This window comes from Tessaracoccus aquimaris (assembly GCF_001997345.1).
GTDB lineage: Bacteria > Actinomycetota > Actinomycetes > Propionibacteriales > Propionibacteriaceae > Arachnia > Arachnia aquimaris.
In genome coordinates this window covers 1421812-1478362 of sequence record NZ_CP019606.1, presented here as the reverse complement: position 1 = coordinate 1478362, position 56551 = coordinate 1421812, and the positions used below count along the sequence as shown (strand labels likewise).

Annotated in this window: 54 protein-coding genes and 2 tRNA genes (2 of these 56 running past the window's edge); 18 read left to right on the top strand and 38 right to left on the bottom strand. The window is 65.8% G+C overall.

Annotation, left to right across the window (positions count from 1 at the left end; genetic code table 11):
- Positions 1-989 carry the 3' end of a UPF0182 family membrane protein gene (locus tag BW730_RS06985; RefSeq protein ID WP_077685621.1) on the top strand. The gene continues 1885 nt to the left of window position 1, outside the view, so the window shows 989 of its 2874 coding nt (coding positions 1886-2874); its start codon lies off the left edge, out of view; it ends in the stop codon at positions 987-989.
- Here BW730_RS06985 and BW730_RS06980 read toward each other — a convergent pair.
- The 3 genes from BW730_RS06980 to BW730_RS06970 are packed head-to-tail and all read right to left on the bottom strand — an operon-like array spanning position 986 to position 4209.
- Complete coding sequence (locus BW730_RS06980) at positions 986-2308, bottom strand: M16 family metallopeptidase (protein ID WP_077685620.1); 1323 nt, start codon at positions 2306-2308, stop codon at positions 986-988. The genes BW730_RS06985 and BW730_RS06980 overlap by 4 nt on opposite strands.
- The gene (locus BW730_RS06975) at positions 2305-3579 is read right to left on the bottom strand and encodes a M16 family metallopeptidase (RefSeq protein WP_077685619.1); all 1275 of its coding nucleotides are present in this window, start codon (positions 3577-3579) and stop codon (positions 2305-2307) included. The genes BW730_RS06980 and BW730_RS06975 overlap by 4 nt, the downstream gene beginning before the upstream one ends.
- A 51-nt stretch (positions 3580-3630) precedes the next feature.
- Positions 3631-4209, bottom strand: a complete 579-nt coding sequence (locus tag BW730_RS06970; RefSeq protein WP_077685618.1) for a DUF1349 domain-containing protein — start codon at positions 4207-4209, stop codon at positions 3631-3633.
- 36 nt (positions 4210-4245) lie between these two features.
- On the opposite strand from BW730_RS06970, the gene BW730_RS06965 reads away from it, so the two are divergent.
- The 3 genes from BW730_RS06965 to BW730_RS06955 all read left to right on the top strand — a co-directional run bounded on the left by BW730_RS06965 (position 4246) and on the right by BW730_RS06955 (position 6960).
- A complete protein-coding gene (locus BW730_RS06965) occupies positions 4246-5247 on the top strand; it encodes an aldo/keto reductase family protein (protein WP_077685617.1) in 1002 nt (333 codons plus the stop codon).
- A gap of 124 nt (positions 5248-5371) precedes the next feature.
- Positions 5372-6832 carry an alanine/glycine:cation symporter family protein gene (locus tag BW730_RS06960; protein WP_077685616.1) on the top strand — a complete coding sequence of 487 codons (1461 nt, stop codon included), beginning with the start codon at positions 5372-5374 and terminating at the stop codon, positions 6830-6832.
- A gap of 51 nt (positions 6833-6883) precedes the next feature.
- Positions 6884-6960: transfer RNA gene (locus tag BW730_RS06955), tRNA-Met, on the top strand.
- On the opposite strand, the gene BW730_RS20305 is transcribed toward BW730_RS06955, so the two are convergent.
- The 8 genes from BW730_RS20305 to BW730_RS06910 all read right to left on the bottom strand — a co-directional run bounded on the left by BW730_RS20305 (position 6917) and on the right by BW730_RS06910 (position 15273).
- A complete protein-coding gene (locus BW730_RS20305) occupies positions 6917-8677 on the bottom strand; it encodes a recombinase family protein (RefSeq protein ID WP_226997200.1) in 1761 nt (586 codons plus the stop codon). The genes BW730_RS06955 and BW730_RS20305 overlap by 44 nt on opposite strands.
- Positions 8678-8680: 3 nt before the next feature.
- Positions 8681-9142, bottom strand: coding sequence for an ImmA/IrrE family metallo-endopeptidase (locus BW730_RS20300; RefSeq protein ID WP_226997199.1), 462 nt, complete (start codon positions 9140-9142; stop codon positions 8681-8683).
- 399 nt (positions 9143-9541) lie between these two features.
- Positions 9542-9913, bottom strand: coding sequence for a helix-turn-helix domain-containing protein (locus tag BW730_RS06935; protein WP_077685614.1), 372 nt, complete (start codon positions 9911-9913; stop codon positions 9542-9544).
- Between the two features lie 272 nt (positions 9914-10185).
- On the bottom strand, positions 10186-10479 hold the full coding sequence (locus tag BW730_RS06930) for a DNA-binding protein (RefSeq protein WP_077685613.1): 294 nt from the start codon (positions 10477-10479) through the stop codon (positions 10186-10188).
- 144 nt (positions 10480-10623) lie between these two features.
- Complete coding sequence (locus tag BW730_RS06925) at positions 10624-11262, bottom strand: antirestriction protein ArdA (protein WP_077685612.1); 639 nt, start codon at positions 11260-11262, stop codon at positions 10624-10626.
- On the bottom strand, positions 11259-12284 hold the full coding sequence (locus BW730_RS06920) for a DNA-methyltransferase (protein ID WP_077685611.1): 1026 nt from the start codon (positions 12282-12284) through the stop codon (positions 11259-11261). The genes BW730_RS06925 and BW730_RS06920 overlap by 4 nt, the downstream gene beginning before the upstream one ends.
- Positions 12281-13054, bottom strand: a complete 774-nt coding sequence (locus BW730_RS06915; RefSeq protein WP_158522508.1) for a replication-relaxation family protein — start codon at positions 13052-13054, stop codon at positions 12281-12283. The genes BW730_RS06920 and BW730_RS06915 overlap by 4 nt, the downstream gene beginning before the upstream one ends.
- 254 nt (positions 13055-13308) lie before the next feature.
- On the bottom strand, positions 13309-15273 hold the full coding sequence (locus tag BW730_RS06910; RefSeq protein ID WP_158522506.1) for a type IV secretory system conjugative DNA transfer family protein: 1965 nt from the start codon (positions 15271-15273) through the stop codon (positions 13309-13311).
- Positions 15274-16109: 836 nt separating this feature from the next.
- Between BW730_RS06910 and BW730_RS06905 the strand changes: the two genes are divergently transcribed.
- The gene (locus BW730_RS06905) at positions 16110-17441 is read left to right on the top strand and encodes an ISL3 family transposase (protein ID WP_145952758.1); all 1332 of its coding nucleotides are present in this window, start codon (positions 16110-16112) and stop codon (positions 17439-17441) included.
- 151 nt (positions 17442-17592) lie between these two features.
- On the opposite strand, the gene BW730_RS06900 is transcribed toward BW730_RS06905, so the two are convergent.
- Genes BW730_RS06900 through BW730_RS06890 form a run of 3 tightly spaced genes read right to left on the bottom strand, consistent with a single transcriptional unit; the run spans position 17593 to position 18372 of the window.
- On the bottom strand, positions 17593-17787 hold the full coding sequence (locus tag BW730_RS06900; RefSeq protein ID WP_077685608.1) for a hypothetical protein: 195 nt from the start codon (positions 17785-17787) through the stop codon (positions 17593-17595).
- On the bottom strand, positions 17780-18040 hold the full coding sequence (locus tag BW730_RS06895) for a hypothetical protein (RefSeq protein ID WP_077685607.1): 261 nt from the start codon (positions 18038-18040) through the stop codon (positions 17780-17782). Before BW730_RS06895 ends, BW730_RS06900 begins: the two co-directional genes overlap by 8 nt.
- Entirely contained in the window at positions 18037-18372 is a 336-nt protein-coding gene (locus tag BW730_RS06890; RefSeq protein WP_077685606.1) for a hypothetical protein, read from the bottom strand. Before BW730_RS06890 ends, BW730_RS06895 begins: the two co-directional genes overlap by 4 nt.
- A 133-nt stretch (positions 18373-18505) precedes the next feature.
- Here BW730_RS06890 and BW730_RS06885 point away from each other — a divergent pair, with 133 nt between their 5' ends.
- Positions 18506-19351 (top strand): hypothetical protein, encoded by an 846-nt coding sequence (locus tag BW730_RS06885; protein ID WP_145952757.1) that lies wholly within the window; start codon positions 18506-18508, stop codon positions 19349-19351.
- Here BW730_RS06885 and BW730_RS06880 read toward each other — a convergent pair.
- From BW730_RS06880 to BW730_RS20295, 8 genes are all read right to left on the bottom strand, one after another.
- Positions 19337-20773: a UvrD-helicase domain-containing protein gene (locus tag BW730_RS06880; protein ID WP_077685604.1), complete on the bottom strand. Its 1437-nt coding sequence runs from the start codon at positions 20771-20773 to the stop codon at positions 19337-19339. The two genes, BW730_RS06885 and BW730_RS06880, sit on opposite strands and share 15 nt — an antisense overlap.
- Entirely contained in the window at positions 20770-22551 is a 1782-nt protein-coding gene (locus BW730_RS06875) for an ATP-dependent nuclease (protein WP_226997117.1), read from the bottom strand. The genes BW730_RS06880 and BW730_RS06875 overlap by 4 nt, the downstream gene beginning before the upstream one ends.
- Positions 22551-23282, bottom strand: a complete 732-nt coding sequence (locus BW730_RS06870) for a M48 family metallopeptidase (RefSeq protein WP_077685602.1) — start codon at positions 23280-23282, stop codon at positions 22551-22553. Before BW730_RS06870 ends, BW730_RS06875 begins: the two co-directional genes overlap by 1 nt.
- Positions 23269-26361 carry a type I restriction endonuclease subunit R gene (locus BW730_RS06865; protein ID WP_077685601.1) on the bottom strand — a complete coding sequence of 1031 codons (3093 nt, stop codon included), beginning with the start codon at positions 26359-26361 and terminating at the stop codon, positions 23269-23271. Before BW730_RS06865 ends, BW730_RS06870 begins: the two co-directional genes overlap by 14 nt.
- A 304-nt stretch (positions 26362-26665) precedes the next feature.
- Positions 26666-27562 (bottom strand): restriction endonuclease subunit S domain-containing protein, encoded by an 897-nt coding sequence (locus BW730_RS06860; RefSeq protein WP_077685600.1) that lies wholly within the window; start codon positions 27560-27562, stop codon positions 26666-26668.
- Positions 27562-28113, bottom strand: coding sequence for a hypothetical protein (locus BW730_RS19165; RefSeq protein ID WP_226997116.1), 552 nt, complete (start codon positions 28111-28113; stop codon positions 27562-27564). The genes BW730_RS06860 and BW730_RS19165 overlap by 1 nt, the downstream gene beginning before the upstream one ends.
- Entirely contained in the window at positions 28110-29993 is a 1884-nt protein-coding gene (locus tag BW730_RS06855; RefSeq protein ID WP_226997115.1) for a type I restriction-modification system subunit M, read from the bottom strand. Before BW730_RS06855 ends, BW730_RS19165 begins: the two co-directional genes overlap by 4 nt.
- A 181-nt stretch (positions 29994-30174) precedes the next feature.
- On the bottom strand, positions 30175-30426 hold the full coding sequence (locus tag BW730_RS20295; RefSeq protein ID WP_077685599.1) for a helix-turn-helix domain-containing protein: 252 nt from the start codon (positions 30424-30426) through the stop codon (positions 30175-30177).
- A gap of 89 nt (positions 30427-30515) precedes the next feature.
- Between BW730_RS20295 and BW730_RS06845 the strand changes: the two genes are divergently transcribed.
- On the top strand, positions 30516-30815 hold the full coding sequence (locus tag BW730_RS06845) for a hypothetical protein (protein ID WP_077685598.1): 300 nt from the start codon (positions 30516-30518) through the stop codon (positions 30813-30815).
- A gap of 115 nt (positions 30816-30930) precedes the next feature.
- Here BW730_RS06845 and BW730_RS06840 read toward each other — a convergent pair whose 3' ends face one another.
- From BW730_RS06840 to BW730_RS06825, 4 genes are all read right to left on the bottom strand, one after another.
- Positions 30931-31383: a DUF6924 domain-containing protein gene (locus tag BW730_RS06840; protein WP_077685597.1), complete on the bottom strand. Its 453-nt coding sequence runs from the start codon at positions 31381-31383 to the stop codon at positions 30931-30933.
- 113 nt (positions 31384-31496) lie between these two features.
- Positions 31497-31961, bottom strand: coding sequence for a DUF6924 domain-containing protein (locus BW730_RS06835; protein WP_077685596.1), 465 nt, complete (start codon positions 31959-31961; stop codon positions 31497-31499).
- A 40-nt stretch (positions 31962-32001) separates the two neighbouring features.
- Positions 32002-33474 carry a sensor histidine kinase gene (locus BW730_RS06830; RefSeq protein ID WP_077685595.1) on the bottom strand — a complete coding sequence of 491 codons (1473 nt, stop codon included), beginning with the start codon at positions 33472-33474 and terminating at the stop codon, positions 32002-32004.
- Between the two features lie 136 nt (positions 33475-33610).
- Positions 33611-34072, bottom strand: a complete 462-nt coding sequence (locus BW730_RS06825) for a hypothetical protein (protein ID WP_077685594.1) — start codon at positions 34070-34072, stop codon at positions 33611-33613.
- Between the two features lie 823 nt (positions 34073-34895).
- On the opposite strand from BW730_RS06825, the gene BW730_RS06815 reads away from it, so the two are divergent.
- Together BW730_RS06815 and BW730_RS06810 are read left to right on the top strand one after the other, a co-directional pair.
- Positions 34896-35321: a hypothetical protein gene (locus BW730_RS06815; protein WP_077685592.1), complete on the top strand. Its 426-nt coding sequence runs from the start codon at positions 34896-34898 to the stop codon at positions 35319-35321.
- Between the two features lie 380 nt (positions 35322-35701).
- A tRNA-Leu gene (locus BW730_RS06810) sits at positions 35702-35785 on the top strand.
- A gap of 142 nt (positions 35786-35927) precedes the next feature.
- On the opposite strand, the gene dhaK is transcribed toward BW730_RS06810, so the two are convergent.
- The 7 genes from dhaK to BW730_RS06775 all read right to left on the bottom strand — a co-directional run bounded on the left by dhaK (position 35928) and on the right by BW730_RS06775 (position 42693).
- Positions 35928-36923 carry a dihydroxyacetone kinase subunit DhaK gene (dhaK, locus tag BW730_RS06805; RefSeq protein ID WP_077685591.1) on the bottom strand — a complete coding sequence of 332 codons (996 nt, stop codon included), beginning with the start codon at positions 36921-36923 and terminating at the stop codon, positions 35928-35930.
- A 28-nt stretch (positions 36924-36951) separates the two neighbouring features.
- A complete protein-coding gene (gene dhaL, locus BW730_RS06800; protein ID WP_077685590.1) occupies positions 36952-37587 on the bottom strand; it encodes a dihydroxyacetone kinase subunit DhaL in 636 nt (211 codons plus the stop codon).
- Entirely contained in the window at positions 37584-38357 is a 774-nt protein-coding gene (locus BW730_RS06795) for an HAD-IA family hydrolase (protein WP_077685589.1), read from the bottom strand. Before BW730_RS06795 ends, dhaL begins: the two co-directional genes overlap by 4 nt.
- Before the next feature lies 1 nt (position 38358).
- Positions 38359-39216, bottom strand: coding sequence for a class II fructose-bisphosphate aldolase (locus BW730_RS06790; protein WP_077685588.1), 858 nt, complete (start codon positions 39214-39216; stop codon positions 38359-38361).
- 109 nt (positions 39217-39325) lie between these two features.
- A complete protein-coding gene (locus BW730_RS06785) occupies positions 39326-41095 on the bottom strand; it encodes a hybrid sensor histidine kinase/response regulator (RefSeq protein ID WP_077685587.1) in 1770 nt (589 codons plus the stop codon).
- 103 nt (positions 41096-41198) lie between these two features.
- Positions 41199-42113 (bottom strand): ribokinase, encoded by a 915-nt coding sequence (gene rbsK, locus BW730_RS06780; protein ID WP_077685586.1) that lies wholly within the window; start codon positions 42111-42113, stop codon positions 41199-41201.
- 52 nt (positions 42114-42165) lie between these two features.
- The gene (locus BW730_RS06775) at positions 42166-42693 is read right to left on the bottom strand and encodes a thioesterase family protein (protein WP_077687552.1); all 528 of its coding nucleotides are present in this window, start codon (positions 42691-42693) and stop codon (positions 42166-42168) included.
- 139 nt (positions 42694-42832) lie between these two features.
- Between BW730_RS06775 and BW730_RS06770 the strand changes: the two genes are divergently transcribed.
- Both BW730_RS06770 and BW730_RS06765 read left to right on the top strand, forming a co-directional pair.
- Entirely contained in the window at positions 42833-43846 is a 1014-nt protein-coding gene (locus BW730_RS06770; protein WP_226997114.1) for a nuclease-related domain-containing protein, read from the top strand.
- A gap of 119 nt (positions 43847-43965) precedes the next feature.
- Positions 43966-44967 (top strand): LacI family DNA-binding transcriptional regulator, encoded by a 1002-nt coding sequence (locus tag BW730_RS06765; RefSeq protein WP_077685585.1) that lies wholly within the window; start codon positions 43966-43968, stop codon positions 44965-44967.
- On the opposite strand, the gene BW730_RS06760 is transcribed toward BW730_RS06765, so the two are convergent.
- Positions 44964-46151, bottom strand: a complete 1188-nt coding sequence (locus BW730_RS06760) for an FUSC family protein (RefSeq protein ID WP_077685584.1) — start codon at positions 46149-46151, stop codon at positions 44964-44966. The genes BW730_RS06765 and BW730_RS06760 overlap by 4 nt on opposite strands.
- 142 nt (positions 46152-46293) lie before the next feature.
- Between BW730_RS06760 and BW730_RS06755 the strand changes: the two genes are divergently transcribed.
- The 6 genes from BW730_RS06755 (at position 46294) to serA (ending at position 52424) form a co-directional block, all read left to right on the top strand.
- The gene (locus tag BW730_RS06755) at positions 46294-47796 is read left to right on the top strand and encodes an ABC transporter substrate-binding protein (RefSeq protein ID WP_077685583.1); all 1503 of its coding nucleotides are present in this window, start codon (positions 46294-46296) and stop codon (positions 47794-47796) included.
- A 3-nt stretch (positions 47797-47799) separates the two neighbouring features.
- Positions 47800-48765 (top strand): ABC transporter permease, encoded by a 966-nt coding sequence (locus BW730_RS06750; protein WP_077685582.1) that lies wholly within the window; start codon positions 47800-47802, stop codon positions 48763-48765.
- Complete coding sequence (locus BW730_RS06745) at positions 48762-49571, top strand: ABC transporter permease (protein ID WP_077685581.1); 810 nt, start codon at positions 48762-48764, stop codon at positions 49569-49571. The genes BW730_RS06750 and BW730_RS06745 overlap by 4 nt, the downstream gene beginning before the upstream one ends.
- On the top strand, positions 49568-50395 hold the full coding sequence (locus BW730_RS06740) for an ABC transporter ATP-binding protein (protein ID WP_077685580.1): 828 nt from the start codon (positions 49568-49570) through the stop codon (positions 50393-50395). Before BW730_RS06745 ends, BW730_RS06740 begins: the two co-directional genes overlap by 4 nt.
- Positions 50392-51165, top strand: a complete 774-nt coding sequence (locus tag BW730_RS06735) for an ABC transporter ATP-binding protein (protein ID WP_077685579.1) — start codon at positions 50392-50394, stop codon at positions 51163-51165. Before BW730_RS06740 ends, BW730_RS06735 begins: the two co-directional genes overlap by 4 nt.
- A 65-nt stretch (positions 51166-51230) precedes the next feature.
- Positions 51231-52424, top strand: a complete 1194-nt coding sequence (gene serA / locus BW730_RS06730) for a phosphoglycerate dehydrogenase (RefSeq protein ID WP_237267995.1) — start codon at positions 51231-51233, stop codon at positions 52422-52424.
- 179 nt (positions 52425-52603) lie between these two features.
- On the opposite strand, the gene hisN is transcribed toward serA, so the two are convergent.
- From hisN to BW730_RS06710, 4 genes are all read right to left on the bottom strand, one after another.
- A complete protein-coding gene (gene hisN, locus BW730_RS06725) occupies positions 52604-53446 on the bottom strand; it encodes a histidinol-phosphatase (protein WP_077685578.1) in 843 nt (280 codons plus the stop codon).
- A 61-nt stretch (positions 53447-53507) separates the two neighbouring features.
- Entirely contained in the window at positions 53508-54476 is a 969-nt protein-coding gene (rsgA, locus tag BW730_RS06720; RefSeq protein ID WP_077685577.1) for a ribosome small subunit-dependent GTPase A, read from the bottom strand.
- Positions 54473-55726 (bottom strand): 3-phosphoshikimate 1-carboxyvinyltransferase, encoded by a 1254-nt coding sequence (gene aroA / locus BW730_RS06715; RefSeq protein ID WP_077685576.1) that lies wholly within the window; start codon positions 55724-55726, stop codon positions 54473-54475. The genes rsgA and aroA overlap by 4 nt, the downstream gene beginning before the upstream one ends.
- Complete coding sequence (locus BW730_RS06710; protein ID WP_077685575.1) at positions 55726-56340, bottom strand: DoxX family membrane protein; 615 nt, start codon at positions 56338-56340, stop codon at positions 55726-55728. Before BW730_RS06710 ends, aroA begins: the two co-directional genes overlap by 1 nt.
- Before the next feature lie 25 nt (positions 56341-56365).
- Here BW730_RS06710 and BW730_RS06705 point away from each other — a divergent pair, with 25 nt between their 5' ends.
- Positions 56366-56551, top strand: the 5' portion of a protein-coding gene (locus BW730_RS06705) for an SOS response-associated peptidase (RefSeq protein WP_077685574.1). 507 nt of this gene lie beyond the right edge of the window; 186 of the gene's 693 nt are visible here — the first part of the coding sequence; the start codon lies at positions 56366-56368; its stop codon lies beyond the right edge, outside the window.

Genomic DNA, 56551 nt, shown 5'->3' with positions numbered 1-56551 from the left:
CCGTCAAGGCCGTTGTGGACGCCTACGACGGCACCGTCTCGCTCTACGAGTGGGACAAGGAGGACCCGATCCTCAAGACGTGGACGAAGGTGTTCCCCGGCGTGATCACGCCGAAGGAGCAGATCCCCAAGGAACTGCTGGAGCACCTGCGCTACCCGCAGGACCTGTTCAAGGCCCAGCGCGAGATCCTCGGCAGGTACCACACGCCGAACGCGAGCACCTGGTACCACCAGACCGACATCTGGCAGGTCCCCAACGATCCGGTCAGCGGCGCGACGGACAAGCAGAAGGAACCGCCCTACTTCCTGACGATCCGCTGGCCGGGGGATGAGAACCCGCACTTCGCCAACACCACGGTGTTCGTGCCGAAGGACAGGGAGAACCTCAGCGTCTACATGGCCGTCAACTCCGACGCGACAAGCAAGGACTACGGCAAGAAACGCGTCCTGAAACTCTCCGACGCCAAACAGATCGCCGGCCCCGGCCAGACCTACAACTTCATCTCGACCAACCCGTCGGTCGCGGAGAAGTTGCTGCCGTTCAACCGTGAGGGCGCCAACGCGTCGGCCATCTACGGCAACCTCCTGACGCTGCCCCTTGGCGGCGGCCTGCTCTACGTCCAGCCGATCTACACGCAGGCCAAGACGTCCGGTTCATACCCGGCGCTGCGGTTCATCGTGGTGCGCTTCGGCGACCAGTTGGGCATCGGCGAGTCGCTGCAGGCGGCGCTCGACCAGGTGTTCCAGGGCGACGCGGGCGCGCAGACCGGCGAGGGGGACCCGGGCACGACCGACGTTCCGACGGAGCCGACGGCGCCGTCCGACCAGACCGGAGCCGAGCGGGCCCGGTCGCTGCTTGACGAGGCAGAGGTGCTGTTCAAGGGCGCTGACGACGCCCTCAAGGAGGGCGACCTGGCCGGCTATCAGGCCAAGAACTCCGCCGCGCAGGACAAGGTCGCTGAGGCCGTGAAGGCGCTCGACGAGGGCTAAGCCCGCAGGTCCACGACCTCGGGCGTGAGGCCGCGTTCCTCCAACTCGGGGACGAGCACGGCCGCATCGCCGGTGACGGCCACGCATGCCTGCTCGGGGCTCACGACGCTGCGGTAAGCCGTTGTCGCGTCCGCGGCGGAAACGACCGCGAGGTCGTCGAAGTGGCGCGCCAGGTAGGCCGGGTCGAGGCCGGCCGCGGCCAGTGAGGACGCCTGCGCGACGATGTCGGCTGAGGTCTCGTTGGCCAGCGGCGCAACCCCGATCAGGAAGCGGCGCGCGTCGTCGACCTCGGCATCGCTGAACGGCTCCGCAAGGGCGAGCCCGTCGAGCAGTCGCGTCACGGCGTCGCCCGCCACCTCGGTGCGGATGCTTCCGCCGACGCTGAACTGCCCCTCGGAGACGCCAGGGGCGAAGCCGCCGCCGATGCCGTAGGTGTAGCCGAGACGTTCGCGCAGTTCGAGGTTCAGCCTGCTCGCGAATGCACCGGCGATGGCGTGCCCCGCGACTCGCAGTGCGGGCCAGCGGGGATCGTCGCGGGTGACGGTGCGGAGCCCCATGGCGACGGTCGCCTGGACGGCGTCTGGACGGTCGACGACCACCACTCGCCGCGGCTGGACGGGGGCGGTGTCGGCGGGCGAGGCGGGAGAACCGTCGGCCTCCCACGCAGCGAGGCGCTCGACGACGACGTCCGGGTCGACGGCGCCCGCGATCAGGAGGGTGGCGCCGTCGGGGGAGAAGTGGCGCGCGTGCCAGGCCCGCACGTCGTCGACGCCGATGCCGTGCAGCGTCGCCGGGGTGCCCGCCGCCGGGCGGCCGTCGCGGTGCTCCAGGCCATACAGCGCGCGCCGCAGCGCCATCCGGTTCGCCCCGCCAGGGGAGGCAAGCGTCGAGTCGAAGCCCGCCTCCTGCGCCTCGACGTGGTGCGCCACGTCCCTGGCCTCGTAGTCGGGTTGGGACAGGATCTCGGTGAACAGGGGCAGCACGTCCCCGAGCCGCCTGGACGGTGCCTGGCCGCCGAAGGTGGTGTGCCGGTACTTGGCGACGCCGTGCAGGGTCGCGCCGTTGGCCTCGAGCAGTTCGCCGATCCGGCCCGCGGGGTGAGCGACGGTGCCCTCGTCGATGGCGTGCAGCGCGACGGTCGCGACGCCCTCACGCTCGAGTGGTTCGTCGCTGAGCGGGGCTGGCAGCACCAGTTCGAACGTGGCGATGTGCTGGCCCGGCAGGTGGAAGTGCCACACGCTGAGCCCGTTCGGGAGTCGCAGGATGGTCGGCGTGGGGAACTGCCACGGGGTCGCGAGCGAGACGTCGGGGCGGTTCATCGGGTGCCTTCCGCGAGGTAGTGCAGTTCGTGGGCCGCGCCGGGGGACAGCCAGGCGGCGGCCGCGTCCCTGATGTCGTCAGGGGTGATGGCCAGCACGTCGGCCAGGTGCGTGTTGACCCAGCCGGGGTCGCCGTGCACCAACCAGGCCTCGTTGATGGCGTCGGCCCTCCCGGAACTGGTGGCGAGGTCCCACAACCAGTCGCGCTCGTACTGCGCCACTGCGCGGGCGACCTCCTCCTCCGTGGGGCCCTCGGCGATGAACCGGTCGACCTCGGCGAGGATCGCCGCGTTGAGCGCCTCGATGCTGACGCCGTCGGAGGGGCGCCCCAGGATGGTGGAGATCGATGAAGCGGAGCGGTTCGGCAGCAGGGCGCTGTGCACCTCGTTGGCGATGTCGGCGTTGCGCACCAGCGCCCGGTGCAGCCGGGACGCGTTGCCGTCGGCGAGCACCGCGAGGGCGAGGTTCAGCGCGGAGGACTGCGCGGAGGCGGCCTCGGGTGCACCCCACGACAGGTAGGTCAGCGAGTGCGGCACCTGCCGGCGCACCACCTCGACGCTCGGATCGGCGGGGTTGGCCGCGGGCATCGCCGCCCTGCGCGGCTTGATCGTGCTGGGCAGCCCCCCGAAGTAGCGTTCGGTCAACTCGATGCCCTCATCGGGCGTCACGGGTCCGCTCAGCACCAGCCTGAGGTTGCTCGCCGGGTACCAGGAGTCGAAGAAGGACGACACGTCGCCGAGCGAGGCGTCGTCGAGGTCCTGCATGGAGCCGATCGTCAGGTGCCCGTAGGGATGCTCGGGCTGGAAGTGTTGCCGGGTGAGCAGTTCGAGCAGGTCGCCGTATGGCTGGTTGTCGTAGCGCTGCCGCTTCTCCTCCTTGACGACCTGGCGCTGCGTCTCGAAGTTCTCCTCCGTGATCGCAAGTGTCGAGAAGCGGTCGGCCTCCAGCCAGAGCGCCAGGTCGAGCGCGCCGCGGGGCACCGTCTCGAAGTAATTGGTGCGATCCGAGGAGGTGGTGGCGTTGACGGTGCCTCCGAGGGCCTCGACGGTGGCCATGTGCTCGCCGGAGGCCACCGACGCCGAGCCCTGGAACATCAGGTGCTCAAAGAGGTGCGCGAAGCCGGTCTTGCCCGTGTGCTCGTCCGCGGAGCCGACCTCCACCCAGATGTTGACGGCTACGCCCGGCGCGTCGGGGTCGGGCGCGACGACCACCTCGAGGCCGTTGTCCAGTCGGTGGCCCGCCAGTTCGTAGTGCAGCCTCGCCTCGGTCATGTGACGTGACACTATCGCGTGCGGGGACGAACCGCCTCCGCCCGCCAAGGATCAGTGCAGCGACGCGTCGGCGGGGCCGATCGACCAGTCGTGGAACCGGACGCTGAGGCCCGCCCTGCTCGGGGCGCAGGCGAGCGGCCCGGCCTCCGCATCGGCGTCGGGCGGGAAGGGCGCGACGCGCACCAGGGCCAGCGGTTCGCCGTCGAGCCCGGCCCGGACCGTCAGTGCGTCGCCGGAGCGCGACACGCGGACGCGGACCTTCTGGCCGTGCCACGGGTCGACGGGGGCGACGGACCAGTCTGAGGTCGGGTTGGTGACGACCGCGCCGACCTGCGGGTGGCCGTCGGCGAACTCGACACCCGCCTTTGCCCAACAGTCCTCTGCCGCGACGACGAACAGCCCGGCCTGGTCGAACTGCTGGTCGTAATCGGCGGTGAAGCAGACCTCCATCGCCGTGTCCTGGGGCAGCGGGGCCACAAGGGCGTGCTCGCTGTCGTGCACGAAGCCGTAGGAGGTGACGCGCCACGCGTCGGAGCCCTCGGCGCAGGTCACGACCAGGTCGTCGCCGTCCTGCGACGCGTCGACGGGGGAGTGGGTCCAACGGCCGGTGGTCCAAGGCAACCTCTGCATGGGTGCACCGTATCGGGTGGGGGTAGCCTCTGCTTCATGTTGTATCGCTATCTCGGTAACTCCGGTCTCAAGATCACAGAAATCACCTACGGGAACTGGCTGACGCACGGCTCGCAGGTCGAGAACGACGCGGCCAAGGCCTGCGTGCGGGCGGCCCTCGACGCGGGCATCACGTCCTTCGATACCGCCGACGTTTACGCCAACACCGTCGCCGAGGAGGTGCTCGGTGAGGCACTCAAGGGCGAGGCGCGCGAGTCGCTCGAGATCTTCACCAAGGTCTACTGGCCCGTTGGTCGCAAGGGCGCCAACGACGCCGGCCTCAGCCGCAAGCACATCATGGAGGGCATCAACGGCTCGCTGCGCCGCCTTCAGACCGACTATGTCGACCTGTACCAGGCACACCGCTACGACCTCGAGACACCTCTTGAGGAGACCATGATCGCCTTCGCGGACGTGGTGCGGCAGGGCAAGGCCCTCTACATCGGCGTGTCCGAGTGGAACGCCGAGCAGATCCGCGAGGCGTCGAAGCTGGCGAAGGAACTCAACATCCAGCTCATCTCGAACCAGCCGCAGTACTCCGCGCTGTGGCGCGTCATCGAGGAGGAGGTCGTCCCGGCCTCTGAGGAGGTCGGCGTCTCGCAGATCGTGTGGTCTCCCGTCGCGCAGGGCGTCCTGACGGGCAAGTACCTGCCGGGCCAGCCGCTTCCCGAGGGTTCGCGGGCCACCGACACCAAGGGCGGCCAGAACATGATCAGCCGGCTGATGAACGACGACGTGCTTACCCGTGTCCAGAACCTGCGGCCGATCGCCGACGAACTCGGCCTGACGATGGCCCAGCTCGCCGTCGCATGGGTGCTGCAGAACAAGAACGTCGCCGCCGCGATCATCGGCGCCTCGCGCCCCGAGCAGATCACCGAGAACGTGAAGGCGAGCGGTGTGGAGATCCCCGCCGAGCTGATGACCCGCATCGACGACGCCCTCGGCGACATCGTCGTGCGCGACCCTTCGCTGACCAGGGCGCCGCAGACGCGCCCGTGACCCGTTGAGGCGTGGGGCCGGACCGGTTGACGGTTCGGCCTCACGCCTCTTCTGTCTCCGGTCTCAGGCCCGCACACGGGCCCGCGGTCTGGCGCGTGACCCGATCTATGGCAATAGTGGGCCGATGGACGCTGTGAATGAGTGGCTGCTCGCCTGGGGCGACCGGCTGTGGACCTGGATCGTGTTGCCCCTTGTCGTCGCGCTTGGGGTGTACTTCACGGTCCGCTCCGGCGTCGTGCAGTTGAGGCTGCTTCCCGAGATGTTCCGCACGCTGCTGGACAGGACCCCGACCACCGAGTCCGGGGAGCCGCAGTCGGTGTCGTCGTTCCAGGCCTTCACGATCTCCGCCGCATCGCGCGTCGGGGTCGGCAACATCGCAGGCGTCGGGACCGCGATCGCCGTTGGCGGCCCCGGGGCGGTGTTCTGGATGTGGCTGATGGCCTTCATCGGCGGCGCGTCCTCCTTCATCGAGTCGTCGCTTGCGCAGTTGTACAAGACGCGCGACGAGGACGGCTTCCGTGGCGGCCCCGCCTACTACATGCAGCGCGGCCTCGGCGCCCGCTGGATGGGCGTGCTGTTCGCCATCATCCTGATCGTCTGCTTCCCGCTGGCGTTCAGTTCGCTGCAGGCCAACACCATCCAGGCGACGGTCGCTGGCAGCTTCCAGGACGCCTCGCTGGCCTGGCTTCCGTGGGTCATCGGGGCGGTTCTCGCGGCCCTGATGGGGTTGGTGATCTTCGGCGGCGTGCGCCGGATTGCCTCGGTCACGCAGACCCTGGTTCCGCTGATGGCACTGCTGTACCTGCTGCTCGGCCTGGTCATCGTCGCGATGCACATCGACCGGTTGCCGCACGTCTTCGCGACGATCTTCTCCCAGGCGTTCGGCCCGAACCAGGTCGTCGGGGCCGCGTTCGGCTACATCGTGCTGACCGGCATCAAGCGCGGCATGTTCTCCAACGAGGCGGGCCTGGGGTCCGCCCCGAATGCGGGCGCCAGCGCGGCCGTCACGCACCCCGTCAAGCAGGGCCTGGTGCAGAGCCTCGGCGTCTACTTCGACACCTTCCTGGTGTGCTCGATCACCGCGTTCATCGTGCTTGTCTCGGTGCCCGACCTGGCCTCCGCCGAGCGCGGCATCATGCTCACCCAGACGGCGGTCACCGGCACCCTCGGCGGCTGGTCCAACATCGTGTTGATGGTGATCATCTTCCTGCTGGCGTTCAGTTCGATCCTCGGGAACTACTACTACGGCGAGTCCAACGTCGAGTTCATCACGGGCAACCGCGGTGTGCTGCTCGGCTACCGTGTCTTCGCGATCCTCGCGGTGTTCGTCGGCTCCGTGTTGAGCGCTGACGTGGTGTGGAACTTCGCGGACGGGGCGATGGGCTTCATGGCGATCGTGAACCTGATCGCGATCGCGCTGCTCTCCGGCGTCGCCTTCAAGTTGCTGCGCGACTACACGGCGCAGCGCAAGGAGGGCCGCGACCCCGTCTTCACGAAGGACCGCATCCCGGGCCTGCGTGGCGTCGAGGTCTGGGAGGACGAACTCAGCGTCACCGGCCCCGCCAGCGCGAAGCAGGGCCGCTGACCTACCCCGATTTGCCCCTCACTGTGGAAGCCCCTATAGTTGTCGGAGCGACGCGGGGTGGAGCAGCTCGGTAGCTCGCTGGGCTCATAACCCAGAGGTCACAGGTTCAAATCCTGTCCCCGCTACCAAGAAGGAAACGTTAGAACCTGCAGCCTGAGAAGGCTGCAGGTTTTTTCGTTCCCAAGCGAAGAGGCCACCGGGGCGCTCACGGTGCAGGAAGGTCCGACTGAAGTAGCGGACGACTCCCGGTCGCTCGGATGGTCGGTCGGGTGTCGAGTCCTCCTGAAGTGCAGCGACAGGATTCTCGTCGAGCATCGGACGGAAGACCCGTCGCAGGTCACAGCCAGCTACTTCATCATCTTGGATATAGATGCGCTCGAACACAGCCTGATTGAGGTCACGCCGGATCTGCGGATCGTCACAGCCGAGGTAGCGACCGTGGGCCCTGTCAAGGTGCTGGAGCGCGACGTCCAGCGCAGCATGGAGGCGTTCGTCATCCACCTCGGCCTGAGCCAGCTGGGACTGAATCACTCCTCGCTCAACGGCGATCCTGCCCTGCTCCTCCTTCAGGAGATCGACTGGCAGTGCATCCGCGTAGTAGGCCTGCATCAGCTTATCCGCCTTCGACTGGAGCTGCGCCAGACGCCGCTGTGCGGCTTCGCGTGCCACACGCTGTTCGTGGAGGGAGTCGTTGACGTGGTCAGTGAGAATGTGGCGAACCTGAGTCAGCTGGCTCGCGTCGAGTTCGACCGTCGTCCAGTGGTCCTCGATGAGCTGTTCAAGATGGTGGGCTTGAATCGCGACGAAGGTGCAGCCGTTCTTCCGGGCTTGGCGACCAAGGCAGTAGAAGTACTCGTAGTAGTTGCCCATGCGGTTGCGCGTGACCTCATACGTCAAGGGCTCCCCACACTGGCCACAGAAGACACTCCCCTTCAAGTAGTGCGTTCTGATCTGTGGCTTCTCCTTGCTCTGGCGACGACCGCGACGCACTGCCTGACAGCGCGCGTACAACTCCTCGCTGACCAGCGCTTCGTGCTTGCCCGGATACTCGACCCCCTCGAAGGTCACCACGCCGGTGTAGTAGCGGTTCATAAGGAGCTTGTCGACGTGCGAAGTGGCGATGGGGCGATTGGGAGCCTTCGGCGTTGGTAGCACCGTGACTCCCTGCTCGCGCAGTTCCTCGGCGATCATCGCTGCCGTCCACTCCCCTGTCGCGTACCGCTCAAACATCCATTGCACCCATGGCGCCCGGTCAGCGTCCACGATGACCGTCCGTCGCTCGTGGCCGTCCCGTGTGCGCTCCCGAGTATTGATGTACCCGAATGGAGCCTTGCCCGGAGTGCCGCCTCCCTTGGCCTTCTGGCGCATGCCCTTTCGTGACTCAGTGGCGAGGTTCTGCGAGTAGAACTCAGCGATGCTGCTCATGATGCCGTGCAAGAGCATGCCACTCGGCGTCTCGTCGATGTTCTCAGAGCAGGAGACGAGCTTGGCACCCGCCTTCTGGATCTCGAAGTTGATCTGGACATCATCCATGCGGTTGCGAGCCAGTCGATCTACCTTGTGGACGATGACAAGTTGGACTGCGTTCTGCTTGACGAAGCCCAGCATCCGCTGCAGCTCTGGTCGTTCTGCAGACTTCGCACTCTCCCCCGCATCGACAAACTCTTCGACGACATGCGCACCCAGCGCCTTGGCCTTGCGGTTGCAGGCCTCACGCTGAGCAGGGATGGAGAATCCCTCCGCTTCGCCTCCTCGCGTGGCCTGATCTCGTGTCGAGACGCGGATGTAGATGACCGCCCTTGTCGTAGCGTCCTGATTCTGGCTGGCCTTGTGTTCGTAGGTCATGTGTTACCCCTTCCTGGCGCTTGCGCCGCTGTAGTTCGGCCGCTGCACCACAAACCGCTGCTTCTGCCATCTCGGCGTCCACACCGGCCTCTGGCAGCGTGCTCGTGGGCGGGTGATCTCTGGTTCTGGGTCTACTTCCCGGGACAGTCCGGTCTGGTCGAGGCGCACGCGGATGGCTGCTTCGGAGACACTGAAGTGATCTGCCAAGACGGCTGGGTGCTGGAGGCCGTTGCCCCAGGCATGCTTGAGAGCAGTGCGTGGGACGAGGGCGCAGCCAGCGAAGTAGTCGGCGGCTCGTTCGGCCTGTTCGTGTGGGGTGGTGCGTCGGTCTCCGGTGTAGAGCTGGTGAGTGCGGCCGTGGTCGATAACGTGCTTGAACTCATGGAGGAGCGTGAAGCGTTTGCGGACTTCGGGGTCGTCCTTGTTGATGCAGATGATCCACTCACGGCCGTTCCAGTGGCTCATGCCGCTGACCGGGAGTTTCTCGTAGACGACGGTGATGCGCGGCAGTTCAGCGATGTGCTGGTCGGTGATGCCACTGAACTGGAAGCCGAGGGACTGGCCCATCAGGATGTGGCCGAGGCGGATGGCTTGGCGTTCGGCCAGGCCGAGGGCTTCATCGAAGGTGCAGGCTCTGCTGGGGCTGAGACTGCGGAGGCGCTTGAGAATGCTCTGCTGCTGTGGATGATTGTTATTCATGGTCTTTGCCTCCTTTCGATGAAGCGGTTGGTTGTTAGTGCTCGGAGTTGCGTTCTCTAGTGTGGTGTTCTGTTGAGGTCTGATCCTCAGCTTCGTCTTCTCCATTGGCTGGTCCGGACTGTTGGCTGACGCCGTATTTCTCAGTGATGCGCTGGAATGCGTCGGCTAGCTCGTCTTTAGCGTCTTGGGGAGGTGCCTGTACTTCTGACGGAGGTAGGGCTTGAAGTCAGGCAGCGTGGGTTTCTTGAGCTTGTATCCAGCGGCCTCGATGAGCCGCATCGGGTCGGTGCCGTAGAGTTCCGACAAGGCAAGCAGGGTGTCGAGGGTGGGCTTGACGATCTTGCCTTGCTCGACTCGCGAGATGCCTCCCTTGCTGAGTCCTACCTGCTCGGCCACTTGCTGGAGGGACAGGCCAGTCTCAGCACGCGCTGCTTGCAGTATCTCCCCGAGACTCGGCTTGTGACGGACTCTCTCGGGAATACCATTCCGGGCAGAAGGAGAGCCTTTCCTTGGTTCGTGGGTGTGTTCTTTGTTCATGTATTCATTCTACGATCCGGGTTTCCTGAAGTAAACGGGATTGGCATTTTCTACAACACGTCGGGACGTAGAGTTGGCGGCTCCAATCTGTTAATTGACTGCCTCTTTGATGCTGTGCTTTTTACAGCTACGCCACACACTTCTTGCAGCTGATTCTCCGCTCGCTCCTCAGAATGTTGGGTTGTGAGATGGATGAGTGGGGTGGGATCGGTGTCAGCTCGGATGAGCTGGCAGCCGATCCCACCCGTGTCTCGCCGTGATCCCCTCTCGCCCTACGACTTGCGCGGGCGGGCGGTGGTCGTGGAGCTGGGTGCCTTGGCCGGGGCGGCCTCGGTGGTGGCTCCGAACAGCAGTGACAGTGCGCCTTGCTGTTCGCGGGCTTCCCGGTCGATCTCTTCGCGCAGGGCTTCTGCCTTGGCGGAGAGGGCCGGGTCGCTCGACATGACCTGGATCTGGGACTCGATCGCCTGCCGGATGGCATCGGTGAGCGAGACGTCGGCGAGCTTCGCCAGGATGACCAGACGTGCGTGCACGTCGTCATCGAGGCGGATGGCGAGTGTCTTCATGACACACCTTCCTTTCTGGACTTGCCCCAGCTGCTCCCATGCGGGGAGCGCTCGGCCACCTCCTCGGGGTGGAGTAGCCGCCGAACCATGGATGGTTCGAGGGTGCGGCTACTGGCTCCCGAGGAGCCATGCGGGTGCGAGGGATCAGAGGCTGCGGAACACCCACACCCCTCCCTCCGGACTCTCAGTGAACGAGACCTCGCCACTGAGCCGCATGTCTTCGGCGAAGGCCTGGTAGTCGAGGCGGACGTAGGGCTGCATGGCCTCGGGAAGCTGGGCTCCGGCTTCGAGGGTGTAGCCGAGGTCGTTGCACATCGCTTCGGCCCATGCTTCAGGGCTGTCGTGGTGGCCCATGTAGTAGTCGGGGAACTCGGTGAGCACGTCGTGGTCGAGTGGGCCACCGCCGTCCCAGACGATCTCAGACCAGGCGACGAAGGCTGGCCCGTGTTCGGCAATGCCATTGGCAACAGCTGAGAGGTCCTCGAAGGACTCGTACTCACCGAGCTGGAGTCGGCCGAAGCCGTCGTAGTCGTGGATGACCCACTCTTCGGCGTCGGGCTCGGGGCTGCCAGCCAGGATGCGCCAGGCAGCTTGTTCAAGGTCTTCAGGATCCCGGGTGGCGTCGACCCAGGCGCCGTGGAGTCGGCCGTTGTTGTAGTCAGCGAGGGAGGCGATCCAGATGTGTGGGTGCGGATGCTCTTGCCGTTCATGGTCCTCGGGAGAGGTGTCTGGCCTCTCGCCGGCTGACGGGGTGCCTTGGTGGTTGTTCTCGTGGTTGGTCATGGTTCCTCCTTTCGGTTGTTGGTTGGTGTGTCGGCGATGCGTTGCTCGGCCCAGTCGGCGAAGTCTGGATGCAGCTCGATACCGAGCCAGTCCCGGTGGTGCTGTTTGGCGACGACGCCAGTGGTGCCCGACCCGATGAATGGGTCGAGGACGATGCCGGCCTCGGTGCCTCCGTGGCAGTCACAGGTGGGTCGGAGCGCAAGTCTGAGAGCGGTGGCTCCGAGACGGCGAAGAGGACGCGTGCGTGGTGCGCGGCAGACGCTGCAGCGCTGTTCGGGTACTCCGGCGAGCAGCATCCGTTCCACCAGTTGTTCCGGATAGGTGGCAAAGTGCTGTCCTCTGTAGCGGGAGGTGGCCATCGGCCAGACGTCGCCGGGGTTCTTGCCGAGGGGGTGGCTGGTCAGGCCTTGGCGTTTCATGGCGATGAGACCGGTGTCAGAGTCGGTGTTGGGGCCGCGCCACTGCTTCGGCACTCCAGCCCCTCCCTGCCCGGGACGGCGCGGCTGGCGAGGTGGTCGAGATGGTGCAGTCTTGGCTGGTTGACGGATGGCGTCGAGGTCGAAGAAGTAGCGCCTGTGTCGAGTAAGCAGATAGATGACCTCGTGTGTGGTGGACAGCCGGTCCGGCACGCTGCTCGGGATGGGGTTGGTCTTGGCCCAGATGATCTTGTTCCTCACGGTCCAGCCGTCCTCGATGAGCGCCAGGGCGAGGCGTTCGGGGCCGAGGAGCAGGCTCTTCGCTGGTGCGCCTTGGCGAGGGTGGGTGCTGTAGGTGTCACCGAGATTGAGCCAGACGGTGCCGGTCGGCACGAGGACCCTGGCCAGCTGCCGCAAGACGGGGCGAAGTCCATGAACCCAGGCATCAACGGTGGCCTCCAGTCCGAGCTGGCCAGCGTTCTGGTAGTCGCGGAGCCGGAAGTACGGCGGGCTGGTGATAACGCAGTCGATGCTGGCGTCCTCCAGTTCAGCGAGCCGGGTGGCGGCATCGCCAGTGAGGATGGTGTTTCGTGGTGTAGCGGTCATATAACCTCCTTTCGTTCAGGGTTGGTGACGGGACTGCCCCAGAGGACGCCCGGTAGATCCTCGCGAGTGGTGATCTTAAACAGGCGCGGCTCCAGGCTTGGCGTGCGCAGGATGCGCCTGGTCAGCGTCTCGCCCCGCTGTCGGGCGCGTGGTCCGTGCATCACCCAGAGCGCTCGGGGGAAGCTGCCATGGCTGTCTTGCTCGATGCCGGAGCGGTAGTAGTCCATGTAGAGGCGGCATTTGGTGAGCAGTGTTGGGATGGACTCAGTGCCCATGTCCACCTCGACGAACCAGCGGTCTTCGTAGCTGCCTTGGTGGTCGGCTCCCTGAAGGGCGGCGGCGAGATCGGGTCGGACGAGTCGGGCTTCGCCGCCGATGCCGCTGAAGCGCCGCCAGCTGAGCGGTTCGATCTGGACGCTCACATCGAGCCCGTGGGTCAGTCCGGTTCGGAGGCAGAGGTGGACGTCGGCCACGGCCAGCGTGTGGGCTAGGAACCGTTCGGAGGGTTCGTGGGCGCGCCATGTCTTGCCGGTATCTGGTAGGGCGATGCGGGCTCCGGCTGGGGCCAGTTGCCAGACTCGTGCCTCGGAACCGGCACGGACGCCTCCGATCCTCCTCGTAAGTGGCCGAATGAGTTGGTCGCGCTGCAGCCGGGCAAGCACACGCCGGGTGGTGCGGGCCGCCGACTCGTCAGAAGCGTGGCCGGTGAAGCAGAATCGCTGCACTTGGAGGGTGGTCAGGTAGCGGTGCTCCCAGATTCGGGACAGCACCAGCTGGTCCCGCTCAGACAGCTCGGACGCCAGCCGGGCACGCCGACGACGACCAACCCGGGACACCATCACCCGGCCACCCGGGGACGACGAGGAACGAGGAGTATTCGTCCCCCGTACTGGTCCAGAAGTGCCCGTGGCAACGCCTGGGGCGAATTCTGGGCGGGAGCCGAGCGGAACAGCGACCGGTAGGCGGGCACCTGGGGCGAGTTCGTTGGTAGAACCGCCAGGATTGCCCTGTAATGGATGGCCGGTCATGCGGATCTCCCGTCCGCTCCGGTACCGCCAGGGCGACGCACGCGGCCGATCTGGTCCCCGGTGGGGACACTGTCGCCAGGCCCGCCGTCGACGAGATCCAGCAGATTCTGCTCGACATCGCTGAGGGATTGACCGAACCGGGCACGGCTTTGGCCTTGGGCTGAGTTGAGTGAGCGGACGGGACTACCGAGCGCGGTGGTGCGGAGACTGAACGGCGGTGCCGCTTCACCATTAACCAGCAGCGAGGCATAGGCGTGGTAGCGCGGCAAGGACTGGTAGTCCTCGGGCTTCAGAGTGCCTTGGCTGAGCGCGGCAATAGCTCGGGCGTCGTCTCGGGAGAGGCTGAAGGCGACGCGTGAGCGGGCGTTGGCCATGACACCGGCCTTGAGGTCCTTCGGCAGCTGCCCGAGATGCTGGTGCGCCAAGCTAAAGCCAACACCGAGACCGCGGGCTTGGGCCAGCGCCGAGCCGAGATCTCCGGGTAGCCGGAGGTAGTCCTGCACCTCATCGATGTGCACCATGACCGGGCGACGTTGGAAGGCTTGCAGGCCTGCCCGGCCGACCGCTGCCTGCCAGACCAGCGCCACCACGATCGAGCCGAGCAGCCGAGCCGCTTCCTCGCCCAGTGCGCCCTTGGCGAGGTTGACCAGTACGACCCGGGGTCGCTCGTGGCCAGCCTCGGTATGGCCACTACGGAGACCGAAGATGTCTGTCATGTCGAAGCGCGGACGCCGCTGGCCGAAGACAGCGCGGAGCTGGGGACGGAGCAGGATCGGGCGGAGCTTGTTCATGAGCGGTGCGATGGCCTGCTGGCGTTCACCGTCGCTCATCGCTTCGAACCAAGCCCAGAAGCCACCGAGGCCCATCGGGTCGTGCTTGGCCACTCGGCCGGTGACCGAGCGACGGAAGCCGGGGTTGGTCAGGAGGAGCGGCACCACGACCAGGCTGGCATCGCCGCGACGAGCCAGTGTGAGCAGACAAGCGTGGAGGATGTCGTGGGTGCGTGGGCCCCAGGAATCGGCGTAGAGGGAGTGCATCACCCCGAGCAGGACATCGGCTGCAAGATCTGGATTGCGGGCTCCCGCCAGCGGATTGATCCCGACCGGTGCCTCATCAGCAGCATCGAGAATGACCACCTCATCCATGTACCGGCTCGGGATGCGGCTGGCGATGTCTGCCACCAAGTCACCCTTGGGGTCGATCACCACCACGCCCCGCCCCGCAGCGATGTCCTGCAATGCCAGGTGGGCCATCATGGTGGACTTGCCCACCCCGGTCGGGCCGAGCAGGTGGAGATGGCGCAGCGAGTCCTCGGCCGTGAGCGCTACTGGTCGCCCCTGGGCTTCGGTTGCCGCCTGGCCGAGCAGCCGACCCTGCGATGGGATGGCGGGCGAAGGCGGCATCAGTACCGGGTGTGCGCTGGCGACACCGGGGAGCCCCTCGGTCAGGGGCCAGGCAAGGAATGCGGGCAGCTCCGAGATACGTAGTGGCATCGGTAGCCACCACGACGAGCGTGCCTCGACCACCGCCGATAGACTGGACTTCCAGATCCGCAGCCATGATCCCGGAACTTCGAGGCCCTTCAGCGAGGCAGCGACGGTGCGTACTAAGGCACGAGCACGCGACTCACTACTCGCAGATGCGCTGACCCGTAGCGCCACCACGAATCCCGGCTCGCCGAGATGCTGCTGCACCTCGCGAGCGGCCTTGGGGTGACCAAGCTGCTCAGTTGGCGTGCGGGGCTTGAGACGCCCACCGCAGACCAGCTGCAGCCGGATCGACTCCTTGCCCTTCGCCGAGGCCAGCATGGAGAGCAGGCTTCGCGTGACAGTCTCGGTTGCCTCCACCCGCAGCGGCGCACTGACCGTACCGTTGAAGCGGAGTGCAGCGGCAGCAGCTGGAGGCCTGGTGGCCACCACGTCACTGGCGAGATGAGCTGCCCGGTGAAGGTGCAGCTCCACCCTCTCAGACTCTGGGACGATGTGTTGCTGAGACGGATTGAGTAGCCGGACTCCGGGCAAGTGCGCCAGCGCCAAGGCATGGATATCCCGGACAGCCCACGGCTCAGTGCCGAGACGCCAGAGGACCTGGCCGCCGGAGCCGATGGCTTCGAACGCCACTGTCGGGCTGCCGGTAGCTGTCACTAGCGCGCTGAGAAACGAGCGGACTCGCGCCTCATCCGCCGGCACCGGCAGAACCAGCTGCCGCCAAACGAGACCAGAGCGGTTCATGATGAAGCCTCCTGCGCCTTTTCCTCGGGCGAAGTGGTGCGGCTGTCGTTGACGGCGTCGGCCTCAGCCTGCGCCATGGCAAGCTCGATGACTGCCCGGGCGATCCGGCGAACGTCGGGCTCCTGGCGAAGCTCCGAACGGACACTCAGACGGCGGTTGGTGCGGGAACGGCCACGACGGATCTGCCTCGCCCCTCCCGACTGCTCGTCCTTGTGGCGCGGCCGGGTCGGAGTGCCAGACCATGGTTTGGATGCCTGAGCCTTGCGGCTCGACTTGTTGTTTCTGGGCATGACGAATACGCCTCCTTTCTGCGTGGGGTTGCTGTTGATTGGTGATGCTCTACTCGCCGGGAGCCTGTGCCGCCGGGGGCCGAGTCACGATGCTCGAACGAGTCCTGGACGGCTGCTCACAGGCGAGGAACTGACGCTGAGTATGCGTTTACTGGCTCTTCGGACCTGAGCGTGGGGTGAGCGGGGATCGGATGGCGGGCGTGTCGGCGGGGTGAAGGGGTCGAGGCCCTCAAGAATCGGGGTTACCACACCACCTGATCTTCAAGGACCTCGACGATGCCCGATCCTACTTCCTGCTGCCGTGCCGCGGGCGGCTACTGCCAGCGCTGTGATCTTCTGGTCGGGTTGCCGGGGCTGCATGTGGTTGGCGTCGCCCGCGACGAGGCGGGGCTCAGGATTGAGGTCGAGTCCAGCGCCGACCAGGTGATGGGTTGCCCCGCCTGCGGGGTGATCGCGCATGCGCATGGCCGGCAGCGGGTCGAGTTGATCGACGCGCCGTGTTTCACGGCGCCGGTGAGGTTGTGGTGGCGGAAACGACGCTGGCTGTGTCCCGAACCGTCGTGTCCGGTGACCTCGTTCATGGAACAAGACCCCGACGTGGCGCGACCCAGAGCGCTGCTCACCAGACGCGCGACGTCGTGGGCGATCGGGCAGATGCGGCGGGAGAACGCCTCTGTTCAGGGTCTGGCTCGGCAGCTCGGCTGCACCTGGAAGACGCTGTGGCGGGCCGTCAAGCCGGTCCTTGAGACTGCCGCCGACGACGAGACCCGGTTCGCCGGTGTCACCTCGCTGGGCGTCGACGAACACATCTGGCATCACGTCTCCACCAAGCCCGTCGAGCTCGGCGGCCGCGGCCCGAAGGAGTTCACCGGCATGGTCGATCTGACACGTGACAAGGACGGACGAGTCCGAGCCCGGCTCCTGGATCTGGTCCCGGGCCGCTCCGGCGAGATCTACACGTCGTGGCTGCGTGACCGCGGCGACGTGTTCCGCAAGGGTGTTGAGATCGCCACGCTGGACCCGTTCCACGGTTACAAGAATGCGATCGACGACCAGTTGGAGGACGCCGTCGCGGTGCTCGACGCGTTCCACGTCGTCAAGCTCGCCACGGCTGCCGTTGATGAGGTCCGCCGCCGGGTCCAGCAAGACATCCACGGCCACCGCGGCCGCAGAGATGATCCGCTGTATCGGATCCGCAACGTCCTGCGTGCCGGGAAGGAGCATCTCACCGACCGGCAGAAGACCCGGCTCGAGGCGGCGTTCACCGTCGAGGACCGTCACGTCGAAGTCGAGGTCGCCTGGCACTGCGCCCAGCACCTGCGTTCGGTCTATCACCAGTCGAGTCCTGCTGACGGGCGTCGGGTAGCGGAGAAGGTCCTCGCCTCGTTCCCGACGTGTCCGATCCCGGAGATCGCCCGCCTGGGCCGCACCCTCAACCGATGGAGAGACGCGTTCCTGGGCTACTTCACCACCGGCGGCGCCAACAACGGCGGCACCGAAGCGATCAATGGCTTGATCGAACTCGCCCGCCGCGTCGCCAGAGGGTTCCGTAACCCCGACAACTACCGCCTCAGAATGCTCCTCATCGGCGGCGGTCTACGCCTCTGACCCCACGCTCAAGTCCGAAGAGCCCGTTTACTTGAGTAAACGGTCAACGACTTTGGCAGATTCCACAACACCGGATGGAACGAGCCAGACGGTGGACGACGAGCGGTGAGAATCTTGCTGGCGTGGCCCTCGTCGAGCGACGTGTGGTTCGTCAGAAGCGCCGCCAGCGGATAACCAGCCAGCCGACCAGGATGATCGCCCCCACCGCCGCCAGCCCGATGACCAGCCACGGCCAAATGCACTGGATGAGCAGTACTGCACCGTAGAGGGCCATGCTGGCGAGCAGGATGGCAAAACACCAGCCGACCAAGCGGTCCAGCAGCGATGAGGGCGAAGGGTCAGCCACGGTCGCCTTCCTCCCAGATCTGCTCGGCCTGGATGGTCGTGGGCCATGAGGAGGCCATCGAGTCGCGGGCGGCGTCGAGGAGCTGCTGGGTGGCCTGCGCCGTCCGGAGCTGGATGCGCGCCTCAGACAGGGCCCGGTCTGCCAGCAACTGCCGACGCCGACGCTCCTCCAACCACTGCTCGACAAAGCACGCGACAACGACTACTCCGACGCCGAGGAGAAGGAGTGCGACGGCCACGCCGATGATGCTCACCGCAGGCCCCTTCCGAAGCTGTGGACCTCCCCGACCATGGCCAGCGTGTGAGCCTGGCCGATCTGGGCCAGACGGAAGGCCGCACTCGGCACGGCTTCGGCCAGCTGGCTCTCCAGCTGCGCCACCATGGCAGTGCCCTGGAGGGCGCGCTGCGTGACCTGATCGATGGCATCGAGCTTGGCCGACTCTACGTGGGCTTCGGCGGCCAGGTTGGCCACCTGCAGCTCGGCTCGCGAGACGATGCGGGACAGCGCCCGGCCCTGAGACGACCAGGGCGAGAGCGATGAGGCCCCCGAGCCGGCGGCCGGGGTGTAGGGCTGAATGTTGGACATGAGGTGACTCCTTCTGGACAGTTGCCCGAAACCGGCTTTCGGGCGGTGAGACCAGTCAAGGCCACAGCGTGGGGGCGCGTCGTGACACAAAAGTGACAGTTCTCGACCGGCGTCAGATGGCAGAATCCCTTGCATGGAGGAGCCTCCGGCCAATGAGCCATACGTACCGACCGTTGATCCGGCGGTGGTCGAGGACACTCATTTGGAGCTACAAGCCCTGCGCGCTCGTCATGGCCGACTGACTATGCCTGGACTCAGTACGTACCCGCGGCTTGTTCAGCTCTGCGGAGAGGGGGATCTGCTGGAGGCCTACATGGTCCTTCGTCGTGAGCTGGCGCGCTACGCCAATGGCACAAAGTACGAAGCGGCTGGGGCTCTCAGCATCTCGTCTCCTGCCGACACCGTCTTGGAGCGGCTCACACTCACCGCGGAACACTTCGATTACCAAGATCAACGCACCATCCGGCGATGGTCCGATCGGGGCCTCCGCACAATCGCGGAGGACCTCGCTGCCATCGCAAACGTACGGGGAAGACTCGGGCGAGAACTTCTCACTCTCACGCTAGCCAACGGCGAGGACGAACAGCTTTACCTACGGATTGAGCAGATGGACTTTGCCCAGCTACCCACCGAGCCGCCGAAGATCACGTTGTGGATCTGGGCGGACGAAGACAGCGCCGAGGAAGCTGTAGTCGACCTCCGAGAACACAGATCCCTGGCGGCAGAAGACGGCACGTACCGAAATACGCTGGACGTCATAGCGATGCCAAGACTGAAGCCGTTGCTGGAAGACAAGCCTCGTCGCCAAGCGACGGACAAGGTGTTAACAGTCGCCGTACAAGGCCGGAGCGCTCCCGCAAGGACGGTGACGTGGCGGAACGAAGCCGTGCTTCCGGCGACAGCGCAGGTTGAGGTCATCGTGCACCGAACGATGGTCATGGCTACCCTCACTTCACTACGAGTATCAATGCCTTCTTAGAGTCTCCGTAAGAGTCACCCTCGGGGTCTGCCCGATAATCGTGATGCTCTTCCGAGCGCGGGTGAGCGCGACGTAGAGATTACAGACGTCTCTGATATCAGCGATGTTCGGGATGATGACGTGGTCATACTCCAGCCCCTTGATAAGCACGGTGCGAGACACCGTGTGCAGCTGGCGCCGACGCCCACCGTGACGCACGCGTTCTCGAACACGTGAGAGTTCAGCCAACATGCCTCGTTCTGGGTCTACCGCGCAGGCCTCAACGACGGCGGTCATGTCGAGCCACGCCTCGCGCGAGTGGAGTTGCGCTTCCCTCCCTTGACGGATTTCATTCATGGCGGTCGCCAGCACGCCGAGCTCCGGCGCTGTCCGAACTAGATCAATCACGGCGAGGGTTCTCTCAAGCCCCGGACGCTTGAGCGTCGTCACCGGCTGACCTTTGCACATCCGACCCAGTACCCCCTTGTCGAGCTTTCCATAACCGGTGAAGCACTCCTTGGCTGTCGCCACAAGCCACGTCGCATAGTCGCTGGGATCAAGGTCAGCCAAGGCACCGAGACGCTTGAACATGAAGCTGCCGCCCAGTTCCTCCATTACGGCATACCCAGGCAATCGCGAGGCGACCGCTCGCGCGGAGTGCAAGTGAGGTGCCGTGATCACGACGACGGTCTCGCCGTCGCCGCGGCGCTTTCGTGCGGCATCGACGAGCTCAAACCCTGAAGTTGTCCTCGGGAGGAATGCCACGCCGCTTGGCAGATCGCGGCTAAAATCGACCACGTTGCCGACGGTTAGTTGCGACCGTAGCGCGACGAGCCATTCACCTAGTTCTTCGTTGTGGCCCAGCCAACGCCACGGGACATGACTCACAGGGAAGGCCGGGAAGTGTGGCAGGACGTCCGAACCCCAGTCAACGATCGGGTCCGCAAACCCGAATATGCTCTGTAATCGGTCGCCGAAGACGGCGGTTTGAGGAATCGCAGTCCTAAGTGCGTACACAAGTGCATGTTGGCTCGTAGAGCAATCCTGATATTCATCGACGAGAAGATGCGTGTAGCTGAGACTGAAGACGTCACGGATATGCTGTCGTTGAAGTACGGCTATGGCGCCTTGGATATATTCACCTGAACGAGTGAGATCAACATTCTCGGGAACCGCGAAATCGGCGTGCGATGAGTAGGCACTTACAAGCTCGATCGCCAAGCTGGTTAGTGTGGCGACGCGATACGCGTCGGCCGAAACTTCAAATTCCCGGAGTTTGGAACGTATTGAATGCAGACCAGCCACCGTATGAGTAAGGATCAATGCGCGGCCTTCACCCCCTGCAATGCTTCGCACGGTATCGGCTAACATCCATGTCTTGCCGCCGCCAGCCGCCAGCTCGATCGAGGCGGGTAGGCTGTCCAAAAGGCTAAGAGCGCTCACGGCGCGGACTCGCCCTCCACGAGTTCGTCATTCTCAGCTCGCGTCGGCCTGGGATCGTAGATTGCTGCTCGAAGGTCGTTCACCTTGCCGAGTTCATTCGAACCCTCCAAGTGTCGAGCTGTCATGAAGTGTGAGGCTAGAGCACGTCCACGATGCACCTGTTTGAACCAACTCTTCTTGCTCGCGACCCTTGCGACAAGTTCGCGCGCTTGGGCGAGCGTGAAGCTCGCACTGATCCAGCTGCTGACCTCCAAGTCAGCAAGCTCGCTCGGAAGGCCGAAGTGCTTCAGGTGTGAGAGGAAGTTAGCTTCCCCGTCCTCGGGATGCTCCGACAGTTCGATACCTAACCGAATGAGCGCAGTCAGTCCCTGAACATCGAGGATCTCGCAGAGTGCTCGTTCAAGGTTGAATCCATCTTGCCACCTAACAACGGCTGCCCCTGGCAGCACAGCGAGAGAATCAGCCGCGACGTTGACATCCGCCACGTCGCTGTCGAGCAACAAAGTGACCTCGTACCCGAGGCCGATGAGGATCTCCCCACGCCGTACTGTCTCCGATCCACTTCCTTCGACTGCCACCACCCCGAGCGACGCGCTGACAGGCGCACCGCTTCCTGCTACTTCATCGTCCCAGCGATCCAAGAGACCCAGCAGAAGCCCGTATTCTGTCTTCCCTTCACCTATTGCGATTCGCCGTGCGAGGAAGGCGTCAGGGGAAGCTCGCAAGAGCTTCTGAATCTCTTCCTCGTCCGGGTCCAGGCACTTCACCTCAACATGACCGTTCGGGAACGAACGAACCACAGCGAGATCACCTGGAGCAAGATGCCTGAGAACAGTCGGAGAGTGAGTCGTGATGAAGACCTGGCCCGGGATGTCTGAGCGGCGCAGTTGCGAGAGCAGGTTCACTAGACGGTGGGGCTCAAGGCCATACTCGATCTCGTCTACAAGGAGGAATGCCTTACCATCGTGGGCCAACTGCTGCGCTGCGATACCAGCGAGCCGGCGGCTACCGAGGCCGTAGTTGGTCAGCGGGACGCTGCCTTCGTACAGTGCTAGATTTCCTGTTGAGTTCGTGAGGGAATGGTCGAGGCCAGGTCGCAGGCCCTTAAACTCCCCACTACCCAAGTCGTGCATCTTGCCTTGGATCGTCTTTGTGAGTTGCTGAAGCGCTTCCGGAATCGCGTCCGCAACGGCTGCATGCGCAGAGCGGTTTGCCTCGACGAGAAGCTTCGCGGTGCCGTGCTTACCTTCAGTGAGGCGACCCAGAGCGGATGTCTTGGTCCATCGCAGATGGGCGTCAATTCGTTCGTCCACCTTGTAGGTGCCGATCAGGCGACGCACAGCCGACGTGACTGTGACCTCCTCTGAGTTCTTGTCAGGTCGGAAGATCGTCCATCTTGGCTCCAACTCACTGTCGACTGACAGACATATTGTGACGCACGCTTCGTGGTCATCTGCTGGATCTTGATGGAGCTCGCCGTTGGCGTCGAGGCCACTCAGATGCAAGCCGAGCACGTTGTGTTGTCGAAGTTCAGGCGGAAGACCGGTCAGCGTTACCCGTATCGAGATCTGCTGTGTCACGTCTGCCTGATAGAAGTCGGAATCCGAAAACGACAGGTTCCATCGATCGCTGAGTGCCATATCGACGGCAGTCAGTATGCTCGACTTCGTGCTGTCGCCCGGTCCGATGAGTGCTAGGAAATGGCGCCCCGCTGGGATTTTCCAGATAAGACTCCTAACGCCTCTGAAATTCCGAATCTCGATGCGGCGAATCTCCATCAGCGGTCCCCCTTCCACCGCTCGTCGGCCAATGGAGCGTCGTTGAGCCGATCACGACGAGTTCGCCAGTCAGGCAAATACTTGTCCATCAGTCTAGTGAAGAGCTCACCGTGGTTGCGCTCGAAGTAGTGAGCCATCTCGTGAACGACGACGTACTCAAGGCAGTCGGGGTGCTTCTTCGCCAGCTCCACGTTGAACCACAGGTGCCGGGTCTCCCTGTTGCACGACCCCCATTTTGTCTTCATACGTCGGATTGTCCACTTTGGGACTGACACTTCCAACTTCTGCTCCCAAGTGTTTAGGACTGCGGGAATGGCTTCACGCAGCTGCCCTCGGTACCACTGATCGAGTGCCGTCCGGCGTTGCTCGGCTGTGGCCTCGCCGGGCGTGTAGAGCAGTAATCGGTCGCCGTCGACTTCGAGATGGGTGCGGCCGTTCCGCTCGACGACCTTCAATCGTTTGCGGAGACCCCAGACGTAGTGGGACTCTCCAGTGATCATCTCTCGTTCCGTCTGACGCGGCGCAGCCTTGAGCTGCTCGCGCTGACGCTTGATCCATGGCAGTCGCTGGATCACGGCGAGTCTAACCTGGTCGTCGTTCAGCCGCGTAGGTGCAGCCACGCGCACACGTCCGAGCGGTGGGTAGACGCCGATGTGAAGATTCTTGATGTCCTTGTAGATGACGTCGATCTCTATACCCCGAATGGTCAGGTAAGCACTAGCTGTACTCACGGCGCGCCTTCACCAGTTCGAAGAGTTCGTTGAGTTTGGCCTCGTCGAAGCGGTCGCCGAGGTTGGAGCGGATAGCGTTCTTGACCTTGCGCTCCTTGATCGGGTTGCCAACCCAAGCGTCGGGCTTGGTGTGCCGAACGATGGTGTCGATCTCGATCGCGAGGTGGTCGTCGGGGAAGAAGAAGTCGATCAAGGCGCGCTTGGCGCCGTTGTCCGCCCAGTCCGGATACTTGGTGTCGGACTCCTTCGTGCCGAGCTGCTTGGCAGCATCGAGCAACTTGGCGAGGTATTCCTGGTAGTCGATCGCCTGCTGGCGTCGCTCCTCGATGAGGGCGTCCAGTAGTTCGCTCATCTTGTCGTAGTACTTCGGGTTCATCGCGCGCTCATCGATGATCACCTTGCGCATGTTGTTGGTGATCGTCTCGGCCACTGCTTCAGGGCTGTTCCTGATGCCCGCAGGCAGCTTATCGATCGCTCCTGCGCCGAGCTTGACGATGAGGTCGATGAGCCCGGTGTCCTCGAAGTTGGAGACTATCTCGGATGCGCTCGCCTGGATGTAGGTGTCGAGGAGGAACCGCATACCGGCTTCGTACTGTTTGAAGTCGACGTCCTCACCGGCGCCGAGCTTCACCTCCGCCCGAACGTCGACGTAGTGGGCGATCTCCTTCTTGATCGCTTCTGCCTCGGCCTCGCTGTACCCCGCTTCGGTCATCTCGTTTGCGAGGTTCGCGAAGGCTCGGGCCACGGCGGCGACTGCCTTATAGAGCTCGACGCGCTTGGGTTCGTTGGCCTTGAGTTGCTCGGCGTTGCCTTGCTCCATCGCGCAGAAGTACTGCTGGTACTGCAGTGTGTTTCGCGGCGAAGCCACGGCCTCCACGAGGGCGCGGACGCGCTCTAGGGCGTCGTCGAGATCTTCGCGCGCCTTCTCGATACGGTCGCTGAGAAGGCCTTCGATGTCCTTCTTTTCGTAGCCGTCCAGAGCCCCCGACGTGTAGTCCGTGATGGCGTCCTCGAGCGAGTTGAAGAGGTCTTGGTAGTCGATGATGTAGCCGTAGTCCTTGTCGTCACCGTCGAGACGGTTGACTCGGCAAATGGCTTGGAAGAGGCCGTGATCGCGCATCTTCTTGTCGATGTAGAGGTAGGTGGCACTCGGAGCGTCGAACCCGGTGAGCAGCTTGTCAACCACGATCAGGAGTCGCATCTGACCTGGGTTCTCGATGAACTGCTTCTTGACAGCCTTCTCGAACTCCTCGACCTTGTTGACAGCGACGTCTTCGGGTTCGTCGAAGTAGTCGGCAAGCATCTTGCGGTAGATGTCGTACTGGCGGATCTTCTCGGTCTTTCCTTCGCCGGAGTCTTCCTTGGAGATGTCGCTGGCATTGGGGACGTAGCTGGTGACGATGGCGCACCTGCCCTTGAAGCCGGCGTTGCAGAACAGCTCGTAGAACTTGCAGGCTTGGTAGATGCTGCCGCCGACAAGCATCGCGTTGCCGTGCCCGTCCATCAGGCGCGGCTTGGTCTCCATGTCCAGCAGGATGTCGTTGACGATCTGCTTGGCGCGCGGCTCGCTTGAGACGACCTTCTGCATGGTGCCCCAGCGCTTCTTGAGCTCGGCCTTGGAGAGGTCGGTCATGCCCTTGGTCTTGACCTCGAACCACTTGTCGACCTGGGCTGGCGACGTGAGGTTCTGGTCGATGTTGCGGGCCTCATAGCGTAGGTCCAGTACGACGCCGTCCTCGACGGCCTCGTCGAACTTGTAGGTGTGGATGAAGGAGCCGAAGGTTTCAATGCTGGTGGCCTTGTCGGCCTTGAGCAGTGGGGTGCCAGTGAAGCCGATGAACATGGCCTCCGGCAGGAGCTGCTTCATGGCCGTGTGCATCTTGCCGGACTGGGTGCGGTGAGCCTCGTCGACGAAGACGAAGATGTTGCCTTTGGCCTTGAAGTCCTTTGGGATCTTGGCGTTCAGCTCGGCGATGAAGTCCTCGCCAGCATCGTCGAGCGCCTGGTCGTCGTCGCCGCCTCGGAACTTGTGGACCAGAGAGCAGATCAGCCACTCCTGTGTCTGGTTCAGTGTGCCTAGTAGGTCAGCGCCACTCGATGTCCGGTAGATCTGCTCGTTGACGCCGTTGAACACCTTCTCTATCTGATCATCAAGCTCGGTGCGGTCAGTGATCAGCAGGACCCTCGCATCGTCCTGATGTTCCCGAACCCACTTGGCAAGCCACACCATCGTCAGGCTCTTGCCAGAGCCCTGGGTATGCCAAATGATGCCGCCTTCGCGCTTCGCGATGCGCTCCTGAGCGGCCTTGATGCCGAAGTACTGGTTGTGGCGCGGACCCTTCTTGACGCCCGCGTCGAAGACAATGAAGTCGTGAATCAGTTCAAGGAAGCGGGTTTTGTCGCAGAGTTGTAGCAGGGCACGGTCGAGCAGGTCGGCGACGTCTGACTGTTCCTTCCACTCCAGCCAGTATTTCTCGGGGGTGTCGATGACGCCGTAGCGCAGGCCCTCGACGTCGTTGCCCGCGAAGACGAACTGCACAGTGGAGAAGAACGGGCGGATGAACTCGGCTTTCTGATTGCCGATGGTCTGCCGGATGCCCTCCGTGACAGACACCTTTGATCGCTTGAGTTCGATGGTCGCCAGGGCGATGCCGTTGACATAGATCACGACGTCAGGGCGCTTGGTATGCTGACCGAGCACGGTAACTTCCTCGGCCACGACGAAGTGGTTGGCGTTCGGGTTCGTCCAGTCGATGAGCCAGACTGTCTCGGTCTGCTCACCAACGCCGGGCTTGACCTTCACGCCGTAGCGGAGCAGTTGGTACACGTCCCGGTTGGCCTCGTATAGGTCATGACCGGCGCCGACCGAGGCAGCCTTGCCGAGCTGGTCCAGAGTACGCGTAATCACGTTGTCGCCGTAACCGCGGGCCCGAAGATTCTGCGTCAGCAGCTCAACCTCGACGTTGGAGTTGTCAACACGGTATTCCCAGTTGCCGAGGTAGTCGTACTCAAGCCGCTCCTGGAACAGCTTGACGACGCGCTCCTGTGCCTTGCGCTCGATTTGTCCAACATCGCTCATGACGCGACCTCGTCTCGAGCTGGTAGCAGGGTTTGGAGCAGTCCAGTCCGAAGGTCACGAGCTTTGCGGACCGTTCGCTCAGCACGCGCGGTCTCCGCCTCAAAGTCACGGATGACCGCCGCGATGGCGCGTTGCTCTTCGGCTGCCGGAACTCGGACGCGAAGCTGCGAGAACTCAGGCCAACGGAGACTGCCTCGCCGATTGACGGACGCGTTCGTGATCTTCGCGAACTCCTGTCGGAACGAGTCAAGTTTGAGCAGTCGATGCAGGAAGAACGAATCAACCTTGCCGGGCCGCGGTGCCATCACGACGTAGATCGGGCTGACAACACCCTTATCGACAAGCTCTTGGAGACCGATCGACCCCTCTTCAACGTGATTCGAGGGATACCCAATGTCCCCCGGCGAATGACTAAATACCCGCTCAGATCGCGGCTGAAGACCTGGCTCTTGAAGTAGTCAAGTGAGCGAACGAAGCCTCGATCCTTGGTACAGCTGAGAACTTCAATGCCCTCACCCGCGCCGTTGCGCTCGGAGCGAGGAGTCAGCAGGGTGGAAATCTGCACTTCCTGCCAGGGCGCGCTAAACCCTGGAAGGCGTGACCTCCCAGTCAAGAGCGACTCCCGCACGCCGAGAGCCAAAAGTGTCTGCTTGCGATGAATCGCCTCTGCCGCCGCGACGTACTCATCCGCATCCACAAGTTGGGCGACGATGCGTTCTTGGTCGCTCAATTCTGGAACCTCGAACTCGAGCTCCATCAGCTTCGTCTTAGAAATATTGTAACGAGTGAACCCCTGTGCAAGCTGTGCCACCAGAAATCTTCCTTGGGGTCCGCGGAACATGTAGGCGAGGTACGAGGGGCTCACTTCAGTCGCCGTCGGTGCGAGGCGGTAGCCGAAACAGAAGCTGTTGAGGAATGTCCTAGGAGGAAGATCAGCCTCCACAACCGTAGCGAACGCAACGTCTTCCGCAGTCTCAGACGTGCCGTTGAAGAGGAGGTCGCCTCGTAGGACGCGGTTCTGTGACTCCTTAGGGGAAACAATCACGCGCGCGAGACCCGATTGGTCACGCATCCTCGCAGCTGCCATGACCCCCGTGAAGGTCACGAATCGAGCTTCGCCGTGGCCGAAGTCAGCCTTGGTCTTGCCAGTGAGGCCGCTGTACGTGGTTCCGAGATCTCGGAGTCGAACGATCGTCGCCATCAGCTCACTCCCAGTGATGCCAGATGGCCGCGGAGCTTCTCGTCCAAGTCAGCCTCTAGGAGCTTGAGAGTCTCAACGTCGTCCTCATAGCGAGCGCCCAGCTCACGAAGACGTCGAACAAGACGCTCAGCCACGCCGGTCACTTGGCTCATCACCGCACGGTCGAGACTCGCCCGCCACTTGTCATCGAGCACCAGGCTCCTAACGTCAGCCTCAGTGAGGTCGCCGTACGCCTTCAGTGTGGCCTGGTCAAGCTCTGCTTGGGCTTCCTTGACGGCCTTCTTGGCTGCAGCCTCGCCGTCGTAGAGCTTCACGGCCCGCTCCAACGCATTGATCTCGCTCTGGTCGGTCCTTTCGCGCTTGGCCAATCGAAGACGCGCCGCGACGAGCGCCTTGGAGATCTTGTCGTCCTCCATGGCTTCGGCGAGCAGCCCGTCCTCGACGGCGTGCTCATCGAAGTACTCCTCGAGGCTTCGCGTTGCTTCCTCGGCGATGGCCGTGAGCTCATCGACCTTCGCTTGACCAGCGGCCAGATACCGGGCAACGATCAAGACTGGGGGATTAGGTCCATCTTGTACTTCTGCGCAGTGCGTCCGCTGCCGACGATGAGATCTGGAGTCTCTGCGAGCTTTCGATCCTTGTCCTCGATGGTCTTCCGTGGCTTGGCGGCGCCGAGCCAGCCGTCGTTCATGATGAGGAAAACGTCGTCATGCATGATGTCGTGCCAGTAGGTCATGAGCTGCTCGTAGACGTCATACTCGTCGAGCAGCGGCATGGGCTTGAACCGAGCGAGCAGGTCGTCGCTGATCGTGGCGATCAAATCGTTGGGGGTCGTATTCTCGTCGATGGCTGCGAGCGTTTCGCGGTGTACGGCGAACCAGTCGACAGTGAGCGCCTTCGCCTCGGCGGCGAACTTCTGGAACTCAGTCGAGTCCAAGATTTCCTGCTGAACCTCGCTGACGTGGATCGTCAGGTCGCGGTAACCGGGACGGTTCGGCTGGAAGAGCTGGCCCCGGAGCTGCGGGAACGCGTCCCAGTAGGCCGCGAGCGCATCCAGGTCGACGTCGGGGATGCCGCCATGCAGATGGGCGCTGAGGTCTTGCAGGTCCTCGGGCTCGGAAGAGTCGATGTAGCGCGGGATATTCAGGTTGAAGTCGTTCTTCGGATCCGAAATCTCGCTCATCGGCACCATGCGCGAGTAGCGCGGGATCTCGATCTGCTTGGTGAATGTGTCGACGATCTTGTGGATGTCCTGGCTGCGGAGGCGGTTCTTGTTCCCGTCCTTGATGAAGCCCTTCGATGCATCGATCATAAAGACGCCCGTCCGAGCTATCGCGTTCTCCTTGTCAAGGATGACGATGCAGGCAGGGATTCCGGTGCCATAGAAGAGGTTCGCGGGCAGTCCAATGATTCCCTTGATGAAGCCCTGCTTGAGCAGACGCTTGCGGATCGCGCCCTCAGCGTTGCCGCGGAACAGCACGCCGTGCGGAAGGATGATCGCGGCTTTGCCGGTGCTCTTGAGTGACTTGAGCGCGTGCAGCAGGAAGGCGTAATCGCCGTTCTTCTCCGGTGGCCGGCCGTATTCGAAGCGGTCGAAGTCGTTCTCGAGCCCGTTACTCCAAGACTTCACGGAGAACGGGGGGTTCATGACCACGTAGTCGAAAGTCTTGAGTCGGGTGCCGCTGACGAACTGCGGGCTCGTGATCGTGTCGCCCTTCTCGATCTCCGCGATCTCGTTGCCGTGCAGGATCATGTTCATCTTCGACAGCGCCCAGGTGGCGTTGTCCTTCTCTTGGCCGTAGATCGTCATGCCGCGCGGCGCTTCGGCGGCAGCCTTGAGGAGCAGCGAGCCGGAGCCACAGGCTGGGTCATAAACGGTCTGATCCTGGCGCGTGCCTGGACCGATACCGACTACCTTGGCGAGAATGCGTGACACCTCCGCCGGAGTATAGAACTGACCCTTGCTCTTGCCGGACTCAGTAGCGAAGTGGCGCATCAGGTACTCGTAGGCGTCTCCGAGTAGGTCGTCACCCTCGGCGCGCGAGCCTCGGAAATCGAGGTCATTGAAGATAGTGATCAGCTTAGAGAGGCGGTCTTGCATCTCCTTGCCCTTGCCGAGCTTCTCTTCGTCGTTGAAGTCAGCCTGGTCGATGACATTGCGGAGGCCGTTTGCCTCAGCGAGCTTGGCAATGATCTTGTTGAAACGGTCGCCGATCTCCTTGTCGCCTTTAGCTGCGAGCATGTCGTCGAAGGATCCGCCTTCGGGCACATCGATCAAGGAGTTGCGGTCAGTCTTCGCCTTGTCGGAAACATACTTCACGAAGAGCAACGTGAGGATGTAATCTTTGTACTGAGAGGCATCCATGCCGCCGCGAAGCTGGTCGCAACTCGCCCAGAGAGATGCGTAAAGATCGGACTTCTTCAGAGCCACTGCTGGTCTTCCTAATGTTGTGTCATTGCGCATGTTCTATATACATTCTACCCTATTTACGAACATGCGTACGAAAATCGCCTAGCGAAGCGCCTCGCCATGCGTCGATCCCCAGTATGGCAGAGCAGTAGACGGAGCGACCGAGTGCCTGAGCGCGTGTCCTGGGGCTCCTTGGGATGCGTTAGTAGTGGGCACCGACCGGGCGCATTGGGACGTTCGCCCGCTTGAGGACTGTGAGGACTGTGGCCTTCGAGACGCCGACCTCGTCTGCTACGTAGCGTGTGCTCTTCCCCTGCTCGTATAGCGCAACGATCTGTGCACGGTCGCGGGCCGTGATGCGTCGCCGCCCAGACTGCCGGCGATCATCGAGGCGAGCGGCAGGCGGCCGGAGCGCAACAGGGGTGTTGGCAGAGAATGAGGCGAGGGCTACCAAAAGGCCATCTGACTAGGCATTATGCCGAGTCAGGTGGCCTGTTTTTTGTCCGCAGGCGAATACACGCGTGGTAAGAGGTGGATGTAGCGATGGAGAGCATCCGTCTCGTGAAGCAGTTGCGCGAACTCCTTCTGGAGTGGAAGATCACTCTTGATCCGAGCCCGACGCCCGACGAGTACCTCCTAACGCTCCAACAAAGCGGAGAAGAGACCGTAGCCGTCCTTCCCGCTGGCCCGCTGAGCCGGTACGCGAAGCGCGACGGAGGAGACGGATTGGGCCTGCTGGCGGTCCATATCTTCGAGGCGTTCACCGTGGATGCCCCACCTCTCAAGAGGCTGCGCCTGAAGGGGTCTCTGAACGTCCGTCTCCTGGAGGAACGAGAAAGCTAGCAACGCTTGTTCCCCGAGGGATAGGCAGTGATCACCTGACGCTTCGAGTTCAGGATGACAATGAAACGCTGAACCAGAACCTGCCTACCATGCGAGTTGAAGCGCCTGAATGACACTATCGTCGCGAGTTCAGGGGTTTCATCACGCCGTTCTCGTCAAGATCTGTGTAGTGCTCCCACCCGAGGGTGCCGAAAGTAACAGGGAGAACAACCTCCGCCACATCGCTGATCCGCACTCTGAATGTATGGCACCCAGTGTCGGCTGGTACTGCCAGAACTGGATGCTCAGATGTAGTGAGGCTGTAGCTGTCAGCTACAAGGCAGAAATCCCAATCGACAGTGCACTCGGCTCTCTCGGACCGCGCCCTTGCGATGATCTCACCCGGCGTCATGCCCTCATAGGCGTGGTCGTCGATGATGGTGACCACGTCATAGTTCAGGTCGGGGTCCAGATACTGATGCTTCAGATCATGAAGCAAGGATTCCCAATCCTGCTCATTCTCGAAGGACGTTCGGATCAGCGGTGGGAAGTTTGCGGGGATACCTGCAAGTTCGCTGGCAGCGCTCATGTCGGAAGAATACCTAACCCCCTTGTCAGGCTGTGGTCTTCGTTCTTCCGAACGCTGAGCCGACCATCTCACCCACGTCGCCCACCACCCACGTCGCCCGCCTGCTGCGCGGCCTAGAGTTCGGTTGGTGGCTGCCTGTTGAGAGGGATCATCACGCCGTTCTCGTCAAGATTCGCGTATTGCTCCCACCCCGTTGCGCCGACACCGATGGGAAGAACGACCTCAGCGACGTCTCTGGCGAACACGCGAAACGAGTGCCGGTGCGCATCCACCGGTGCCGCAAGAACCGGGAACTCGGCGGCGCTCATGGCTCGTTGATCGGCGATCAGGCAGTAATCCCACCTGAGCCCAGTCTCGGGGGCCTCCGCCAGAGCCTTCGCGATGATGTCGCCCGCGCTCATGCCTTGGTAGGCCGGGTCGTCGATGATGGTGACGTACTCAGTGTCGAAGTCCTGATCCAGGTGCTGATGCGCCAAGTCCCGAAGCAGGGACTGCCACGCCTGATCATCGTCGAACCAGGTCCTAATGAACGGTGGAATCTCTGAGGAGATCTCTGGAAGGGGAATGTCCTCACTCATCGTCCGAGACTACTGTGACAACGTCTTTCCTCTCGTCAGGTCAGGTCTTCGGGCGCTGCGAGCACCCGGCGACAGGTTTGGGGAGGTTGATGCGAAACTCTGAGCCGCGCGCGGGCGAGCCGACCTCCACGGTCCCGCCGTGGTTCCTGACGATGGTTGCGACGATCGCCAGACCGAGGCCGGTGCTGTCTGCCCCAGCGTTCCTGGCGCGGCCGGAGTCGGCTCTCGTGAACCGTTCGAGCACACGGGGGCCGAGTTCGGCGGGGATCCCCGGCCCGTCGTCGGAAACCGTGAGGCGCAATTGCCCGTCAGAGGTCAGTCGGGTCACGACCTTTGTGCCCGGCGGGGTATGGACGGCTGCGTTCAGGAGGATGTTGCGCACTGCGCGACGCAGCAGATCGCCGTCGCCCAGAGTGACCGCGGACTCCGGGACTTCCAGCGACCAGGAGTGCTCCGGGTACGCAGACCGCATCCCGGCCACGACTCCTGAGACGATCGGGACCAGATCCACCGCTACCCGGGTGCGCTCCTGAGGGGAGGAGTCGAGCCGCGCCAGGAACAGCAGATCCTGCACCAGGTGCGTCATCCTCTGAGCCTCGAGGTCGATCCGCGACGTGGCGAAACTCACCGGCTCGGGGAGATCGTCCCGGAATCGCCGAAGCAGTTCCGAGTAGCCGGCGATGGATGCGAGAGGGGTCCTCAACTCGTGCGACGCGTCCGCCACGAACTGTCGCAACGTGGTCTCGCTCTCCTGCCTCGCAGCGAGGGCGCTTTCGACGTTGTCGAGCATGCTGTTGATCGCCGAGCCGACCTGGCCCGCCTCGTTGTCCTGGTCGGCGTCGGCATCGCCGACGCGGGTGGCGATGCTCACGTCACCAGACGACAGAGACATCCCGGAGATCTCGGTGGCGACGGCGGCGACGCGACTCAGCGACACGAGGGTGCGACGCACCGCATATCCGACCGTCCACCACGCCAGGAAGACGCACACGCCGCCGATGCCGATCCCCATCAGGAGCAGCGTCGACGTGCTCCGATCGAGTTCGTCCAGTGGGAGGCCCCAGTAGGCGCGCCCGGCCGAGACTCCTTGAACGGTGAGGATGTTCACGGGCCTGCCGACAACCCGGTACCTCCCAAGTTCTCCGAGCGAGAGGCTGTGCTTCTGGTCGAGGGACACCGCAGACAGGGCGTCGCTCACCGCGTCGGGGAGGGCGTGCACTCCGCTCTTGTCGAGGATCACCCCGTCCGGCGTGCCGTCGGTCGTCAGGATGGCGATGGTCCCCAGCGGCTGCCCCGGCAGGTCGAGTTGCTGCCCCGGCCCGCCGCGACCATGCGGATCGGCTTCGAGCGAGCGTGCCATCACCTCGTCGAGGCGGGCATCCAACTGCCGGCGGGCCGAGTCGCTCGAAACGCCGACCGTCACCGCGATCGCGAGGACCGTGATCGCCGCAGTGAGCCCCGCGACGCGCAGTTGCAGTTGCCGTGTGAGCGAACCCCGAACAGCCGTTGACATGGGGCGATGGTGGCAGAGCGCCCTATGAATCGCCTGTGAGTCGGACCAGGCTCATCACTGCGACCGGACCAATCTGCGGAGGTTCGCCCTCGAGGAACGTCGTCTCGCGGGCCGTCGCTGAGCCGAATGGGGGTTCCTAGGGAACCTCGATCTGCAGGCTGTGCCAGCGCGCCAGATCTGTCCGTAGGGCCTCGGGGTCCAGACGCACGACGCGAGGCTTCGGCCACATATCCATTCCCAATGACAGGGTCAGTGACACGCAATCGACGAGGGGAGTGGGGAACCGGAAAAGCAATCGGCTCTCGTAGCGCTCCTGCTGAGGACCAGTACCCGAGGAGCCGCCAACAAACGTCATCGGCACTGCCACTTCGTCGGCCAGAAGCCGCATCGGGAATGCCTCATCCAGCGAATCGAGATCCCACCAACGAGTGGCCTTGGGGATGTCGAGGTACTGCTCGGGCTGCAGGTCAGCCGCAACAATGACCAACTGCAGGCCGCTGTAGTCAGGGGAGACGAACCCGCACACAGTCCACACCAGGAGGCCTGTCGTATTGACGAAGACCGCGTCAAACGCCGAAGTGGAAACGGTCATGCCCATGCTGAGAACTTAGCTGCTGCCACGCCAGCCGGGGCGTGAGCATCAAAGACCGTCAACTGCTGTATGCAGGCGGGATCGCAGCGACGAACCCGGCGTCTCGAACAGGGATCACCTCTGCCGAGACTCCGAGGCGCCGTCCGTGGGAGGCGCCAAGCGCGGGTAGCCCCCGTCGCCAAGATCCACCCCCGGGTGGAAGTTCGTGATCTCGGCACGCATGTCTGATGGCATCTCGTCGAGCGGCAGTTCGTCGAGATCGATGCCCCAGGGGATCTCGCATGGACCATCGTGCTCGTCATCTGGGCAGAGCAGGTTACCGATCTGGTTCGACAGTCGAACCGCATCTTCGGTGGGGCACCACACCTTGACGCGAACCTCAAAGAAACGCGGTTCCGGGGGCCACCCGCTCTGCGAAGGCACGGCTAGACGCCCGCCGAGTATTTGCGCGCCGACGCGAACTGCCCGACGTGCTCGGCTGCCTTGCCGGCGTGGCCGTCATGACGACGCATATCGACCTCCCGGGGCGGAGCGAATGGTTGGCCTTCCCCCCCATCTCTGATGAGACTAGATGAAGTGCCGCAAGCGGACCGGTCGATCAAGGAAATCCCCCTCACAGCGCCAAATCTGCTCTTCGCAACGGCCTCGCGCGGAGCAATCTCGGCTCCGGTGACTCGTGTGCGCTTCGCGGAGCTTCACGGAGGAACGAACATCATGGTTGCGTGATGCTGATCGCGTTCGGCATAAGCCCGACTCAGTGCGATACACAAAAGGTGCAGTGTGGTAGCTATAGCGGAGGCTGCTGCGTTTGGCTGGAGGAGGCGAAAGCGTGCGTAGGTACTTCCTAGCCCTGGTGGTGACGATGTTGTGTGTCACAGCCTGCGGTGATCAGGGGCTGGCCGGAACGCCGAACACCGTGCAGAAGGATATGACCCCTCCGCCTTCGCCCGAGGTAGCTGTGACGGGGACTTTGGAGAGCCCGGGGAACGGGTGCGTGGCCATTCGTCCCGACACGGGAGCGCATTCCTTGTGGGTCGTCTGGCCAGAGGGGACGAGCGCCGATGACGACGGAGTCGTGTGGCCGAGCGGAAAACGCAGCATCCCCGGCGACTCGATCACCCTGACCGGATACGTCACAACGCGAAACGCGCTACCCGGCGGGGAGAATCCAGACAGCATGTGGGGAAGCAAGGCCGGGTTCTGCATCGAAGCCCAGCACAATCCAGAGCTCATGATCGTGTTTCGGGAGCCGTAGAGACCGTCGTAGACCCTGGATCCGCTGAGAGAGTCTTCCACAGCGTCAAATCCGCTCTTCACAACGGGCTTCGAGAGGAGTATTGTCTGCTGCGGCGACTCGTTCGAGCGTCACGGAGCTTTCACTGAAGGGGCGAAGACCATGGTTGCGTACACCGATCGCATCGACTCGTTGGTCGCGTCGACCCCGCGTGTGCTTCTTACTTCGCCGACCGGCGAGCTAGTTCAGCCTGGGTCGGCGCTCATCGCGTAGGGACAGACGTCCCGCGAAGCGCGAGGGAGTTGCCGGAGCTCAGCAGAGCACCCAGGCGGCTCCCTTTCTTTCTGCCCTCTAGTGCGCGTCGTCGCGCACCCATGGGCGCCTGATGGCGCTCCTCACATGCCCGCCTGGCGGAACTGGTAGACGCACCGGTCTCAGAAACCGGTGTCCTGACGGACGTCCGGGTTCGACTCCCGGGGCGGGCACCCGAACAACATCCATCGACTCGACCCGACGGTCGACGCCAGACCTCGGCCCGGTGCGAGGGAGTGCCTCGCACCAGACCCGCGTGGGAGCTTCGCCGCCCAAGCGGCGCGCCGAGGCCGGCGCCGACACGACCGCCCCCGTCTAGAAGATCCTGTTCACGATCTCGGCGGGGGCCTCGAGCAGGCGCTCGATCTCCTCGTCGAGTTTGACAAGGGTCAGGGATGCGCCGGCCATCTCCAGCGACGTGCAGTAGTTGCCTACGTAGCTTCGTGCGACGGTGATGCCCATGTCCTCCAGCCTCTGGGCCGCGATGCCGAAGAGCAGGTACAACTCGCTGATCGGGGTGCCGCCCAGGCCGTTGATCATCAACGCGACCCGGTCACCTGACACGAACGGCAGGTCGGGCACGACCGCGTCGAGCAGTTCGGCGACGATGTCGTCCGCGGGGACAAGGTCGGCGCGACGGCGGCCGGGCTCGCCGTGGATGCCCACGCCGATCTCCATCTCGTTGTCGCCCAACTCGAACAGCGGGCTGCCCTTCGCGGGCGGCGTGCACGCCGTCAGCGCGATGCCCATGGTCCTTGTCACCGAGTTGACCCGCTCGCCGATCGCCTTGACCTCTGCGAGGCTTGCGCCCTCCTCGGCGAGCGCGCCGCAGGCCTTCATCACGAAGAAGTTCCCCGCGACCCCGCGCCGCCCGACGGTGTACAGGGAGTCCTGCACCGCGACGTCGTCGTTGATGAACAGCGTGTCGCACACGATGCCGTCGGCCTCGGCCATCTCCTGGGCCATCTCGAACGCCATCCGGTCGCCGGTGTAGTTGTTGACCAGCAGGAGGACGCCCTTGGCTGAGGCGACCCGCTTCGCCGTCTCGTAGACGTACTCTGCGGGCGGGGCGGCGAACACATCGCCCGGGCAGGCCGCGTCGAGCATGCCCTTACCGACGACCATCACGTGCGCGGGTTCGTGCCCGGAGCCCGAGCCCTGCACGATGCTCACCTTGTCCTGGTTCGGGGCGTCGGCGCGCATGATGAGGTTGTACTCGGGCACGTAGACGATGGTGTCGGGGTTGGCCAACGCGATGCCCTTGAGCATCTCGGGAACGAAGGCCTGGGGGTCGTTGACGAACTTCTTCATGGGTGTCTCCTTTGACGGTGGTGAGGGATCAGTCGATGGGCCAGGTGTCTGCGAGGGCCTCGGCGAGGACGGCGACGGCCATCGCGCCTGCGTCGACCGAGCCGATGCTGCGTTCTCCGGTGTAGGCGGCACGGCCGCGCATCGCCTGCATGGTGGAGGTCGCCTCGGCGGCGCCGCGGGCGGTGGTCGCAAAGGCGCGCATCGCCTCGGACTGGTTCGCCCCGTCCGCGATGGCAGCCTCGAGGGCGTCGGTGGCGGGGGAGAGCGCGTCGAGCAGCGTCTTCTCGCCCAGTTCGGCCTGCCCTCGGGTCTTGATGCCCTCGATGGCGGCGCGCAGGCCCCGCACGACGTCGGCCGCCTCGAAGGTGGGCGACCCCTTCAACGCCATGCCCATCCGCAGCAGCGCGGTGCCCCAGATCGGGCCGGAGGTGCCGCCGATCCGGCTGGACAGCGTCATGGCGACCTTCGTGACGAAGACGCCCGGGTCGCCCCGGTCGTAGCCGTCCCAGTTCTTCAGCACGATCTCGAAGCCGCGGGCCAGGGAGTAGCCGAAGTCGCCGTCGCCGACCACGGCGTCCAACTCGCCGAAGTACTTCTCGTTGGCGACGACGACCTGAGAAAGGGTGTGGACGACGCGTTCGACGTCGGTGATGGTGCCGCTCATGGCTGGTCCTGTCTCTCGATGAGTCGGGCGAGGTCGGGCAGTTCGACGAACCGTCCGGCGAGGTCGCCGAGCGACGGGCCGGCGGGAAGCGGGTTGTCGGGGTCGCCGAGGTGAGGCAGCACCAGCGCCGCGTTGGTGAAGTCCTCCCCGGCCGTGAAGTAACTGGTCGTGACGAGCGTGGTCAGCCCGGCCGCGACGGCCGCAGCGCACCCGATGCCGCTGTCCTCGACCACGAGGCAGGAGGCGGGGTCCAACGCCAGATCGTCGAGCACCTTGAGGTAGATGTCGGGGGCAGGCTTCTTGGCGGCGACGATGTCGCCAGCGAACACATGGCACTGCGCCGCCCGCTCACTGCCGACGGCGTTAGTCAGGACCGCTCGCACCGAGTCCTCGGCGGAGGTGGATGCCACCGCGACGGTCCAGCCATCGGACAGCGCCCACGCGATCAGTCGCCGGATGCCCGGGCGGGCGGGCAGGTCGCCTCGCTGGGCCCGCTCCTGGAAGATGGCCGACTTGCGGCGGTGCAGGGCGGCGATCAACTCGACGCGTCCCGTCTCCCCGGGGTAGCCGTGGGCCGAGCACACCTCGGGTGTGAGGCTGAGCGCCATCCGTTCCTTGCCGCCGCCCACCTTGAGCAGGTCGGCGTACTGGTCCTCGGTCCAGACGATCGGGAGCCCGAACTCCGCGAACGCCTCGTTGAAGGAGGGGAGGTGCCCGTCGTGTTCGGTGTCGGCGAGCACGCCGTCGCAGTCGAAGATCAGGGCAGGCATCTCAGGCCCTTCCCGCGCTTCCGAAGGTGTGCGCCAGTCCCGTCACCAGGTCGCGCATCGCGCTCTCCTGCGCGGCGAACAGCAGGACCGGCTCCCATTTGCCCGTTGTCTCGCACTCCTTGAGGTGCGCGAGGCCGGAGCCCATGAACGCCAACTTCAGCGCCGTGGAGATGTTCACCTTCGCGGTGCCCCGGGCGATCATCTCGTGGAACTGCGCGTCGCTGAGGCCCGATCCGCCGTGCAGCGCGATCGGCACCGGATGCCGCTCGACGAGCGCGCTGACCCGGTCGAAGTCGAGCGTCGGGGCCTGCTTGTACATGCCGTGCGCGTTACCGAGCGCGGGCGCGAACACGTCGACGCCGGTCGCCTCCAGGTAGCGCACCTGGATCTCGAGGCTCTGTCGCTCGCCCGGTTCGTCGCTGCCGTGGCCGTCCTCGACGCCGGTGATGGCCTCGATCTCGCCCTCGACGTCTGCCCCGTGGCGGCGCGCCTCGGCGACGACCTCTACCGTCTGGCGCTGGTTCTCCTCGACAGTCAGGTGGTGCGCGTCGAAGAGCACCGAGTTCCAGCCCGCCTCCAGGCACTCGGTGATCAGGGCGCGGTCGGGGCAGTGATCAAGGTGCAGCGCGACGGGGACCGTGATGTCACGGGTCAGCGCCCGCCACATGGCCATGATCACGGGCGAGCCGACCTGTCGGACGGTCTTGACCGAGGTCTGCACGATGACGGGGGAACGGACCTCCTCTGCAGCGTCGAGCACGGCAGCCATGCTCAACGCGTTGAACACGTTGACGGCTGGCACTCCGTAGCGCTGTTCGAAGGCGGGGGCGAGGATCTTTGAGAGTGGCACGGTCGGCATCAGGTCTCCTCTGGAACTCCGGCTCAAAGGACCACGCTATGAAGCGGGCGCCCTCACCCTCAATGGGGAATTACCCCCACGCCGGATGCGGGTGGGGATGGGGGAGGGATCACCCCCGGGCGACCAGTTCCGTCCGGCTCCGGGCCCGGTTCTTCCGCAGCACCGCGCCGACGTGCTTCTCGACAGTCTTGACGGAGATGCTGAGCCTCGTCGCGATCTGCTTGTCTGCGAGGCCCTCGCGCAGCAGAGCCAGAACCTCCCGCTCCCGTGCCGTCAGCGGGTCGCCCAGCGGCACGTCGCCGAGTTGACGCAGGATTCCGCTGAAGACGAGCACGTCGCCCTGGGCCGCCGCGACCACGGCACGCCCCAGTTCTGTCGCGTCGGCCTCGCGTGGCACGATGCCACGCACCCCCGGCATGACCCACTCGAGCATCGGGTTGGTCGGCTCGTCGAGGTACACGATGAGGGGGAGATCGGGGTCGGTGCTGTGCAGGGCCGAGATCAGGTCGATGTCGGCCTCGCGCGCCACACGCGACCCGAGCAGCACCACGTCGGGTGCAAGCAGCGCGATGGCCTCCACCGCGGCTACCGCTTCTCCGATCTCCGCGACGACCTGGACGCCCGGCTCCCGGTGGCTGAGCAGGCCGACGAGCCCAGCGCGCATGGCGGGCTGATCGTGGACGATGACGAGGCGCTGGCGCGGGGTGCCGAGCAGCACGTCGGGCGAGGCCCGGTACGGCAGGTCGGCGCGCACCCGCGTTCCCCATCCAGGCGTCGAGTCCAGTTGGACGACGCCGCCGAGTTGGGTCGCACGGGCCACGAGCCCCGCCAGGCCCCGACCGACGGGGCGCCCGGATGAGCGGTCGAAGCCGCAGCCGTCATCCTCGACGATGACGGCGACGGTGTCGCTGAGGTACACCAGGCCGAGACGGACCTGGGTCGCCGCGGCGTGCTGGGCCACGTTGGTCAGGCTCTCCTGGACGATCCGCAGCAGTTGCGCGGCGACCTCCGGCTCGACGGGTTGGGGGTCGCCGAAGATCCGGAAGGACGTCTGGGCGCCTGCGATTGCCTGGGTCCATTCGAGTTCGAGGCGCATGGCCTCCGACAGGGGCTGCCCGTCCAGCACCTCCACCCGCGCCCAGGCGGCCCGCTGGCTGTCGGCGAGCACTGCCTCGGCCGACCGCCGCGCGTCGCGCAGCGCCTCCGCGACGTCGCCCCCGGCGGCCACGGCCTGCTCGGCGTCGCGGAGCCGGACAAGCACCGTCGCCAGGCCACGACCCAGCGCGTCGTGCAGGTCGAGCATCGCCCGCTCCCTCTCGGCGAGCACCGCCGCCGTCTGCGCCTTCGCCTCAGCCTCGGCGTGCAGACGGGCGTTCGTCATGGCGATCGCCGCGTGCGTCGCGAAGCGCTGCAGGAGTTCGACGTCCTCGTCCGTGAAGAGGCGTTGCGCGTCGGCGGCGAACACGACAAGCGCGCCAGTGACCCCGGAGCGGGTCAGCACCGGGGCACCAACCACCGCACGGTCGAACAGTTCGCTTCCAGGGGCGAGGTGCCCGCCCGGCACGTCGGCGTAGTGCCGGAACGTGACCGCGCGGCGGGTCCGCACCACGATGCCTGTCACCCCCTCGCTGAGCGGGAACTCGCGCCCGGCCTGGCAGCCGGCCGCCAAGTCCACGACCTTGCGATAGCCGGTGTTTTCGGGGCTGACGAGGCTCAGCGAGCCGCTCTCGCAGCCGAGCAGTGCCACCGCGCTGCCGAGGACCAGTTCGAGGAGGGGCTCCAGACGGGTGTCGATCGCGAGATTGCTCGCGACCCGGCTCAGCGTCTCGAGAGACGCGCGGTCGCCCGGTTCGCGGCGGGCCTCGGGTGCTGCATCCATCGCATGCTCCTCACCCGCATCAGCCTACGAAACCCGCTCACGGGGCGAGGCGAGGAGAGGGGAGACTACCCGCGGCGGGTGACCCGGTCCGTGCACGGTGTCGTCAGGCCCGACGCCAGGCGGTGAAGTCCTCCCGGCTGGCGTAGGAGGTCTGGGTGCCGCGCTTGGTGACCGAGTTGGCCGCGTAGGCGTTGGCGGCGACCAGCGCGTCGTGCACTGTCGAACCGTGGGTCACCTCGTGCGCGAAGCAGCCGATGAACGCGTCACCCGCGCCGGTGGTGTCGACCGCCTCGACCGGGTTGTCCTGCGGGATCAACACCTCGCCGTCGGTGCTGACCCACAGCACGCCGCGCGAGCCGAGCGTGACGATCACGTTGCGGCAGCCCTTCTCGATCAGCGCCGCTGCCGCCGCGGTGATCTCGTTGGTGGTGCCAGCAGGCATCCCCGTCAGGGTCGCAAGTTCGGTCTCGTTCGGGACGAAGTACTCGCACTGTGCGACCCGCGCGTAGTCGAGTCCGTGCGTGGCGGGGGCGGGGTTGAGCAGGATGGGCACGTCGAGGCGCACCGCGAGGTCGATCGCGGCGTGCACGGTCTCGATGGGGATCTCCAGTTGCACCACGATCAGGCGGCACCGGGCGATCTCTGCCTCCGCGGCCTCAAGGTCGGCGGGGGTCAGCGACGCGTTGGCTCCCTTGACGATGATGATCGAGTTGCGGGACTGCTCGTCGACGAATATCGGCGCGACGCCCGAGGTGCCGACCGTGGGCAGCACGAACGTGGTGTCGATGCCGTTGGCCTCGAAGTTGGCGACGGTGTTGGCCGCGAACAGGTCGTCGCCGACGCGGGTCACCATCAGCACCTCGGAGCCGAGCCGTGCGGCCGCGACCGCTTGGTTGGCGCCCTTGCCTCCGCAGCCGAGCGCGAAGTCCGGCGCCTCGATGGTCTCTCCCTCGGCGGGCATCCTGGTGATGTAGCTGATCAGATCCACCATGTTCGACCCGATGACGGCGATGTCCATGTGTGCCTCCCGCGACGCTGCAGCCCGGCCCAACCGCCGGTCAACCCCGATCCTACGTGGCGCTTTCCCGGATCCGGGACCGGGAGCTCCACTCCTCGACCCAGGTGGGGAGCGTCAGGTCGGCCGGCGCCGGCCCGGTCAGCGACAGCAGTTCCTCGATGCCGACGCTGCCGCCGGTCTTCTTCAGGAACCGCGCCTTGACGATGGCGCTTGCGTGGATGCGGCCCCCGCGACGGAAGCTCTGCTCGACGTAGACGGCCCGGTCGTCGAAGCCGATGACACGGGTGACGAGGTCGAAGCGCTGCAGCGGATTGAGGGATCGCCGGTAGGTGATCGTCTGCGCCGCCACCACCGGGTACCAGCCAAGGGCGTTCAGCCGCGGCCACAGGCCGGCGCGGACCATCAGGTCGACCCGACCGAGGTCCATCAGTGACAGGTACTTGCCGTTGTTCATGTGCAGCAGCGGGTCCAGATCGGTCGGCGCGACCATCATCGGTGTGACCGCCTCGTCCCAGATCCCCAGCGGACCCCTCCTACGGTGGGTCAGCAGGATCCACGCCAGGCGCAGCAGCAGGTTCACGGCAGGCTCCTCGCCCTCGACAACGAGTCGAACCATACAAGCCACCCGCAGCCACACGCCCGCCTCGTCGCTGCTAGGTTGTCCGCGTCATCAACGAGGAGACGCGATGCCGGAAGCGGCCAGCCTGACAGACAAGCGAATGAGACTGCGCTACGCGGGCACCTGCCGGGTGTGCGGGACCGAACTCGAGGCGCGAAGCGTTGCGGTCTACGAGCGGGCCATGAAGACGGTGCGCTGTGTGACCTGTGTTCCGACCCCCGACGCCGATCCGGAGGCCCACCTCCACGCGGTGCGCCAAGCGCCTGACGATGTCGCCTCGCCGCCGCGGCGCGCCCGCTCCATCGACACGGCCAAGGATGGGCACGGGCCCGCCACGGACGGCCCCGAACAGGACGCCGCTGAACCGGATGGCCCCGAACCGGATGGCCCAGCCTCGCTGCGGGCGTTGCCGCACGGCGCGTCGGTGGTCCACGACGCCCCCGCCGCACCAGAGGAGGCGGCGGATGACCTCGGCGTCAGTGTCGCGGGCGCCTCCGCCCGGCGCGAGTACGAGCGCCGCAAGACGCGCGACGAGCAGCGGGTGCGCGACGAATGGGGCCGGCTCGCGCCCGTCGCCCTCTTCCTGCGCGACGAGAAGCAGTCCACGAAGGCGTGGGTGACCGGCGCAGTCGGGGAGGAGAAGCTGGGCAAGGCCCTCGACGCGCGGTCGGGCCCGGACTTCCGCACGCTGCACGACCGTCTGATCCCCGGAAGCAGGGCCAACATCGACCACCTGGTGATCACGCCGTCCGGCATCTGGGTGATCGACGCGAAGCGCTACAAGGGACGCCCCGAGCTTCGCATCGAGGGCGGCCTGCTCCGCCCCGTCACGCGGACGTTGATGGTCGGACGACGGGACGCGACCAAGCTACTCGCGGGCATGCACAAGCAGTTGGCGGTCGTGCGCGAGGTGGTGGGGGAGCAGGTGCCGGTCAGGGGGGTGCTGTGCTTCATCGACGCCGACTGGCCGCTGATCGGCGGCGCGATCCTCGTCGACGGGATCCACGTTCTGTGGCCGAAGGCCGTCTACAAGCTGATCGGGCGCACCCCCTCAGCGCGGTTCGACATCGACGCCGTCCACGTGCTGCTCGCCACGACTTTCCGACCCGCATGAGTTCGGAGCGTGACGGAACGATAACAATTCCCGGAAACTGGCCGGGGATGGTTGACAGCATCGAGAGGAACCGGATTGGGTAGGGCCACTACTTTTGAACGATCCATCCAGGGGGTGCGATGAATCAGCCGACGCTGGCCAGCCTCGCGGCTGAGCTCAAGGTGTCCCGGCAGACCGTTTCCAACGTGCTGAACTTCCCCGACCGGGTCCGGCCCGAGACGCGGGCGAGGGTTCTGGCGGCGATCGAGCGCTCGGGTTACCGGCCGTCCGCCGCGGCGCGGGCGCTTCGCAACCAACGCTCGATGGCGCTGGGGCTGAGGCTCGGGCAGCACCGCAACGGCATCTCCGGCACCATCGTCGACGGGTTCACCCGTGCCCTGGTGACGCGCGCCGACCAGCGCGGCTACCGCATCGTCCTGTTTCCGGCCTCCACCAACGGCGAGGAGGTGGACAAGCTCGTCGAACTGCGCCGCAGCCTCGCCATCGACGCGTGCATCCTGACCGACACCTGGTACGGAGACACCCGCCCGGCCGAGTTGGCCGCGGAGGAGGTGCCGTTCGCGTCATTCGGGCGGCCATGGGACGGGCACGACCACGGCAAGTGGGCCGACGTCGACGGCCGGTTCGGCGCCGTCGAGGCCGCTAGCTACCTGCGCGGCCTCGGGCACGAGCGGATCGGGTTCATCGGCTGGGACGACGGATCGCCCGTCGGCAAGGACAGGCGCGCGGGCTGGGCCGAGTCGCTCCGGCTGTCCAACGGCGAGGCCGAGGCCCTCACCGTCGAGGGCGAGGACACCATCCTCGCCGGTGCAGAGGCGATGGCCGAACTGCTGGAACGCGGGGCCGACGCCGCCGTCTGCGCGAGCGACTCGCTCTCGCTCGGCGCCTTCACGGAGGCGCGACGCCACAACAGGCACGGCGTGAACCTGGTGGGCTTCGACGACACCCCGGTCGCACGGACGCTCGGGCTCCCCAGCATCAGCCAACCCGTCGATGAGGTCGCAAAGATCGTGCTCGACATGGTGCTCGCGCAGTTGGCGGACCCAGCGGTCTCGCTCAGCGGCACGCTGGTGCAGCCGAACCTCGTCACGCACGAGAGCCCGGATTTCCTCGCCCACTAGGCCGGCCGGTCGGCCTCGTCCATGTCCGGAACCGCCTCGCGGGCGTCGGTGTAGTCGACGCCGCACAGTTCCATCAGGTCGACGAGCATCGAGCGCAGTTGCGCGAGCAGCACCATCGAACTCAACTGGCCCTCCAGGGGAAGCGTCGAGGTCTTCTCGGCGAGGGCCCGGATCTCCGGCAGTCGCGAGTCGGGCAGTCGGCGGGCGAACAGTTCGCTCGCGCAGTCGTCGATGATCTGAGCCATCTCGCTCAACACGCCCAGCAGTTCCGGAGAGACCTCCTCGTGCCGGTAGGTGGCGATCGCGCCGCGCCGCGCGAGCACGCGAAGGTTGCGGATGAACCGGTCGAGCGGCACGACCAGGTCGGAGACCTGCAGCACCGACTCGCGGTGTCTGCGCAGGAACGGCGAGGTGCGCACCACGGCCATGCCCTCGTTGGACGCCGTCAGCAGGGCCGACAACTCCGACTCCGTCGCCCGGGCGCGTTCGAGGATCCCCTCGGCCGCGTCCAGATCCTCGGCCCTGAGCGCCTGGACCATCGCCCGCACCGTCGCCGCCGCCTCGCCAAGCACCTTCGCGGCGAGCATCCGGGGCCGGTTGATGGGCGTCGTCGGCGCGACCGTCGCGAACAGCAGCGCCACCGAGCAGCCGACCAGCGCATCCTGCCAACGGGAGACGCCCTGGTCGAAGCCGGGGAACACCGTCAACACCGTCGCGGCCTGCACCGCGGACTGCGTCACCATCAGCGTCCTTGCGCCCAGCCAGGTGGTCACCGACATGGCGAGCGCGATCACCAGCATGATCTGCCACACGCCCGTGCCGAAGAAGTGGACGAAGATGTCGCCGATCAGCACGCCGACCGTCACGCCGACGGCGACCTCCACGACCCGCCACAGCCGCTGACCGAACGAGAAGCCGAGGCAGATGATCGCCGCAACGGTCGCAAGGAAAGGGGCGGGATGGCGCAACAGATAATGGGCGAGCCCCCACGACACGCCTGCAGCGACCGAGATCTGCAGGATCATGAACAGCCGCGAGCGCCACCGGTTGACCCGGAGCCGTTGTGAGCGCCATCCCGCGCGTGCCGTACGCTCCGACAGATCGAACGCCCGGAGCCGCGCCCGCTGCAGGGTGCGCCCCGTCGACGACCACGAGATGCCCCGCTTCGATGTGCCTTCACCCATGGCCCCTATCCTGCCGCGTCGCGGCGGCGATTGCGCTCTACGCGGAATCGGCCCCGCCGCCTGACAGCGGGTCCGGTTCGCACGACGCCCGAACGGTTAGACTGTGCTCGCCGTTCAACCCCCTCGAAGGGAACATCCGAATATGCGTCGAAGCCGCTCCTTCGTGGGCATGCTCCTTGCCCTGGCGCTCGCCGTCACGCTCAGCGCCTGTACCCGACCCGAGCCGAAGGAAGAGACGGGCCGCGAACTCAACATCGGGGCCACCGCCGAGCCGACGGGGCTGGACATGATCACCGTCCCGGGCGCTGGCACGCCATTCGTGCTGCTCTACAACGTCTACGAGACGCTGGTGAAACTCGACAGCGAGGGCACCATCAAGCCCCTGCTGGCCTCCGACTGGACGCTGTCCGACGATCGGCTCACCTACACGTTCTCGCTGCAGAACCAGGCGAAGTTCGCCTCGGGCGCGCCCGTCGACGCCGACGCCGTCGTCAAGAGCTTCGACCGGGCACGGGCCGACTCCGCAACCGACTCGATCAAGGCCAAGTGGGCCGCCGTCGCGGACGTGGAGGCCGTCGACGTCCACACCGTCAAGGTGACCATGTCGCGTCCCTCGAACGAATGGCTCTACGACATGACGGGACCGGCAGGCATCGTGTCCGACCCGAGCGCCGTCGCCGACCTGAACACCGCGCCCGCAGGCTCCGGGCCGTACACCTTCGTCAAGTGGGACCAGGGCTCGCTGCTCAGGCTGGCTGCCAACCCGTCCTACTGGGGCACCCCTGCGCGCTTCGACCCCGTGAACTTTCGCTACTACGCCGACCCGAACGCCATGAACACGGCGATGCTCTCGGGGCAGTTGGACATCATCTCCAACCTGACGGTGCCGCAGTCGATCGGGCAGTTCGCCGACTCGTCGAAGTACACGACCTACGAGGGCACCACCGAGGGTGAGGTCGTGCTCGGCTTCAACCACGAGACGAAGGCGCTCTCCGACGTGCGCGTGCGCCAGGCGATCAACCACGCCATCGACCGCAAGGGCCTCATCAACTCGGTGTGGGGCGGCAAGGGGACGCTGATCGGCTCCATGGTGCCCCCGACTGATCCCTGGTACGAGGACCTCTCCCAGGCGTACCCGTACGACCCCGCAAAGGCGAAGGAACTCCTGACCGAGGCGGGCGTCGCCAGCGGCCTGACGCTGCGGCTGCGCGTCCCGAACCTGCCATACGGGCCGACCGCCGGCCGCTACGTCGCCGCCCAACTCAAGGAGGTCGGCATCAACGTGGCCCTTGAGGAACTGGACTGGCCGCGTTGGCTGGACCAGGTCTACGGCAAGCACGACTACGACATGACGATCGTCGCGCACGTCGAGCCGCACGACCTGTCGGCCTTCGCGGCGCCGAACAACTACTGGAACTTCCACAACGAGGAGTTCAACGCGCTGCTCGTCTCGGCGGACGAGGGCACCGAGGCCGTCCAGACGGAGGACCTGAAGAAGGCGGCGAAGCTGCTCTCCGACCAGGCCGCCGCCGACTGGCTGTTCCTGCTGCCCAACATCATCATCGCGACCCCCGAGATCTCGGGCATCCAGGAGAACCAGGTCAGCCTGTCCTTCGACCTCACCCTGCTGGCGGCACGGAGCTGATCCATGACCGTCCTGCGCAGGGTCGGGGTGCGGGTCGCCTGGCTGCTGGGTAGCCTCCTGCTCGCCAGCTTCCTGATCTTCCTCGCGACCAACAAGCTGCCGGGCAACATCGCCCAAGTCACCCTCGGCACCAACGCCGGGCCGGGCGAGGTCGCCGCGCTCGAGGAACGCCTCGGCCTGAACCGACCCTTCCTCCTGCGCTACGTCGAGTGGCTCGGCGGCATCGTCACCCGCTTCGACTTCGGCCAGTCCTACTACACCGGCGCCCCCGTCAGCCCCCTGATCGCGGCGCGCTTCGAGGTCTCGGCCTGGGTGATCGCCTTCGGCATGATCTTCGCGATCCTGATCGCCATCCCCGTCGGCTCCTACGCCGCGGTGCGCCGCCGTCACCTCGACGGCATCGCCGTGTCCGCGCTGTCCCAGGTGGGGCTCGCCATCCCCGCGTTCTGGGCGGGCATCTGGCTGGTGATCGTGTTCGCGGTGCGGCTCGGCTGGCTGCCCGCTGGCGGTTACGTCTCCTACTGGGACAGCCCGCTCGACTGGATCAGGCACCTGATCCTGCCCGTCGCCTCGCTCGCGGTCGTGCAGGCCTCCGTCATCTCCCGCTACGTGCGAAGCTCGGTGATCGACGTCCTCCACGAGGACTTCTTCCGCACCGCCCGCGCCGTCGGCTGGTCGCGGATCGGCGCGCTGTGGCGCCACGGCCTCCGCAACATCGGCATCTCGCTGCTGACGGTGATCGGCCTGCAGTTGGCGACGCTGCTGGTCGGCGCCATCATCATCGAGCAGGTGTTCGCGCTGCCCGGGCTCGGGTCGGCGCTGCTGACGGCGGTCTCGGGGCGCGACCTCGGCATCGTGCAGGCGATCGTGCTGCTTCTGGTCTGGTCGGTGCTGCTGATCAACTTCCTCGTCGACATCACCTACCAGATCGTCGACCCGAGGCTGAGGCGAAGGGCGGAGGCGGCATGAGGCGCGGCACCCTGATCCTCAGCATCGTGCTGATCGGCATCGTCGTGGCCCTCGCGGCGGTCGGCCTGTTCTGGACCCCGTTCGGACCTACCGACATCACCGGGGGCAGCCTTGAGGCTCCCGGCTGGCCCCATGTGCTCGGCACTGACGCGATCGGCGTGGACGTGCTGTCGATGCTGATGAGCGGGGCGAGGATCTGCCTGCTGGTGGGCATCGTCTCCGTCGCGGGGGCCGCGCTCATCGGCGTGCCCATCGGGATCTTCTCCGGCATGACCCGTGGCTGGGTGAGCGACCTGCCTGCACGCCTCTCCGACATCCTCTACGGCTTCCCCGCGCTGCTGCTCGCGATCCTGCTCGCCGCGGCGGTCGGCGGGTCGACGTGGACGGCGATGGCCGCGATCGCCGTGGCGACCATCCCTGCCTTCGTGCGCCTCGCGAGGGCGGCGACCTACCAGGTGATGAGCCTCGGCTACATCGAGGCGGCCCGCGTCAGCGGCACCCCGACCCTCGCGATCGCCGCGCGCCACGTGCTGCCCAACATCGCGCCGGTGCTGGGCGTGCAGGCCTCCGTCAGCTTCGGCATCGCGATCCTCGCGGAGGCGGGGCTCAGCTACCTCGGCCTCGGCTCGGGGCCGGACACGCCGACGTGGGGCCGGATGTTGCGCGAGGCGCAGAGCAACCTGTTCAACGCGCCCATCCTGGCGCTGTGGCCCGGCCTGGCGATCGCGGTCGCCACGATGGGCTTCAACCTGCTCGGCGACGGGCTGCGCGACCTGCTCGACCCGCGCCTCCGGGAGGTGTCGTGAACGTGCTTGAGGTCAGGGACCTGACCATCCGGTTCGGGCGGCGCCCTCCCGCCGTCGACGGCATCTCGTTCAGCGTCGGCGAACACGACCGGCTCGGCATCATCGGGCAGTCCGGCTCGGGAAAGTCTGTGACGTCGCTTGCGATCATGGGGCTGCTGCCGGAACACGCACAGGTCACCGGGTCGATCACGTTCAACGGGCGTGAACTCGTGGGGCTGCCCGAGCGCCAGTACCGCGGGCTCCGCGGCGACGAGATCTCGATGATCTTCCAGGAGCCCATGACGGCGCTCGACCCGACGATGCGCGTCGGACGCCAGATCGGGGAGGTCGTGGCGCTGCACCACGGCGAGCAGAAGGGCTCCATCCACATGGAGGTGCTCGACTGGCTGGGCAAGGTCGGCATTGCGGAGCCGGAGCGGATCGCCGACTCCTACCCGCACGAACTCTCCGGAGGGCAGCGGCAGCGGGCGCTGATCGCGATGGCGCTGGCAAACGAGCCCGAACTGGTGCTGTGCGACGAGCCGACCACCGCGCTCGACGTGCTCGTGCAGCGCCAGATCCTGCGACTGCTCGACGAGCAACTCCGCGACCGCGCCTCGGTGTTCGTTTCGCACGACCTGGCCGTCGTCCGGGAGGTATGCCCGCGTGTCGCCGTCATGCTGGAGGGCAGGATCGTCGAGGAGGGCGAGGTCGAGCAGATCATCTCCGACCCGCAGCACCCGTACACCAAGGGCCTGATCGCCTCCGCCCGGATCGACCGCGTTCCGCGCGACCAGCCGCTGCCGAGCGTCGCCGACTTCTACACGGGGGAGGCGCACGCATGAGCCTCGTCGAACTCCGCGGCGCGACCGCAACGTACCGCCGAGGCGGCAAACAGTTCGTGGCGCTGAGCGACGTCACCCTCACCATCGAGCAGGGGGAGCGTGTCGGCATCGTCGGCGGCTCGGGGTCGGGCAAGACGACGCTCGCCCGGCTGATGCTCGGCCTCCTGAAGCCCTCGGCGGGGGAGATCACGTTCCAGGACCGCTCGATCGTCGGCCTGCCGGAGCGGCGGCTCGGCTGGCTGCGGGCGGCGGCGTCGATGGTGTTCCAGGACCCGAACTCCTCGCTCGACCCCCGAATGAAGCTGCGCGACATCATCGGCGAGCCGCTGCGCTCCCCGGTGCTCAGGAAGCGCCCCGACGTTCCGCCGCTCAGCGACGCGGTCCTCGCCGCCGCGATGGACGGCGTCGGCCTCGACGTCGAGATGCTTGAGCGCTACCCCCACCAACTCTCCGGCGGTCAGCGGCAGCGCACCGCCATCGCACGGGCGCTGATCAGCGACCCGGCTCTGCTGGTCGCAGACGAGCCCGTGTCGGCCCTCGACGTGTCCGTGCGGGCGCAGGTGCTCAACCTGCTCACCTCCGAGGTGCAGGAGCGCGGCCTTGCGCTGGTGCTCGTGTCGCACGACCTGTCGGTGGTGGCGCGGCTGTGCGACCGGGTGGTCGTGGTCGAGCGCGGCCGCGTCGTCGAGGAGGGCCCCGTCGACGCCGTCCTGACCTCACCGGAGCATCCGTACACGCGGGCCCTGCTCGACGCGACGCTGACCATCTGAGGTTCGCTGCCGGCGCAGTGGAACGTGCGTCGAGCGGTGTCGCAATCGAAGTAGACTCCTCACCCGTGAAGGCACTGCTACTCGAGAACATCCACGCCGACGCCGAAAAGTCGCTGCGCAACCGCGGCTTCGAGGTTGAGACCCTGCCCGGCGCCCTCAACGAGGACGACCTGATCGCCGCGCTGGAGGGCGTCGACTACCTCGGCATCCGATCGCGCACCTACGTGACGCGACGCGTCATCGAGTCCTCCCCGAACCTGCGGGCGATCGGCGCGTTCTGCATCGGAACCAACCAGATCGACCTGGACGCCGCCACCGAGGCGGGGGTCGCCGTCTTCAACGCGCCGTACTCCAACACGCGCTCGGTGGTCGAACTGGCCATCGGCGAGATCATCTCGATGGCCCGCCGCCTGACCGACCGGAACCGCGACATGCACGAGGGTCGCTGGGACAAGTCGGCGATCGGCTCGCACGAGGTCCGCGGCCGCACCCTCGGCATCGTCGGCTATGGAAACATCGGCTCGCAGCTTTCCGTGGTCGCCGAGGCGCTCGGCATGCGCGTGATCTTCTACGACGTGGTCGACCGGCTCGCCCTCGGTAACGCCCGCCGCGTCGACTCGCTCGACGAGCTGCTGGAGCAGGCCGAGACCATCTCGCTGCACGTCGACGGCCGCGCAACCAACAAGAACCTGTTCGGCGCCGCCGAGTTCGCCAAGATGCGCCCCCGCGCGCTGTTCCTGAACCTGTGCCGCGGGTCGGTCGTCGACCTGGACGCGCTGCACGAGAACCTGGTGAGCGGCCACATCGCGGGCGCGGCGATCGACGTCTACCCGTCGGAGCCGAAGTCGAAGGACGAGCCGTTCGTCTCGAACCTGCAGAACGTGCCAAACGTCATCCTGACCCCGCACGTGGGCGGCTCGACGCTGGAGGCTCAGGTCGACATCGGCCGCTACGTCGCGGGCAAGCTGGCCGACTACCACGAGCTCGGCGGCACCGCGATGTGCGTGAACATCCCCGAGGTCGCCGCAGGTCCGAAGACCTCCGACGCCCGCGTGGTCGCCCTGCACCGCAACGTGCCGGGTGTGATGGCCCGCCTGAACTCGGTGCTCGCCGAGTGCAACATGAACATCGGCTGGCAGACCCTTGCCACCAAGGGCCACCAGGGCTACGCCATCACCGACGTCAGTGGTGAGGGATACGAGGGGCTGCTCGCGAAGCTGGACGGCCTGGATGAGACCATCCAGGTCCGCGTCCTCTGAGACAAGAGCGTGGGGGAGGGGCGCCGTCGGAGCAATCCGCGGCGCCCTTCGCCGTCGGCTGGATCGTGCGTTGAGCATGTTCGGTTGCTCGTTGTCGCGTGAGCCGCGTTTGAACGTTCGAACCGCAAACGAGTTACCAAACATGCTCAAGGACTGAGTCGCCCCCAGCGTCCAGGAAGCTACTCGGACGGTGCCTCGGCAAGAGCCTCAGCAGGCTCGTCGTCGGGCGCGGCGTCGTTCAGGTAGGCCAGGACGGCCTCGTGGATCAGCCCGTTGGTGGCGAGCGCGCCGGGGCCCTTGACGCCATCCTCGCCGGACAGGTTGGTGAACTTCCCGCCAGCCTCGCGGACGATGATGTCAAGGGCGGCCATGTCGTACAGGGCCAGGTCGGGTTCGCACGCGATGTCGACGGAGCCCTCGGCCACCAGCATGTAACTCCAGAAGTCGCCGTAGGCGCGGCTGCGCCAACAGTCGCGCATCAGGTCGATGAAGCCCTGCCCGCGACCCGACTCGACCCACTCCGAAATCTCCGAGTACGACAGCGAAGCATCGGCCATCTCGGCGACCCGGCTCGTCCGCAGTTCCGTGGCGTTCAGGATCGAGCGACCCGTGAACGCGCCGCCGCCCTCCGACGCCCACCAGCGGCGACCGAGCGCGGGAGCGGAGACGACGGAAGCGACGATCTTGCCGTCGACCTCCAGCGCGATCAGCGTCGCCCAGACGGGCACGCCGCGCAGGTAGTTCTTGGTGCCGTCGATCGGGTCGATGATCCAGCGACGCGACGACTCGCCGGTGTCACTGAACTCCTCGCCGTGCACAGCGTCGCGCGGGCGGGTCCTTGCGAGCGTGCGACGGATGGACTCCTCGACGGCGGTGTCCGCCTCCGTGACGGGCGTGTTGTCCGGCTTCGCCGAGAACTGCAGGTCCAAGGCCTTGAACCGGCTCATGGAGAGGGAGTCGGCGTCGTCTGCCATCAGGTGCGCGAGGCGCACGTCGTCGGTGAGGTCCTTCGGTCGAGACATGTAACCAACCTACCGAAGCCAACCCTCATTCGTCGCGCGACGCACTGGCAGGCGCGACGCCCTACACGAAGGCCCGCTCCATCCGCCGGAAGGAGGCGAGCCGCTCCGGGGCCAGCCGGCCGTCGGCGACGGCATCGTCGAGCGCGCACTCCGGGGCGTCCGTCTGATGCCTGCACCCGCGGGGGCAGTCCTCTGCGTACTCGGCCAGATCGGGGAAGGCGCCGAGGATCGACCCGGGCCGGACGTGGCTGATCCCGAACGAGCGGACGCCGGGGGTGTCGACGATCCAGCCGCCCTCGGGCAGTTCCATCGCGACCGCCGACGTCGACGTGTGCCTGCCCTTGCCCGTCAGTTCGGAGACCTCCCCGGTTGCGCGGTGCGCGTCGGGGATGAGCCGGTTCACCAGCGTCGACTTGCCGACGCCGGAGTGTCCGACGAACACCGTCACGTGGTCCGTGAGGGCCTCGCGGACCGGCGTCAGGTCGGCCAGGGGGTCGGTCACCAGGATCGGGACGCCGAGCGGCTCATAGGCCGCGCGAAGCTCGTCGGGGCTGGCGAGGTCGGCCTTCGTCAGGCAGAGCATCGGCGCGATCCCGGCGTCGTAGGCCGCCACCAGGATCCGGTCGATCATCCCCATCCTCGGCGGCGGGTCCGCCAGCGCCGTGACGATGAACAGTTGGTCCGCGTTCGCGACGATCGGACGCTCGAAGGTATCCGCGTCGTCGGCGCTTCTGCGCAGCATCGTGGTCCGCTCGAGGACCTCGACGACGCGGGCGAGGGTGCCCTCGTCTGCGCTCGTGTCCCCGTCCAGGCGCACCTCGTCGCCGACGATGATGCCCTTGCGCGCGATCAGCCTGCCGCGCACGGCCGAGACGATCCTGTCCTCAAGCAGGCAGCGGTAGCGGCCCCGGTCGACCGACACCACCCGGGCGACCGGAAGCGACGAGTAGTCGGGGCGGTCCTTGGTGCGGGGTCGGCTGCGCTTCCGCGGCCGGTCGAATCCGGTGTGGTCGTCCTCGTGGATACTCACCCGATGAGCCCGGCCCAGTCGGACGGGAAGCGCGGCATGGTCTTCGACACGCACGCGATGTCATCGATCCCGATGCCCCGGATCCGCAGCGCAAGAAGCGCGGCGAAGTGCACCATCCGGTGGTCCGCGTAGGCGTGCAGCACGGCAGGGCGAAGGTCGCCGCCTCCGGTGATGCGCAGCCCGTCCTCGGTCTCGGACGCGTCGACGCCGACCCGCCGCAGTTCCGTGACGAGCGCCGCGAGCCGATCCGTCTCGTGGCCTCGGATGTGCGCGACCCCGGAGATCGTGGTCGTCCCCTCAGCGAGGGCTCCGAGCGCCGCCACCACAGGCGTCAGTTCGGACGCGGCGCCGAGGTCGACGTCGATCCCCTGGAGCCTCCCGGCGCCGTGCACCGTGACCTTTCCTGCCGAGCGCGTCACCCGGGCACCCATCGACTCGACCACGTCGAGGAACAGCGCCCCCGGCTGCAGCGATCGGCGCGGCCAGCCCACGACCGAGACCTCGCCGCCGGTGAGGGCGGCCGCGGCCAGGAAGACCGACGCGTTGGTGAGGTCGGGCTCGATGGTGGCGTCCTTCGCGGCGATCGGCCCGTGCGCGACCCGCCAGGTCCGCGCGTCCGGTTCGGCGACGCTGACGCCCCTGTCGCGCAGCATCGCCGCCGTCATGTCGATGTGCGGCCGCGACGGCAACACGTCGCCGGTGTGGCGTAGCGTCAGGCCCTCGGGGAGCCGGGCGCCGATCAGCAGCAGGCCGGAGATGAACTGGCTTGACTCGGACGCGTCGATGGCCACCGTGGCGCCGTACTGCGCCGGAGGGCTGATCCTGAACGGCAGTCGATCGCCGGTGACGATGGCGCCCAGTTGGCGGAGCCCGTCGAGCAGCGGCTTCATCGGGCGCTCGGACGCGTGGGGGTCGCCCACGAATCCGGAGGGGCCGTCGGCGAGCATCGCCACCGGTGGGGCGAATCGCATCACCGTGCCCGCGAGGCCGCAGTCGATGTCCTTGGCGCCTGCGAAACGTACGGGGGGCGCGACCCGGGCGCGGGTGCCGTCGGTCTCGACCGAGACGCCGAGGGCGCGCAGGGCGTCGATCATCAACGCGGAGTCGCGCGACTCGAGGACCCCGTCGAGGCGGCTGGGACCGGTCGCGAGAGCGGCGAGCACCAGCGCACGGTTGGTTTCCGACTTCGACCCGGGGACGATCACCTCACCGCGGACGGGAGCGGACGCGTGGGGGAGCGGTCGTTGCATCACGAGGTGACGGCGTCGATCTTCTTACTGAGCCGCCGGGCCTGCTTGCGTGCCTTGCGGGCCAGCTTCTTCGCCTTCTTCTCGGCGGTCGCGGCCGCGGCCTTCGTGGACTTGGAGATGTCGTCGCCGAGCGCGGCGGCCTTCTTCTCGGTCACCTTCGCCGCCTGGTCGGCGCGCCAGGCAAGGCTCGGCTTGCCCTGGGTGTCCTGCATCGCAAGGATCGAGGCGCCCAGAAGCGCCACGTTGCGGAGCACCTCGGGACGTGCGGAATCCTTCGCCGTCTTGGGGGCATCCTTGCCGGGCAGCGCCATCGCGACGTTGAGCACGCTCGCCTTGGCGAGCAGCAGCGCGCCGATCCTCCGGCCGATGCCGGTGGCGAACATGGCTCCGCCCGCGATCTGGGCCACGCCGGAGATCCGCACCCACGTCTCGGCCTTCTCGGGCACGTAGGACGACACGTCCGCTGGCACGACGCGCTGCAGCAGCGGCGTGATGGTCGAGGTGAAGGCTTCAGCATCAGGGGCGCTCTCGGCGGGCTTGGTGACCGCCTTGACGCCTTCCGTGATGAAGTAGCCGGCGAACATGCTCCGGGCAACAAATCGCAAGAGGCTCATGGCGCCACCCTACTAGGCTGGCGACATGTGCGGACGGTATGCGGCCACTGCCAACCCAGACGAACTCGTTGAGGAGTTCGAGATCTCCTTCGTCGACGAGGGGATGGACGAGGTGTGTGAGCCTCGCTACAACATCGCCCCGACCGACACCGTCCCTGCGGTGGTGGAACGCGCCAAGGACGGCGAGCAGACGCGCAAGCTCGTCGGGCTG

Coding starts and splice junctions, on each gene's coding strand:
- BW730_RS06770 (WP_226997114.1), top strand. CDS start 42,833: ATGAGACTGCGCTACGCGGGCACCTGCCGGGTGTGCGGGACCGAACTC.
- BW730_RS06825 (WP_077685594.1), bottom strand. CDS start 34,072: ATGGGCATGACCGTTTCCACTTCGGCGTTTGACGCGGTCTTCGTCAAT.
- BW730_RS06755 (WP_077685583.1), top strand. CDS start 46,294: ATGCGTCGAAGCCGCTCCTTCGTGGGCATGCTCCTTGCCCTGGCGCTC.
- BW730_RS20300 (WP_226997199.1), bottom strand. CDS start 9,142: ATGAGCCACTGGAACGGCCGTGAGTGGATCATCTGCATCAACAAGGAC.
- BW730_RS06970 (WP_077685618.1), bottom strand. CDS start 4,209: ATGCAGAGGTTGCCTTGGACCACCGGCCGTTGGACCCACTCCCCCGTC.
- BW730_RS06975 (WP_077685619.1), bottom strand. CDS start 3,579: ATGACCGAGGCGAGGCTGCACTACGAACTGGCGGGCCACCGACTGGAC.
- dhaL (WP_077685590.1), bottom strand. CDS start 37,587: ATGAGCGGCACCATCACCGACGTCGAACGCGTCGTCCACACCCTTTCT.
- BW730_RS06885 (WP_145952757.1), top strand. CDS start 18,506: ATGGAGGAGCCTCCGGCCAATGAGCCATACGTACCGACCGTTGATCCG.
- aroA (WP_077685576.1), bottom strand. CDS start 55,726: ATGCAACGACCGCTCCCCCACGCGTCCGCTCCCGTCCGCGGTGAGGTG.
- BW730_RS06760 (WP_077685584.1), bottom strand. CDS start 46,151: ATGGGTGAAGGCACATCGAAGCGGGGCATCTCGTGGTCGTCGACGGGG.
- BW730_RS06790 (WP_077685588.1), bottom strand. CDS start 39,216: ATGCCGACCGTGCCACTCTCAAAGATCCTCGCCCCCGCCTTCGAACAG.
- BW730_RS06840 (WP_077685597.1), bottom strand. CDS start 31,383: ATGAGCGCTGCCAGCGAACTTGCAGGTATCCCCGCAAACTTCCCACCG.
- BW730_RS06710 (WP_077685575.1), bottom strand. CDS start 56,340: ATGAGCCTCTTGCGATTTGTTGCCCGGAGCATGTTCGCCGGCTACTTC.
- BW730_RS06795 (WP_077685589.1), bottom strand. CDS start 38,357: ATGCCTGCCCTGATCTTCGACTGCGACGGCGTGCTCGCCGACACCGAA.
- BW730_RS06735 (WP_077685579.1), top strand. CDS start 50,392: ATGAGCCTCGTCGAACTCCGCGGCGCGACCGCAACGTACCGCCGAGGC.
- BW730_RS06845 (WP_077685598.1), top strand. CDS start 30,516: ATGGAGAGCATCCGTCTCGTGAAGCAGTTGCGCGAACTCCTTCTGGAG.
- BW730_RS06830 (WP_077685595.1), bottom strand. CDS start 33,474: ATGTCAACGGCTGTTCGGGGTTCGCTCACACGGCAACTGCAACTGCGC.
- BW730_RS06875 (WP_226997117.1), bottom strand. CDS start 22,551: ATGGAGATTCGCCGCATCGAGATTCGGAATTTCAGAGGCGTTAGGAGT.
- dhaK (WP_077685591.1), bottom strand. CDS start 36,923: ATGAAGAAGTTCGTCAACGACCCCCAGGCCTTCGTTCCCGAGATGCTC.
- BW730_RS06890 (WP_077685606.1), bottom strand. CDS start 18,372: ATGTCCAACATTCAGCCCTACACCCCGGCCGCCGGCTCGGGGGCCTCA.
- BW730_RS06925 (WP_077685612.1), bottom strand. CDS start 11,262: ATGACCAACCACGAGAACAACCACCAAGGCACCCCGTCAGCCGGCGAG.
- BW730_RS06750 (WP_077685582.1), top strand. CDS start 47,800: ATGACCGTCCTGCGCAGGGTCGGGGTGCGGGTCGCCTGGCTGCTGGGT.
- BW730_RS06835 (WP_077685596.1), bottom strand. CDS start 31,961: ATGAGTGAGGACATTCCCCTTCCAGAGATCTCCTCAGAGATTCCACCG.
- BW730_RS06765 (WP_077685585.1), top strand. CDS start 43,966: ATGAATCAGCCGACGCTGGCCAGCCTCGCGGCTGAGCTCAAGGTGTCC.
- BW730_RS06785 (WP_077685587.1), bottom strand. CDS start 41,095: ATGGATGCAGCACCCGAGGCCCGCCGCGAACCGGGCGACCGCGCGTCT.
- BW730_RS06935 (WP_077685614.1), bottom strand. CDS start 9,913: ATGAACAAAGAACACACCCACGAACCAAGGAAAGGCTCTCCTTCTGCC.
- hisN (WP_077685578.1), bottom strand. CDS start 53,446: ATGTCTCGACCGAAGGACCTCACCGACGACGTGCGCCTCGCGCACCTG.
- BW730_RS06930 (WP_077685613.1), bottom strand. CDS start 10,479: ATGAAGACACTCGCCATCCGCCTCGATGACGACGTGCACGCACGTCTG.
- BW730_RS06905 (WP_145952758.1), top strand. CDS start 16,110: ATGCCCGATCCTACTTCCTGCTGCCGTGCCGCGGGCGGCTACTGCCAG.
- BW730_RS06960 (WP_077685616.1), top strand. CDS start 5,372: ATGGACGCTGTGAATGAGTGGCTGCTCGCCTGGGGCGACCGGCTGTGG.
- BW730_RS06920 (WP_077685611.1), bottom strand. CDS start 12,284: ATGACCGCTACACCACGAAACACCATCCTCACTGGCGATGCCGCCACC.
- BW730_RS06965 (WP_077685617.1), top strand. CDS start 4,246: ATGTTGTATCGCTATCTCGGTAACTCCGGTCTCAAGATCACAGAAATC.
- BW730_RS20305 (WP_226997200.1), bottom strand. CDS start 8,677: ATGACCTACGAACACAAGGCCAGCCAGAATCAGGACGCTACGACAAGG.
- rbsK (WP_077685586.1), bottom strand. CDS start 42,113: ATGGACATCGCCGTCATCGGGTCGAACATGGTGGATCTGATCAGCTAC.
- BW730_RS06745 (WP_077685581.1), top strand. CDS start 48,762: ATGAGGCGCGGCACCCTGATCCTCAGCATCGTGCTGATCGGCATCGTC.
- BW730_RS06860 (WP_077685600.1), bottom strand. CDS start 27,562: ATGGCGACGATCGTTCGACTCCGAGATCTCGGAACCACGTACAGCGGC.
- BW730_RS06980 (WP_077685620.1), bottom strand. CDS start 2,308: ATGAACCGCCCCGACGTCTCGCTCGCGACCCCGTGGCAGTTCCCCACG.
- BW730_RS06865 (WP_077685601.1), bottom strand. CDS start 26,361: ATGAGCGATGTTGGACAAATCGAGCGCAAGGCACAGGAGCGCGTCGTC.